Annotated in this window: 51 protein-coding genes and 1 pseudogene (2 of these 52 only partly in view); 26 read left to right on the top strand and 26 right to left on the bottom strand. The window is 45.7% G+C overall.

Going from position 1 to position 57,671, the window contains the following annotated elements:
* On the bottom strand, positions 1-1,365 hold the beginning of the coding sequence (locus tag MKY01_RS30570) for an ATP-binding protein (protein WP_339284727.1). 1,731 nt of this gene lie to the left of the window's left edge; only the first 1,365 of its 3,096 coding nucleotides appear in the window; its start codon is at positions 1,363-1,365; the stop codon falls past the left edge of the window.
* Between the two features lie 238 nt (positions 1,366-1,603).
* Complete coding sequence (locus MKY01_RS30575) at positions 1,604-2,023, bottom strand: SRPBCC domain-containing protein (RefSeq protein ID WP_339284729.1); 420 nt, start codon at positions 2,021-2,023, stop codon at positions 1,604-1,606.
* 227 nt (positions 2,024-2,250) lie between these two features.
* On the opposite strand from MKY01_RS30575, the gene MKY01_RS30580 reads away from it, so the two are divergent.
* A complete protein-coding gene (locus MKY01_RS30580) occupies positions 2,251-3,018 on the top strand; it encodes a class I SAM-dependent methyltransferase (protein ID WP_339284731.1) in 768 nt (255 codons plus the stop codon).
* 269 nt (positions 3,019-3,287) lie between these two features.
* Here the strand turns inward: MKY01_RS30580 and MKY01_RS30585 are convergent, their stop codons facing one another.
* Together MKY01_RS30585 and MKY01_RS30590 are read right to left on the bottom strand one after the other, a co-directional pair.
* Positions 3,288-4,322, bottom strand: a complete 1,035-nt coding sequence (locus MKY01_RS30585) for an NADH:flavin oxidoreductase/NADH oxidase (RefSeq protein ID WP_339284733.1) — start codon at positions 4,320-4,322, stop codon at positions 3,288-3,290.
* Positions 4,323-4,370: 48 nt separating this feature from the next.
* Positions 4,371-4,562: a 2-hydroxymuconate tautomerase family protein gene (locus tag MKY01_RS30590; protein WP_017691642.1), complete on the bottom strand. Its 192-nt coding sequence runs from the start codon at positions 4,560-4,562 to the stop codon at positions 4,371-4,373.
* Between the two features lie 442 nt (positions 4,563-5,004).
* Here MKY01_RS30590 and pepT point away from each other — a divergent pair, with 442 nt between their 5' ends.
* Positions 5,005-6,243 carry a peptidase T gene (pepT, locus tag MKY01_RS30595; protein WP_339284734.1) on the top strand — a complete coding sequence of 413 codons (1,239 nt, stop codon included), beginning with the start codon at positions 5,005-5,007 and terminating at the stop codon, positions 6,241-6,243.
* 136 nt (positions 6,244-6,379) lie between these two features.
* On the opposite strand, the gene MKY01_RS30600 is transcribed toward pepT, so the two are convergent.
* Complete coding sequence (locus MKY01_RS30600) at positions 6,380-7,072, bottom strand: cyclic nucleotide-binding domain-containing protein (RefSeq protein ID WP_047840885.1); 693 nt, start codon at positions 7,070-7,072, stop codon at positions 6,380-6,382.
* Positions 7,073-7,355: 283 nt separating this feature from the next.
* Here MKY01_RS30600 and MKY01_RS30605 point away from each other — a divergent pair, with 283 nt between their 5' ends.
* Positions 7,356-8,195 carry a methyl-accepting chemotaxis protein gene (locus MKY01_RS30605; RefSeq protein WP_339284737.1) on the top strand — a complete coding sequence of 280 codons (840 nt, stop codon included), beginning with the start codon at positions 7,356-7,358 and terminating at the stop codon, positions 8,193-8,195.
* Between the two features lie 146 nt (positions 8,196-8,341).
* On the opposite strand, the gene MKY01_RS30610 is transcribed toward MKY01_RS30605, so the two are convergent.
* Complete coding sequence (locus MKY01_RS30610; RefSeq protein ID WP_076329234.1) at positions 8,342-9,778, bottom strand: alanine/glycine:cation symporter family protein; 1,437 nt, start codon at positions 9,776-9,778, stop codon at positions 8,342-8,344.
* A gap of 329 nt (positions 9,779-10,107) precedes the next feature.
* On the opposite strand from MKY01_RS30610, the gene MKY01_RS30615 reads away from it, so the two are divergent.
* Positions 10,108-11,037: a response regulator gene (locus MKY01_RS30615; protein ID WP_100528198.1), complete on the top strand. Its 930-nt coding sequence runs from the start codon at positions 10,108-10,110 to the stop codon at positions 11,035-11,037.
* A 173-nt stretch (positions 11,038-11,210) separates the two neighbouring features.
* Here the strand turns inward: MKY01_RS30615 and MKY01_RS30620 are convergent, their stop codons facing one another.
* A complete protein-coding gene (locus MKY01_RS30620) occupies positions 11,211-11,387 on the bottom strand; it encodes an aspartyl-phosphate phosphatase Spo0E family protein (RefSeq protein WP_017691636.1) in 177 nt (58 codons plus the stop codon).
* Positions 11,388-11,822: 435 nt separating this feature from the next.
* On the opposite strand from MKY01_RS30620, the gene MKY01_RS30625 reads away from it, so the two are divergent.
* Positions 11,823-12,446, top strand: coding sequence for a GPR1/FUN34/YaaH family transporter (locus MKY01_RS30625; protein ID WP_036671640.1), 624 nt, complete (start codon positions 11,823-11,825; stop codon positions 12,444-12,446).
* A gap of 211 nt (positions 12,447-12,657) precedes the next feature.
* Positions 12,658-13,170, top strand: coding sequence for an acyl-CoA thioesterase (locus MKY01_RS30630; RefSeq protein ID WP_026081401.1), 513 nt, complete (start codon positions 12,658-12,660; stop codon positions 13,168-13,170).
* Positions 13,171-13,211: 41 nt separating this feature from the next.
* Here the strand turns inward: MKY01_RS30630 and MKY01_RS30635 are convergent, their stop codons facing one another.
* Both MKY01_RS30635 and MKY01_RS30640 read right to left on the bottom strand, forming a co-directional pair.
* Positions 13,212-14,288 carry an anthranilate phosphoribosyltransferase gene (locus tag MKY01_RS30635; RefSeq protein WP_339284740.1) on the bottom strand — a complete coding sequence of 359 codons (1,077 nt, stop codon included), beginning with the start codon at positions 14,286-14,288 and terminating at the stop codon, positions 13,212-13,214.
* An 18-nt stretch (positions 14,289-14,306) separates the two neighbouring features.
* Entirely contained in the window at positions 14,307-14,900 is a 594-nt protein-coding gene (locus MKY01_RS30640) for an ANTAR domain-containing protein (protein WP_339284741.1), read from the bottom strand.
* Between the two features lie 591 nt (positions 14,901-15,491).
* Between MKY01_RS30640 and nirB the strand changes: the two genes are divergently transcribed.
* From nirB to cobA, 4 genes are read left to right on the top strand one after another with little or no spacing between them, the layout of a single operon-like run.
* Positions 15,492-17,933: a nitrite reductase large subunit NirB gene (gene nirB, locus MKY01_RS30645; RefSeq protein WP_339284742.1), complete on the top strand. Its 2,442-nt coding sequence runs from the start codon at positions 15,492-15,494 to the stop codon at positions 17,931-17,933.
* Between the two features lie 16 nt (positions 17,934-17,949).
* The gene (nirD, locus tag MKY01_RS30650) at positions 17,950-18,267 is read left to right on the top strand and encodes a nitrite reductase small subunit NirD (protein ID WP_036612155.1); all 318 of its coding nucleotides are present in this window, start codon (positions 17,950-17,952) and stop codon (positions 18,265-18,267) included.
* Between the two features lie 37 nt (positions 18,268-18,304).
* Complete coding sequence (locus tag MKY01_RS30655; RefSeq protein ID WP_339284744.1) at positions 18,305-19,186, top strand: formate/nitrite transporter family protein; 882 nt, start codon at positions 18,305-18,307, stop codon at positions 19,184-19,186.
* Positions 19,183-19,953: a uroporphyrinogen-III C-methyltransferase gene (gene cobA / locus MKY01_RS30660; protein WP_127550332.1), complete on the top strand. Its 771-nt coding sequence runs from the start codon at positions 19,183-19,185 to the stop codon at positions 19,951-19,953. Before MKY01_RS30655 ends, cobA begins: the two co-directional genes overlap by 4 nt.
* Before the next feature lie 9 nt (positions 19,954-19,962).
* On the opposite strand, the gene MKY01_RS30665 is transcribed toward cobA, so the two are convergent.
* The gene (locus tag MKY01_RS30665) at positions 19,963-20,601 is read right to left on the bottom strand and encodes a TetR family transcriptional regulator (RefSeq protein WP_100528192.1); all 639 of its coding nucleotides are present in this window, start codon (positions 20,599-20,601) and stop codon (positions 19,963-19,965) included.
* Between the two features lie 195 nt (positions 20,602-20,796).
* Between MKY01_RS30665 and MKY01_RS30670 the strand changes: the two genes are divergently transcribed.
* Positions 20,797-21,564: an SDR family oxidoreductase gene (locus MKY01_RS30670; protein WP_036612166.1), complete on the top strand. Its 768-nt coding sequence runs from the start codon at positions 20,797-20,799 to the stop codon at positions 21,562-21,564.
* Positions 21,565-22,181: 617 nt separating this feature from the next.
* Here the strand turns inward: MKY01_RS30670 and MKY01_RS30675 are convergent.
* The 3 genes from MKY01_RS30675 to MKY01_RS30685 all read right to left on the bottom strand — a co-directional run bounded on the left by MKY01_RS30675 (position 22,182) and on the right by MKY01_RS30685 (position 24,597).
* A complete protein-coding gene (locus tag MKY01_RS30675) occupies positions 22,182-22,436 on the bottom strand; it encodes a hypothetical protein (RefSeq protein ID WP_127550388.1) in 255 nt (84 codons plus the stop codon).
* A gap of 170 nt (positions 22,437-22,606) precedes the next feature.
* Positions 22,607-23,920, bottom strand: a complete 1,314-nt coding sequence (locus tag MKY01_RS30680) for a HAMP domain-containing sensor histidine kinase (protein ID WP_339284746.1) — start codon at positions 23,918-23,920, stop codon at positions 22,607-22,609.
* On the bottom strand, positions 23,920-24,597 hold the full coding sequence (locus tag MKY01_RS30685; protein WP_339287299.1) for a response regulator transcription factor: 678 nt from the start codon (positions 24,595-24,597) through the stop codon (positions 23,920-23,922). Before MKY01_RS30685 ends, MKY01_RS30680 begins: the two co-directional genes overlap by 1 nt.
* A gap of 253 nt (positions 24,598-24,850) precedes the next feature.
* On the opposite strand from MKY01_RS30685, the gene MKY01_RS30690 reads away from it, so the two are divergent.
* From MKY01_RS30690 to MKY01_RS30705, 4 genes are all read left to right on the top strand, one after another.
* Positions 24,851-25,669 (top strand): polyphosphate polymerase domain-containing protein, encoded by an 819-nt coding sequence (locus MKY01_RS30690; RefSeq protein WP_339287301.1) that lies wholly within the window; start codon positions 24,851-24,853, stop codon positions 25,667-25,669.
* Entirely contained in the window at positions 25,662-26,342 is a 681-nt protein-coding gene (locus MKY01_RS30695; protein ID WP_036612177.1) for a DUF4956 domain-containing protein, read from the top strand. The genes MKY01_RS30690 and MKY01_RS30695 overlap by 8 nt, the downstream gene beginning before the upstream one ends.
* Before the next feature lie 27 nt (positions 26,343-26,369).
* Positions 26,370-28,694 (top strand): carbohydrate-binding domain-containing protein, encoded by a 2,325-nt coding sequence (locus MKY01_RS30700; RefSeq protein WP_127550325.1) that lies wholly within the window; start codon positions 26,370-26,372, stop codon positions 28,692-28,694.
* A 339-nt stretch (positions 28,695-29,033) separates the two neighbouring features.
* The gene (locus MKY01_RS30705) at positions 29,034-33,080 is read left to right on the top strand and encodes an S-layer homology domain-containing protein (protein ID WP_339284748.1); all 4,047 of its coding nucleotides are present in this window, start codon (positions 29,034-29,036) and stop codon (positions 33,078-33,080) included.
* Between the two features lie 137 nt (positions 33,081-33,217).
* Here MKY01_RS30705 and MKY01_RS30710 read toward each other — a convergent pair whose 3' ends face one another.
* Positions 33,218-33,796 (bottom strand): class I SAM-dependent methyltransferase, encoded by a 579-nt coding sequence (locus MKY01_RS30710; protein WP_339284750.1) that lies wholly within the window; start codon positions 33,794-33,796, stop codon positions 33,218-33,220.
* A 26-nt stretch (positions 33,797-33,822) separates the two neighbouring features.
* The gene (locus MKY01_RS30715; RefSeq protein ID WP_047840896.1) at positions 33,823-34,494 is read right to left on the bottom strand and encodes an FHA domain-containing protein; all 672 of its coding nucleotides are present in this window, start codon (positions 34,492-34,494) and stop codon (positions 33,823-33,825) included.
* Positions 34,495-34,727: 233 nt separating this feature from the next.
* Between MKY01_RS30715 and MKY01_RS30720 the strand changes: the two genes are divergently transcribed.
* Positions 34,728-34,883 (top strand): hypothetical protein, encoded by a 156-nt coding sequence (locus tag MKY01_RS30720; protein ID WP_165980318.1) that lies wholly within the window; start codon positions 34,728-34,730, stop codon positions 34,881-34,883.
* A gap of 379 nt (positions 34,884-35,262) precedes the next feature.
* Here the strand turns inward: MKY01_RS30720 and MKY01_RS30725 are convergent, their stop codons facing one another.
* Complete coding sequence (locus MKY01_RS30725) at positions 35,263-37,851, bottom strand: DUF2339 domain-containing protein (RefSeq protein WP_339284752.1); 2,589 nt, start codon at positions 37,849-37,851, stop codon at positions 35,263-35,265.
* A gap of 189 nt (positions 37,852-38,040) precedes the next feature.
* Positions 38,041-39,084 (bottom strand): LCP family protein, encoded by a 1,044-nt coding sequence (locus MKY01_RS30730; RefSeq protein WP_315370848.1) that lies wholly within the window; start codon positions 39,082-39,084, stop codon positions 38,041-38,043.
* A 332-nt stretch (positions 39,085-39,416) separates the two neighbouring features.
* On the opposite strand from MKY01_RS30730, the gene MKY01_RS30735 reads away from it, so the two are divergent.
* Positions 39,417-40,391 (top strand): aldo/keto reductase, encoded by a 975-nt coding sequence (locus MKY01_RS30735; protein WP_339287302.1) that lies wholly within the window; start codon positions 39,417-39,419, stop codon positions 40,389-40,391.
* A 144-nt stretch (positions 40,392-40,535) separates the two neighbouring features.
* Here the strand turns inward: MKY01_RS30735 and MKY01_RS30740 are convergent, their stop codons facing one another.
* From MKY01_RS30740 to MKY01_RS30750, 3 genes are all read right to left on the bottom strand, one after another.
* Complete coding sequence (locus MKY01_RS30740; protein ID WP_036612197.1) at positions 40,536-40,997, bottom strand: MarR family transcriptional regulator; 462 nt, start codon at positions 40,995-40,997, stop codon at positions 40,536-40,538.
* Positions 40,998-41,131: 134 nt separating this feature from the next.
* Positions 41,132-41,809 carry a TIGR00266 family protein gene (locus tag MKY01_RS30745; RefSeq protein ID WP_036612199.1) on the bottom strand — a complete coding sequence of 226 codons (678 nt, stop codon included), beginning with the start codon at positions 41,807-41,809 and terminating at the stop codon, positions 41,132-41,134.
* A complete protein-coding gene (locus tag MKY01_RS30750; RefSeq protein WP_017691613.1) occupies positions 41,806-42,201 on the bottom strand; it encodes a winged helix-turn-helix transcriptional regulator in 396 nt (131 codons plus the stop codon). Before MKY01_RS30750 ends, MKY01_RS30745 begins: the two co-directional genes overlap by 4 nt.
* 164 nt (positions 42,202-42,365) lie before the next feature.
* On the opposite strand from MKY01_RS30750, the gene MKY01_RS30755 reads away from it, so the two are divergent.
* The 7 genes from MKY01_RS30755 (at position 42,366) to MKY01_RS30785 (ending at position 50,775) form a co-directional block, all read left to right on the top strand.
* The gene (locus MKY01_RS30755) at positions 42,366-43,580 is read left to right on the top strand and encodes an MFS transporter (protein WP_339284755.1); all 1,215 of its coding nucleotides are present in this window, start codon (positions 42,366-42,368) and stop codon (positions 43,578-43,580) included.
* Positions 43,581-43,776: 196 nt separating this feature from the next.
* Positions 43,777-44,634, top strand: a complete 858-nt coding sequence (locus MKY01_RS30760) for an aldo/keto reductase (RefSeq protein ID WP_339284757.1) — start codon at positions 43,777-43,779, stop codon at positions 44,632-44,634.
* 574 nt (positions 44,635-45,208) lie between these two features.
* A complete protein-coding gene (locus MKY01_RS30765) occupies positions 45,209-45,919 on the top strand; it encodes a response regulator transcription factor (RefSeq protein ID WP_282319901.1) in 711 nt (236 codons plus the stop codon).
* Positions 45,916-46,917, top strand: a complete 1,002-nt coding sequence (locus MKY01_RS30770) for a sensor histidine kinase (protein WP_339284759.1) — start codon at positions 45,916-45,918, stop codon at positions 46,915-46,917. The genes MKY01_RS30765 and MKY01_RS30770 overlap by 4 nt, the downstream gene beginning before the upstream one ends.
* A gap of 97 nt (positions 46,918-47,014) precedes the next feature.
* Positions 47,015-47,785 (top strand): ABC transporter ATP-binding protein, encoded by a 771-nt coding sequence (locus MKY01_RS30775; RefSeq protein ID WP_339284761.1) that lies wholly within the window; start codon positions 47,015-47,017, stop codon positions 47,783-47,785.
* On the top strand, positions 47,760-49,655 hold the full coding sequence (locus tag MKY01_RS30780) for an FtsX-like permease family protein (RefSeq protein WP_339284763.1): 1,896 nt from the start codon (positions 47,760-47,762) through the stop codon (positions 49,653-49,655). Before MKY01_RS30775 ends, MKY01_RS30780 begins: the two co-directional genes overlap by 26 nt.
* A 523-nt stretch (positions 49,656-50,178) precedes the next feature.
* Positions 50,179-50,775, top strand: a complete 597-nt coding sequence (locus MKY01_RS30785; RefSeq protein ID WP_339287304.1) for an undecaprenyl-diphosphatase — start codon at positions 50,179-50,181, stop codon at positions 50,773-50,775.
* A 646-nt stretch (positions 50,776-51,421) separates the two neighbouring features.
* Here MKY01_RS30785 and MKY01_RS30790 read toward each other — a convergent pair.
* Both MKY01_RS30790 and MKY01_RS30795 read right to left on the bottom strand, forming a co-directional pair.
* Positions 51,422-52,177 carry a hypothetical protein gene (locus tag MKY01_RS30790; RefSeq protein WP_282319897.1) on the bottom strand — a complete coding sequence of 252 codons (756 nt, stop codon included), beginning with the start codon at positions 52,175-52,177 and terminating at the stop codon, positions 51,422-51,424.
* A gap of 77 nt (positions 52,178-52,254) precedes the next feature.
* The gene (locus MKY01_RS30795) at positions 52,255-53,001 is read right to left on the bottom strand and encodes a hypothetical protein (protein ID WP_282319896.1); all 747 of its coding nucleotides are present in this window, start codon (positions 52,999-53,001) and stop codon (positions 52,255-52,257) included.
* A 104-nt stretch (positions 53,002-53,105) separates the two neighbouring features.
* On the opposite strand from MKY01_RS30795, the gene MKY01_RS30800 reads away from it, so the two are divergent.
* Entirely contained in the window at positions 53,106-53,291 is a 186-nt protein-coding gene (locus MKY01_RS30800; protein WP_339284766.1) for a hypothetical protein, read from the top strand.
* 215 nt (positions 53,292-53,506) lie between these two features.
* Here the strand turns inward: MKY01_RS30800 and MKY01_RS30805 are convergent, their stop codons facing one another.
* Entirely contained in the window at positions 53,507-54,250 is a 744-nt protein-coding gene (locus MKY01_RS30805) for a hypothetical protein (protein WP_127550295.1), read from the bottom strand.
* Positions 54,251-54,413: 163 nt separating this feature from the next.
* Here MKY01_RS30805 and MKY01_RS30810 point away from each other — a divergent pair.
* Positions 54,414-54,530: pseudogene (locus MKY01_RS30810) on the top strand (aldo/keto reductase); the annotation flags it as partial.
* A gap of 139 nt (positions 54,531-54,669) precedes the next feature.
* Here the strand turns inward: MKY01_RS30810 and MKY01_RS30815 are convergent.
* The 3 genes from MKY01_RS30815 to MKY01_RS30825 form a co-directional block, all read right to left on the bottom strand.
* Positions 54,670-54,846, bottom strand: a complete 177-nt coding sequence (locus tag MKY01_RS30815) for an aspartyl-phosphate phosphatase Spo0E family protein (RefSeq protein ID WP_127550293.1) — start codon at positions 54,844-54,846, stop codon at positions 54,670-54,672.
* 375 nt (positions 54,847-55,221) lie between these two features.
* On the bottom strand, positions 55,222-56,619 hold the full coding sequence (locus tag MKY01_RS30820; RefSeq protein ID WP_339284768.1) for a helix-turn-helix transcriptional regulator: 1,398 nt from the start codon (positions 56,617-56,619) through the stop codon (positions 55,222-55,224).
* A gap of 625 nt (positions 56,620-57,244) precedes the next feature.
* Positions 57,245-57,671 carry the 3' portion of a GNAT family protein gene (locus tag MKY01_RS30825; RefSeq protein WP_127550289.1) on the bottom strand. 125 nt of this gene lie beyond the right edge of the window, so the window shows 427 of its 552 coding nt (coding positions 126-552); its start codon lies off the right edge, out of view; its stop codon occupies positions 57,245-57,247.

A 57,671-nucleotide genomic window follows, 5' to 3' on the forward strand; every position in this document is an offset into this window, starting at 1 on the left:
TTGCGCAATATTAATGATGCCATGTAGGGGAGTTCGTAGCTCATGAGACGTATTCGCCATGAACTCGTCCTTCAGGCTGTCAATGGCCAGCAAACGCTCCGACAGAGCTTCCACGTCTCGGAATGATTGTGCAAAGCGGATTGCGGTCACAATCATCTGGGCAAATACAAATAATAAAAGTTCAATCAGCGCAAAGAACGCTGTGTCTAGGGTAGTGAACGCACCAAGCGTATATAACACAACAACCATGAGTATGCTCATCATACTCACGAGTGCAAAGTGGCTGTCATTCGGCCGTCCTTTCAACCAATAGAAAATGGCTCGCAGCGTATATAACATGACAACAAGTGAGATCAGCAACATGGGAAGCTCAAGAGACGAGAAAAGCGTTGGAGGAAGCGTAAGACCCACAATAGTCTGGGTAACGATTAGCACTACAGCCAGACGAACAAACCACTGATGAACTGCTCCTGGTACACGGGCATCCATATACCGAAGCAAAAAATAATAGGCAAAGGCTGAACTAAGGAGCTGAATCCGAAGTATCTCATTATTGGTCAGGAACGGTACAAACGTACCCAGTAACTTCTCCCCATGTGTCAGAGCGTACACCGCACCAGAAAGGCTGAATAATCCGAGAAAACGAAGCTCCTTCTCCGTACGTCGTAATCTGAACAGAAGTAGAAAAAAGGCGGCTGGCAAGATAAAACCGAATAAGGCCATCAGATCCCTGAGCCAACCTTGTTGCTGGCTTTTCAGAATACTACGCTCGTCTCCAAACAAAATGGGCGCTACAATGCCCCCAGACGAGTAACTATAATTTGATACTTGTATGATAATGTCAGCCGTATTGCCCTCAATGGACGTGAATCCTGTAAAGGGTAGATTTAATTGTATATCTGTCACCTTGGTCTTTCCTGGCAGGCCTTTGCCGCCAATCTCTTTCCCATCGATAAATACCCGGTGGGCCATGCGTATATTCTGTGTGCGTATACCATAATCATTTTTCATCGTCCGGGGTGTAAGCTGGACTTGCAAATGATAGGTTCCATACCCATGCGCTTGCCCCAGAGATTTGTTCCATCGGGCCGGAACCTGAGTGCCAGAGGAAGCCGGCAATGGCTTGCGACCGGATACACTTGCTTCAATATCTGCCGGGCTCAGCAACTGCCCAGGGTAGAAATCCCAGATACCCTTTAGAGACGCCGCACCCTTGCGATCAAAGTCCCATTGGGTCAGGTCAATTTTCCCATCTGAAGCTTGAGGGTTAATCCGCTCGCTAATTAACGTCTGGGCGATCCAACCCAGTGGAACAATGACAATACATATGAAGCTTATGGTCAGCATAATCCAGTGTTTTCTCATCTATGTATTCCTTCCATCCACAATGGCGAGAGACGTCTAATTTTGTCGATTTATTACTATAATTCATGTTACACGTTTCTGGTGCTCACGGAAATAGTTTCCGTATCATAATCGGTCAAATTCGTTATCATTTGACCGATTTCTATCTTTCCACCAGCTCTTGGTACACCAAGGAACCCCAGGCCGAATTTCACCGGAAAGAACGGGCGAAATGACCTGGGGTTGATTGAATGAAGATTTATTTAACAACTTGGGCAAGCTTCTGAACGATTCCGGCCCATCCCTGTTCCATACGTTCGCGTACGATAGCGTGGGCCTGTCCAAACTCGGTCAGTTTATCCACATCCCAACCGCTGTGAATCAGTGTGAAATCCGTACCTTCGGGCTGTTCATTCAGTTGGAACGTCAACGTCCAGTCCTTACCCCAGCGGAAGGACAGCTTGTGCAGCGGAAGAACTTCCGTCACCTGACATGGTGATTGGCCGAAGGGGCCTGCTTCCAATATAAACTCGTGACCTTCCACGGGTTCCAGATTGCCTGGCATGAACCAGGTTCTCAGTCCCTGCTCGGTCGAGACCATCTCCCACACTTTCTCTACAGGTGCATGGAGCATAAGTTCCTGCCGGATATCTGGCAGTGCACTTGATGATGAATCCATTCGAATCACCTCCTTATACATTTCATTTCGTATAATTACCCGAATAGAAGTTGACCTCCGCTTTATCCCCACCCTATAATTGGAACATATTACATAAAAGGTGCGTGATTCCTATGATAGTCTGCTCTGAAAAATCCAATTCCAACCGTTGCCGGAAGGGATAATCCTGCTCATCCCCCTTCCACGTTTTCATTTTAATACATTTACATGTGGGGGACACCTATACTATGTCATTCAGTTATTACGGTCCATTATGCACCGCCGTTTATGATCTCACGAAACCTGTGGGGCACTCCTTGGGAGGAGACATTGAATTCTATCGCCATTATCTTCAGCGCTACAATGGACGTATCCTTGAAGCCATGTCAGGATCAGGCCGAGTGCTCATTCCTTTGCTTGAAGCAGGCTTGAAGGTGGATGGAATTGATTATTCGACCGATATGATCAACTCTTGCCGTTCTCGTTGTATGGAGCGGGCATTACCCATGCCTGAGCTATTCGTTGCCGATCTGGAGAAGCTTGACCTTCCATATCGATACGAGGCAATTATCATTCCCGGAGGTTCTCTGCTCCTCATCCAAGACAGACAGGCGTCGATTAACGCATTACGTAATCTATTTCAGCATTTAGAACCCGGCGGCAGGTTCGTGTTTGATCTGTTTCTGCCCGATGTGACACAACCCTCTTCTGTAGAAACATCAACCGTTTCATTACCCGATGGTGATACGATCACGGTAGAAGTGAAAACCATTGAAGTGAACCTTCTACACCAATATAAAGTAAGTCTGATTCGCTACGAACAATGGCATCAGGGTGCTCTTGTTGCTACGGAGCTGCAACAACTCACTCTACGTTGGTACGGCATAGAAGAGTTACGCCTAATTCTCGAACACATTGGTTTCTCTGACATTAAAGTGTACGCCGACTTTAACCCAGATCAACCACCCACGCAGCCCAATCAAAAATTCGTCTATGAAGCGACTCGAAGAGCGTAGTCATCCCTAATCGGATGGATATGATTCTCAATATCCAAAATCAGGCCACAGCATGAGGTTTAACCCATGCTGTGGCCTATTTTACTATATAAAATTTGCAATAACATTTATATGAGAACGCAGAGGGCAGAAATAGCCTGAAGAAGCGGAGCGTTCGCCTTTATCCTCAGATTTTCACCTTTGAAAAAGTGAATCAAAAAAATCTGGGGATAACAGCGATCGGAAGGTTATTCTGTCATCGGAGTGGCAAGTGTAAATGTTAGTGCAAGTTAGTATCCACGAGAATATTGTTCCGCAATGGCGGCTTGATCCTTGCTGACACCCAGTTCCAGAGCCGCATGGTTCGCCCAGTACGGGTCACGCAGCATGCCTCTACCAACCGCGACCAGATCTGCATCACCGTTTCCAATCACCGCCTGAGCCAATGCTGCATCCTCCAGCATACCCACTGCGATTACAGGAACGTTCAGTTCTTCACGGAAACGACGGGCAAATGGTACCTGATACCCCGGATAGTTCCCCGGTTTCCGCTGTCCCGAAGGTCCTTCGCCACCTGAACTGATATGGAACATGTCCACGCCTGCGTCTTGGTAGGCACGAGCGATATTGATGGTGTGGTCGATATCGTATCCACCATCCGCGTATTCTACAGCCGAAATCCGCAAAATCAGCGGCATATCTGCAGGCATTTCTTTTTTCACTGCACGAATGACTTCTACGCCAAAACGGGACAGATCCTGCCCATATACATCCTCACGATGGTTCATCAGCGGAGAATGGAACTGGTGGATCAGGTATCCATGTGCACCGTGCAGCTCAATGGTATCTACTCCAGCCTGTACTGCGCGGCGAACACCGTCTGCGAACTTTTGCACCATAGCTTCTACTTCTTTCGTACTTAACGCGCGTGGTTCCTTGTACTTTTCTCCCGGGAATGTAACTACCGATGGGGCAACCGGCTGCGGAGCATCCTCTGCTTTTCGTCCCGCATGTGCGATCTGAATAGCTACTTTGGAGCCGTAGGCATGGATTCCATCTACAAGTTTGGTGAAGGCCGGCACATGCTCATCTGACCATATCCCCAAGTCATTGTCGGTAATGCGTCCATCCGGATCTACATCGGTCATCTCGATTACAATCAGTCCTGTACCTCCAACCGCACGGCTCACATAGTGAACCTGATGCCAATCGTTCGGAATACCATCCTTCGCAGTGACAGAATATTGGCACATCGGTGCCATGACGACACGGTTATTTAATTGCAGGCTCTTGAATTGATAGGGCGAAAATAATTGTTCAGTCATTAATGTTACATCTCCTGTTCCATGATCATGATATATATGAACCCTTACTTATTTGTCTAAGTCCGAAAACAGTTTTCCGTTCTTGCCGTAATTGTCCTTCTCCAAATCCTCAATGAAGATAAAGACTTTGCTCGGATCAACATCCAGTGTCTCACAGGCCACCTGAGTCATACGTTCAATCAACTGACGTTTCTGCTCGACCGACTTGCCTTCCAGTACCTTAACCGTGATAAATGGCATGTCTTGAACACATCCTTTCTTCATCATTTATTATGAACCTCAGTTATAGAAATACAAGTACGTACATTTTTGTGACCTAGTACCCTTTTTGATACCTAGAAATCCTCCTATTTCGGATCTGCCCCATTCTGGAAATGACTGCAAAACATGATATGATAACCGTAGAGAACCACAATAATTACTATACCCAATTTACATAAGTTGTGACTAACGGTTACACGATAACGGAGAGGGCAGAAATAACCTGTAGAAGCGGAGCTAAAAGCTTTCTCCAAGAAAGCTACTTCGAAAGCATACGCTATCCACAGATTTTCACCTTTGTAAAAGTGGATCAAAAAATCTGGGGATAACAGCGATCAGAAGGTTATTCTGGCCTCGTAGTGGATCAGTGTAAAACAAGTAGTTCAACTTATATACTACTCAAACTAGGGAGAGGTTATATATGAAAGATATATTAATTCAAAGACTGAGTACTTATGTTCAGATGGATACCCAATCCGATGAAAATAGCGAGACATGCCCTTCCACACCCGGCCAACTGGCCTTGGGCAAACTGCTCGTTGAAGAATGTACCTCCATTGGTCTGCAAGATGTGACGATGGATGAGAACGGTTATGTTATGGCTACACTGCCATCCAATACCGACAAGGATGTTCCTGTAATTGGTTTCCTGGCTCACCTCGATACAGCGACCGACTTTACTGGCAAAAATGTCAAACCACAGGTTATCGATAACTATGACGGTGCTGATATTGTGCTGAACTCGGAACTGGATGTCGTACTGTCCAACAAGGATTTCCCGGAACTGCACGAGTATAAAGGCCACACCCTGATCACAACTGATGGTACAACGTTGCTTGGTGCTGACAATAAGGCAGGCATTGCCGAGATCATGACGGCGATGGCCTATCTGATTGAACACCCGGAAGTGAAACACGGTAAGATTCGGGTTGCTTTTACCCCGGATGAAGAGATTGGCCGTGGACCGCACAAGTTCGATGTAGCTGCTTTTGGAGCCAAATATGCTTACACAGTTGACGGTGGACCACTTGGTGAGCTGGAATACGAGAGCTTTAACGCAGCTGCCGCCAAAATTACCGTACGAGGCACCAATGTGCATCCCGGAACAGCGAAGGATAAAATGGTGAACTCCCTGAAAATTGCGATGGAATTGAATCGACGCCTGCCTGTGGAGGAAGCTCCTGAATTCACGGACGGTTATGATGGTTTCTATCATCTATTGTCTTTGGAGGGTGACGTTGAGCTGACAAAGATGAGTTACATCATCCGTGATTTCGACCGGGCGAAGTTTGAAGAGCGCAAAACAAATCTATTGAATATCGCAAACGAACTGAAGACCAAGTATGGAGAGAAAAGCATCACGGTTGAATTGAATGACCAGTACTATAACATGCGCGAGAAAATTGAACCCGTACGCCAGATCGTCGACATTGCCCATGAAGCCATGACCCGACTGGACATCGAACCTGTTATTCGCCCCATCCGGGGAGGAACGGATGGTTCCCAGCTATCCTATATGGGCATGCCAACACCAAATATCTTCACTGGTGGTGAGAACTACCACGGCAAATTCGAGTATGTATCGGTAGACAATATGGTGAAGGCCACCCGTGTTATTGTAGAGATCGCTCAATTGTTCGAAGAACGCGGAGATATCTAATCCACTTGAAGTGCAGAGCAAAAAGAGCACCCCTTGGTTTATTCGTGAGGGTGCTCTTTGTTGTGCCGTATTGTATTTTATTGTGTCGCGTCATGTCGCTTAGATATACAGGCTTGGTCTTACTTTTAAAATACTATCACTCATATATATTGCCTCCTGCGATGACACGCAACTGTTCCAGATCACAGATCACTAGCTTTCGCTGCACTTTGCGAATAATATCTCGATTACACAGATCTTGAACAACTCTATTAAGATGTCTATAGCTGGTGCCCAGCATATCGGCCAGTTCGGTGAGCTTGGAGGTCTGGATCTCTTCCGAAGAAGACTCGTCCTGGCCCATTGTGGACAACAGATAGCTGGCAAATCGGCTCTCGACTGGATATAACATATTCAGACTCGACAGGTTGGAAAAGGTATACAATTTGTGCGTAACTTGACTCAGCATAAAGTGGAGAAACTTAGGGTTCTCTGCATACGTATTCTGGAGAGCGCGATAGCTGATACCCAGCAGCAGGCTTTTGCTCACAGACTCTACCGTATTCATAGCCTCCTTGCCATTTACCAGTTCCAAATCTCCCACAAGCGCAAGGGGTGTACTGAAACGAAGTAACAGAGACTTGCCGTTAGGCAGGGTGGTATAGATCTTGAGCTTGCCCTGCACGAGAAAATATAACCGCTCGGGTCGTTCACCTTTGGCACATATCATCTCGCCCTTCGCAGCCTCAAGTAGTCGCAACTCAGCGAGCGCAGGCTCGTCCAGCACCTGATCCAACCCATGCTCACGGGCAAGTTGCCGCACAAGCCCAAAGTCCATAATTTCTTTCATTCCGACTTCCCCTCCGTTGTCGTATATAACGTATGTAAAAGGACATATGTCCCATAATTGATATACATTCGTACAAATATCTTGATATAAAAATAGTTACAACTAACACTTATATCCAATAAATCATTTTAGATGGGAAATATTTTAAAATTTAATCATAAAATGTTCATTCTTTCATGCAAAATGCCGTTCACGAAAAGTCATTTCCGTCCGATGAAAGATAGAGCATTCCATAGATCGTTAAAAATAATACATTCAAATATTGAAAGGATGGTCCTCTTCCATGAACGTTGTAGATGCCCTGCTTAAAGTAATGCCTTATATCAGCCTGATCCTCAGAGAACCAGCTAGTTTAACTCTTTACGATCACGAAAAAGTATTAGATGTCATTATGACAGATAAATTTGATCTTGGTTTTGAAAAAGGAATGTCACTCTTGGAATCGTATCAAAACTTTGCCATCTTAAAAAACGGAAGAGAAGCGACCCTTGCTACTCTCTCCAAGGAAGTTTATGGTATCGAACTGGATATTCTGAACATTCCGATCTTTGATGATCACCAGAAAGTTGTTGCTGTTTTCTGTGTGTCTTACGACCAATCTAACCAGAACCAACTTGAAGACATTATACAAGAAAATCAAACCATCAATGGTAACCTCGTTGATATGGTGCAACATGTCGCCGCTCATGCCGAAGAATTGCAAGCAACCAGTGAGCAGATCTTGCAGAATACCAGACTTGCTGTTCAGAACTCTTCCCAAATCAACAAAGTAGCCGGGTTCATTCGTGAAATCTCAGAGCAAACCAACTTGCTTGGCCTGAATGCCGCTATTGAAGCCGCTCGCGTTGGTGAAGCTGGTGCCGGCTTCGGTGTGGTTGCTTCCGAAGTACGCAAACTCTCTGTGGATGCCAAACAAGCTACAAGTGACATCGATACTAGTCTGAGAGATGTACAACAGGTCATCAAACAGATGGAAGTTGAAGTCTCCCAGATTGCAGCCTCTTCACAGGAACAAGCAACGCTTGTAGCATCCTTTACGGATGTGATTGAGCAGCTTAATGAAACAGGGGAGCGAATGAAAGCTCTGTCTGAACAACTGATCAGCTATTCCGTTAAAAATTAATCAAAATATATCTTTGATGAACTTTGGCTAGTGCAAAGATACATTTTATATGCAACAAACAGGACTCGGGTTGCCCATGATGGATAATCCAAGTCCTGTTTGTTGTTGTGCCCATTTTATATAACCAACTACGTTCAGATAAAACCTTAATTGGCTACATGTATTGATTTATCTCCAATAACTTCTTCTTCCGACTCCCAGCATTCCACTTCACCCGGAATATGAATCCGGTCCCGGGTAAAGACGGGATCACGGCCTTCAGCCTTCTGTTTCTTGTAGTCCTTCAACGCTTCGAAAGTCACCTTGGAAAGCATCAGAATTGCAATCAGGTTCACCACCACCATGAGCCCCATGAACAGGTCAGCCAAATCCCATACCAGCTGTACTTTGGCTACCGCTCCAAACACCACCATCGCGATAACGCAAATGCGGTATACCCACAGCCAAACTTTGTTGGATTTGATAAACTCAATGTTAGTTTCTCCATAGTAATAATTTCCGATTAGTGTACTGAAGGCAAACAGGAACACCATAACCGCCAGGAATCCCGATGCCCATGAACCAATATGTACACTTAATGCAGCCTGAGTTAATTCAATGCCACCCAGATTGGAACCTTTGTATACCCCGGATAGCAAAATAATCATGGCTGTGCTTGTACATATCACTAACGTATCTGTCAGCACGCCAAACGCCTGAATAAGTCCCTGTTTCACCGGATGTGTTGTATCCGCCGTTGCAGCAGCATTCGGGGCGCTACCCATGCCCGCCTCATTGGAGAACAATCCGCGTTTCACACCGTTCATCAGTGCAGCGCCCAACGTTCCGCCAGCAACCTGTTCGATGCCGAAGGCATTTTTGACGATCAACGCAATCATGGCCGGAAGCTGGGTAATATTCGCCAGTACAACAAAAGCCGCTACCCCAATGTACAATACAGCCAGTACAACAACGATGTATTCCGATGCTTTTGCAATTCGTTTGACACCGCCCATGATAATTCCTGCAAATATCACAGCCATAATGATACCCACCGTTAACCGATCCGTGCCAAATGAGTTCTCAAATGCAACGGTAATCGTGTTAGACTGCACCGCATTAAAGACCAAACCAAATGAAAGCGTAATGAGAATGGCAAATAAAATCCCCATCCAGCGTTTGCCCAACCCACGTTCCATATAATACGCCGGACCGCCGCGGAATCCGCCCTTATCCTTCACTTTATAGATCTGAGCCAGCGTACTCTCCACAAAACTGGAGGCTGACCCGATAATTGCAATGATCCACATCCAGAATATAGCCCCAGGTCCCCCCAGTGCGATCGCCAGTGCAATACCGGTAATATTCCCTGTACCTACACGGGCCGCCATACTAATACAGAACGCCTGAAAAGGTGAAATTTTGCCTGGTTCCTTGCTTTTTGGCTCTCGAAGCACCTTTACCATATCTCCAATCATACGGAATTGCATGAATCGGGTCTTGGTGGTGAAGTATATACCACATACTACCAATAATATAATTAACACTTTGGACCATAGAAAATCATTGAAAATGACGACAATATCTTGTATTGTTTGCTCCATCGGTATGCCCCTTTTTATGGTGTATTTCAAGCACAGAGATGGTTACGGGAAAAGTTTGTACCATTCTGCACAACACTAGCCCCGGACTTCGGGATGTTACTTATACTACAAGAACATCTACGGAAATCGACAAATACCTACATGCAATTCCTACATTTATTTTAAAAACGGGCTTTGATCGCCCAATCATTGTCATTTAACCTGACATGTCAGGTTCTATGCAAGAAGGAAAGGAACGATTACACTGGAACGAGAGTTCATCGCGGCGTTAACCGCCTTTACCATAGATTTATCAATCACACCATTCGCAGAGAAAGGGAATGACTGACATGCGTTATTTTATCGTGGATGATGATCCTGGCGTTCGTTCCATGTTGATGGATATTATTGAGGATGAAGGCCTGGGCGATATTGCCGGGGAAGCTGAGGACGGAGCACATATTCACGCGGAACTGTTGGAACTGCATAAGGTGGACGTACTGCTGATTGATCTGCTGATGCCCCAACGAGACGGGATTCAGACTGTGCGAGCGCTTGAAGGAAGGTTTGAGGGCAAGATCGTCATGATCTCCCAGATCGAGTCGAAAAATATGATCGGAGAAGCCTATTCACTAGGGATTGAATATTATATTACGAAGCCGATTAACCGGTTGGAGATTCTATCTGTTCTGCGGCTGGTGAGCGAAAGGCTTCGGATGCAGCAGTCCATCGCAGATATCCAGCGGACATTGCAGGGATTGTCCGGTTTGAATTCTACCGAACGTGCTGCGGCTCCGGTTCCGGACAAAACAATCACGACTGCAGGACATTTCCTGCTGTCCGAGATGGGCATGATCGGCGAAGCGGGCAGCAGGGATCTGCTGGACATGCTGGAATATCTGGAGCAGGTAGAGACAGATGAACATAAGCTGTCCCCCTATACGTTCCCATCCCTCAAAGACATCTTCCAGAATGTAGCGATTCGTAAACTGGGAGAAGATGCCTCTCTCGCAGAGGTGAACAAGGAGATCAAGGCATCGGAACAACGTGTTCGCAGGGCCATCTTCCAGACTCTGAGCCATGTGGTTTCTCTGGGATTAACCGATTATACACATCCTAAGTTCGAGAACTATGCATCCAAATTTTTCGATTTTACCGAAATTCGTAAGAAAATGCTGGAGCTACAAAACAATGTGGAGCCTTCCTTGTCCCAGACACGCATTAATACGAAAAAATTCGTACAGGTTCTATACTTGGAAGCCAAACGATTACTGCATTAAACAGATGCATAATGGATACGATGCAAAAACAAACGGGCATGAATATTACACCGGTAGGATACAGCCTTTTCAACTGAGGCTGTCCACACCGGCTATATTCATGCCCGTCTGTACGATCAAGCGTTACAATCTATGTGATTTGTTCCGTGTATAAAATTAAAATCGCTTTGGGTTCAAGCCCGTGAATGGTTTCGGCTAATTCGGTTATACTCATTAATCAATTCGTCCAATGCCATAGACTGCCGAATCACATCGGGATGCCCAAGACCACCCTTGTTATGCTCTACCAGCATATGAAGGTTATGTCTGGCCTTCTCTATTTTATTTTTCAAATCCAAACTCATAACCATGACCCCTGATACCTCCTTATTCTGTGAACCATTTTAGTTTTTCCTGTCAATCTATAGTTGGATTAACATATGGCATAGGAGACAAGGATGTTTTGTATTCTTCTCCAAATTTTGATAAAGATTATTTTATCACACTAGAGCTTATCCGAAAATGGCTGATATGACGCAATTTTAGTGGTAACACCGAGGGTTGGATTCTAACGTCTGGCCTCATCATTCACGGCCAGAACGGATTGTGTCGTAAATGTGTATATTGAAAAAACAAAAAGTCTATTGGTTCAAAAGGTAATAAAATCCCTTTCCATAATGGGGTCATTCAGGTACAATAGGGCGATGTGTGTGTCCGGACCCGGCGGATACAAATGATGTAATGTAGAGGACGGCCAACGACGGCCATTGATCCTGATTTGATATTATTGGAGGCTTATCATCACCATGCAGACCGATTCACAGACTAAAGTCAAAATTGTTAACGCCGATCCCAGCGCAATGGGATTATTTGGGTTGGCTATCGTAACCCTGGTCGCTTCTTCCCAAAAGCTTGGCATTACAGAAGGACTTAGCTACGCTATTCCTTGGGCGATCTTCCTGGGTGCCTTTGCCCAGTTATTCGCATGTATTCAAGATTCCAAACGCAACAATACCTTTGGCACAACAGCTTTTGGCGCGTACGCATTCTTCTGGTTTGCCATGGCTGCCAACTGGATGATCAAAATGGGCGTATTTGGCTCCACTCTCGCTGAACAGGCCGATGGTAAGCAGCTCGGATTTGCTTTTGCCGGATACCTCGTATTCACCCTGTTCATGACGATTGGTGCTATTGAAGCGAATAAAGTATTGCTTATCATCTTCATTCTGATTGACTTCCTGTTCCTTGGCTTGACCTTTGACGCTTTCGGCGTAGCTCCTCACATTTTCCACACCATTGCAGCATACGCTGAACTGGCGATCGGAATTGTGTCCCTGTATGGTACAGGTGCTTCGGTACTGAACGCTCACTTCGGTTATGCGTTCTTGCCGATCGGCAAACCGTCCGGCATTTTCAAACCCAAGGCTTAATATACAGCAGTAAACCGCCAGCGCGCCGGTCCGCGCCTGGCGGTTTTTTTTGCAGTCCAACTTCATTTGAATATGTATCTGACTGACACCTATACTAGGGATAACAGATTATAAACAGACCCTGCAACACCTGAAATGAAATGTCACAGCAGCCATACTGTCAGGAGGAAAAAACATGAGAGAGATACCGAAACCAACGGAGATGGATCAGGTGGAGAAAAAATATGTACGCGAAACACGTTGTTTCAAGACGGCACGGGTGTTCCCAACCGATGTCAACAATCATAATACCCTGTTCGGTGGCAAGCTGATGTCCTACATCGATGATATTGCATCCATCGCCGCTTCCAAGCTATGCCGGGTCAATACTGTAACGGCTTCAACCGACTCTGTCGATTTCCTGTACCCGATTAATCCAACGGATTCGGTTACACTTGAATCGTTCGCGTCCTGGACAGGACGAAGTTCCATGGAGATTTTTGTGAAAGTGATTCGAGAGGATCTGAAGACCGGAGAAAAGAAAATTGCAGCGACTGCATTTCTGACATTTGTGGCCCTGGACGAAAATAATCGCAAACTGATCGTACCCCGCATTATCCCGGAGACGGAAGAAGAGAAGAAACTATACGAGACCGCTCCGGATCGGGCGGCCATGAGGAAACAACGGCGGGAAGAGAGCAAGAAATTCGCTGACTTCCTGACCGTTACTTATCCTTGGGAATAAAAACACGCTAAACAATAACAAGATTGAACACTAGCATTACATTATCTGGAAGATGCCGGATAGATGGACACCGCTCTGCTATCCGGCAGTTCACCACCCATGGAGACACACCACTGCTGATAGATGCGATACGCTGCACCGCTCTCCAGCAAGCCCTGACAAGTGTATATGCCCTCTTCGATGGAATTGACACGCCCCGCCGCGTATAAGCGGAAACCTCCATTTAACAAGACCTGATTCACAAAAGCAATATGACCATCACCGCTTAACACGCTTTCCGCCACTTCAAGCTGCTTCGCAGCCGTCCAGACCAGCTCCGGCACGGGCATATCCAGTTCATAGGCTGCAGGATCAACCAGTTCCAGCTTCATATCACCGTCTTCCACGGCGTATACGCGGGTTGGCCGATCAATATACAGATCCTCAGAACCTTCCATCCCCTGTACAACATAAGCACGACGGTAGTTAAACCGGGTGAGCAACTTCGCAATCCGATCCAGAAAGGTATTATGAAACACACCAAACACCAAATACGGTGAATGGTTATAATCAATCAGTTTCTCCGCTGTGTTAAACACCGTTCGAAAACCCAACTCTTCCCGTAACGGACGAAGCTTACGAAGAGGTTCGCACCAATCCTCGGAGGATACGTACATGACACCCGAACGCAATGCAGCGCTCCGTGCATCTTCCCGATCCATTTTACGTGTATCAATTCCTGCTTCCTTTAACAGAACCGACAGCGTAACTCCCCATTTGGGTGGTAAAGGGTCACTCCCATGCAAAGTCACCGGCAACCCGGCCGCCGCGAGTACAAATGCAACCGGAAACGTGGCCATGAACGACTTTGTCCGTCCATCATAAGGGCCCGCACAGTCCAATCCATCCTGAAATATGGAGAAACGTTCCGCACCGTTACGACAAGCATGAACAAAAGCTTCCAGTTCCTCGACGTTTTCCATTTTCATACGTTCAGCCATTAGAAACGCAGCCGTCTGGGCAGGGGAAACCTCCTGTTTCAGGATTTTCTCTGCTACGGTCAGTGCTTCTGCATAATTCAGATCACGTGAGCCTCGTTTCCCACGTCCGACCTCTCGGAGTATCTGAGACATATCCATGGAGAATCCTCCTTCCAATTAAGACTGGAGCAGTTGATGGGCCTTCACAATCGCTGTGGCTACATCGACCATTCGTTTTCGTTCATCCATCGCTTTCTTGCGTAACAGGTCATAGGCTTCGGCCTCTGAAATCTGCTTCAGATCACTAAGAATAGCCTTCGCCATATCAATCCACTTCCGATCCTCCAGCCTGGATTGCAACTGCTTCCGTTCCTGCTCCCACTGTTTGCGTTCCATGTAGCGCCGGGCTGCAAAGTGAAGAGTCCAGTGAATCTCGGGCCCAGTCATGGATGGTGTAAGTATTCCATCAAATGAAGTTTCGACCTCGCAGGATTCTGCGGAGGAAGAGGCTGTATCTGGCGCGCACCACCAAAGCAGCGGTGAATCCGACTTCCCCTTTCCCAGGCAGTTCACCCAGTACTCCACATCAGCCAGCGACAGATGCAAAATGGACGCTTCGGCCGCACGAGCTAGCTTCACCGCTTCCGCTTCACTGCCCGCCACCTGTACATGGTACCCGTTTGCTCCCAGCAGCCTCTCCGGTGTCAGAGGGATTGCATCGGATGAGGCTGCTATCGTTGGTTGAACATGGATGACCAATAAAGATCGCATGATGGATCAATCCCTCCCTATTTGCGTATAATCAGAGTCCACATCATTTAAGACGTTAATACATGAAATCAATAAACATGTTACATTACCTAACAAAAATTAAGTAGTGACGATTATGCGTCTTATTTTTAACATTAGAATGATCTTTTCATGCCTCATCATGTTGCAATAAAAAAGGGTGAAACACTATACATGGCACCTTTTCTACAGTATTTATCGTATCCAGCGTGCTAACGTTATCTAAAATCCTTCAAACTAAGAAGATATACTCGTAAAACTTCGTCGTCCATTCGATATTCCAATAAACTCATGTAAACATAATTAACTTTAAATTTCAAATACTTTTTTATGTTAACTATATTGACATGAATAGATCGATCTTTTATAGTTAAGCCATAACAACTCCATATTTGAATCGATCACAGTTACAACGGCGTAGCTGGTTGAAACGGCAATGAAGCCTGTTTTGCAATCTCGGAGCAAGGGATGCGTATGTATATGCGCAGTCCTCCGAGGCATAACAGGCTTTTTCGATTTTAGAGACAAGGTTTTGAGGCATTTTGCAGAATGGACCTAAGGGGGCTAATCATAATGAGTACAACGAAAAAACTGGTGCTGGTCGGCAATGGCATGGCGGGAATCCGCACAATCGAACATATCCTTAAGCTTGCTCCACACGCTTATGAAATTACAGTCTTCGGCGCAGAGCCGCATCCCAACTACAACCGGATCATGTTATCTTCCGTACTGGCTGGCGGAACATCCATCGAGGATATCGTAATCAATGAGTGGAGCTGGTACGAAGATAACGGCATTCGGGTGTACCCGGGTGACCCGGTCGTTCAGATCGATACCAAGCACAAGGAAGTTGTATCTCAAAATGGTCTACGCGCAGCCTATGATGAGCTGATTATGGCAACCGGTTCACAAGCGTTCATCCTCCCTCTTCCCGGCGCTAACAAGGAAGGCGTGATCGGTTTCCGCGATATTAAAGACTGCGAGACCATGATGGCAGCATCACAAAAGTATCGCAAAGCTGCCGTCATTGGAGGTGGATTGCTAGGACTGGAAGCAGCGCGGGGGCTGCTCAATCTGGGCATGGACGTCACAGTCATCCATATTAACGGTCATCTGATGGACCGGAACCTAGATTTGCCGGCAGGTCTGATGCTCCAGCGTGAGCTTGAAGAACAGGGCATGAAGTTCCTTTTGAACAAACATACCGAAGAAATCACAGGCAAACAACGAGTAAAAGCCATTCGTTTTACTGATCAAACGGTGCTTGAAGCGGATCTGGTTGTCATGGCTGTCGGGATTCGCCCTCAGATTGAACTGGCTCGCAATACCGGCCTCGATGTGAATCGTGGAGTCATTGTAGATGATTATATGCATACCAGCATCCCTAGTATATCTGCCGTCGGCGAATGTGCAGAACACCGCGGTATTGCCTACGGACTGGTTGCTCCATTATATGAACAAGGTATGGTGCTCGCAAAACGCCTGGCTGGCGCGGCAACCGAAGGATACGAAGGTTCAGTCACTTCTACCAAACTGAAAGTATCCGGTGTGGACGTATTCTCTGCCGGACAATTCAAAGACGCTGCGGACACTCGCAGCATTCGTATTCAGGATGACGTTGATGGTGTGTACAAAAAGATGGTGATCAAAGACGGACAGCTGATCGGAGCTGTATTGTTCGGGGATACCACGGATGGCGCATCGCTGTTTTCCCTCATTAAGAGTGGTGAGAACATCAGTGGTCGGGAGAAAGAAATTTTGCTCGGTGTACCTTCCGGTGGTTCAGGCTCGGGTCCATCTGTCGCAGAACGAATGGCGAGTATGCCGGATGACGAGATCGTCTGTGGTTGTAACGGTGTGACCAAAGCTTCCATTGGAGACGCCGTTCTGAATAAAGGCTGTAATACACTCGGTGCAATCAAATCCTGTACCAAAGCTTCCGCTTCTTGCGGTGGGTGCAAACCTATTATCGAAAACCTGCTCACATATTATGCCGGTGATAATGTAGGTGAACAGACTAAAGAAGGCATCTGTGGCTGTACACCCTATGATCGGGATGAGATTGTTGCACAGATCAAGGAGATGGGACTCAAAAGCGTCAAGGAAGTCATGAATGTTCTCGGTTGGAATGAACCGGAAGGTTGCTCCAAGTGCCGCCCTTCCCTCAACTATTATCTCGGGATGATCTGGCCGGCTGAATACACAGATGAGCGTGTATCCAAATTCACCAATGAACGTTATCACGCCAATATCCAGAAAGACGGTACCTACTCCGTTATTCCACGGATCTATGGTGGTGTCACTTCCCCGGCGGAATTGATCAAGATTGCAACTGTTGCAGAGAAATACGATGTGCCGTTGGTGAAATTCACGGGTGGGCAACGACTCGATCTGCTCGGTGTACAGAAAGAGAACCTGCCGAAGATCTGGGAGGAACTCGATATGCCTTCCGGTTTTGGTTATGGCAAGGCGCTTCGTACGGTGAAGACTTGTGTAGGTAATACGTTCTGCCGATTCGGCACACAAGATTCCATTGAGATGGGTATTCGTCTGGAGAAAAAACTCGACAAGATGGTGGCTCCAGCCAAAGTGAAACTCGCTGTCTCCGGATGTCCGCGGAACTGTGCTGAAGCGACCATCAAGGATCTGGGTGTTGTCGCCATTGATGGCGCTTGGGAGATTCATGTGGGCGGTAACGCGGGAGTCAAGGTTCGTGCAGCCGAGTTGCTGTGTACGGTGAAGACCGATGCGGAAGTGGAAGAGTGGACTTACTCTTACCTGCAATATTATAGAGAGAACGCAAAATGGAATGAGAGAACAGCGGCTTGGATTGAACGGGTTGGTCTGGATCATGTGAAGGAAGCATTGGCGGATCGGGATGTACGTCTCGCTCTGGTTGAACGTCTGGAAGTTACACTGGGTCACACGGTTGATCCTTGGAAAGAAATCATACAAGACGAGAAATTACGTAAAAATTTCACCCCACTGTCCGGTGCCGAGCCGGTAACCCACTAGAAGAGGAGGAACAGCGATGAACAAATTCCGGATTGGACACCTTGCAGATATTGATGAAAAGGGAGCACGGACCTTCCTGATACAGGATACCGAAATTGCAGTCTTCAAACTGAGCGACGGAAGTCTGCACGCCGTCGAGAATCGTTGCCCTCACAAGGGCGGCAAGCTGTCGGAAGGCATGGTGTGCGGGACAGCAGTTCATTGTCCTTTGCATGATTGGAAGATTGATCTGCGTAACGGTAAGGTACACGAGCCGGATGAAGGCTGCTTGAATACCTACAAAACAGAAGTAGACGGCAACAGCGGAGAAATCTTCATCACAATTGCGGGTTAAAGGCTAGAGATACCCTGACATCAAGGAGGCGTGCGCTATGGATTTTGTTAAACCTGCAGAAGTGCTGCAATCGATGGTCGAAGCTGGTGAGAGCAAAGCCAGAATGAATCGGGTACAGATGCTGATCCGCGGTTTTCTGGCGGGGGCTATCCTTGCCTTTGCAACCACACTGGCATATACCGCTGTATCTCAATCTTCCGTTGGTTTGGCAGGTGCACTGATATTCCCGGCGGGATTTGTCATCATTATTCTGCTGGGTCTCGAATTGGTGACAGGAAACTTTGCGATGCTTCCACTCGCAGTGTTGAAACGCAGAATTACATGGATGGATATGCTCCGAAATTATTTCTGGGTGATCACAGGACATCTGCTCGGATGTGCATTCTATGCTCTCTTATACGGCCTGACCATTACCAAGATGGGTACGGATATGAGCAACCCTCTAATTCAAACGCTGATCCTGACCAGTGAAACCAAAACATTGGGGTATCAGCACTTGGGTGGGGCTGGCATTGTACTGGTCATCATCAAAGCCATTCTATGTAACTGGATGGTCACACTCGGGGCAGTGATGGCAATGACGTCCACTTCTACACTGGGCAAAATCGTAGCGATGTGGCTGCCCATTACCATATTTTTCGCTCAGGGATTTGAGCATGCTGTGGTAAATATGTTTGTCATCCCGGCAGGCATGATGCTCGGTGCACAGGTGAGTGTCGCTGACTGGTGGCTATGGAATCAGATCCCGGTGTTGTTGGGTAACCTCATTGGTGGAGCTGTATTTACAGGCCTCGGTCTATATGCTGCACACCACTGGGGGAATCCGGTGAAACTATCGACGAAACTGGCAACCATTCAGGGTGGTCGTTCAGGATTGGCAAGTTCTGATGCTGCACCGAAATTGGGGACACGATCATGAGCCGGGGCCTGGTTAGTATTGTTGGCGCTGGTCCTGGAGATCCGGATCTGATTACGGTAAAAGCCCTGAAACGTATTCAGTCCGCAGATGTCATTATGTATGATCGGCTTGTGAATGATCAATTGCTCGCCGAAGCTCGTGAAGGAGCACTCCGCATCTACTGCGGCAAGGCCCCAGGCCTTCATTCCATGAGTCAGGAGATGATTGGACGGATGCTGGCTGCTCATGCAGCGGAAGGTAAACAAGTTGTAAGACTCAAGGGTGGCGATCCGTTTATCTTTGGCCGTGGTGGTGAAGAAGCGCTTGTGCTGGCGGAAGCAGGGATTGCATTTGAGATCATTCCTGGCATCACTTCAGCTGTAGGTACATCCGCTTCATCCCTTATTCCGTTAACCCATCGCGGGGTTGCTTCATCCTTCGCATGTGTCACGGGAACCAGCAGTGATGGAAATGTATCATCGGTTCGCTGGGACCTGCTGGCCCATAGTGTAGATACGTTGGTCATCTACATGGGTATTAGCCAACTGCTCCAGATCCAACATGAATTGCTTCACCATGGCAAAAGTGGAACCACCCCCGCAGCTCTAATCGAGCGAGGAACCACTTCGGAGGAACGGATTATTACCGGCACACTTGCCGAACTCCATTCCCTCGCCAAGTCGCATAAAGTGAATAATCCCGCATTAATCATGATCGGAGAGTCGGTCCTGATCCGCGAACAACTGCTTCAGATGCAACAGGCCGCTAATGCCTCCATGACCGGATAATTCGGTACTTTAATCTAACAGCATACGCTCGTGAATAGTCCGACCCTTCTGCCCTGGTTCAATCAGCAGACGGGTCGGTTTGATGTTAATCAGCGCCGTAAGCTGCTCTCCCATATAATGCGCAGAATATTTGAATCCAATCTCCGCCCAATGCATGATTACCCCTACCGTTGCAGATACCAGATAACTTAACATGATGTCGTAATTAATCGTCCATTCACTATCCTCGGTCACCAATACAAAATCTTCGGTTAGATACGTTCTAAACATATTGCACAGCCGGGAGCTCATATCTGAATGCATTGTTATTAACGCACGAAAGATATCCTGATGGGCTTCAATATATTCGAATACAGGCATCGTGGATGGTAGCAATGCAGTCATGTCCACTTCTGTAAGCTGTGCGTATGGTTCTGCATAAGCTCGCCCCACTCCCTGCATGAAATCATCCAGAATGAACTGCAACAACTCCGGTTTGCCGGGAAAATGTAAATAGAAGGTTCCACGGTTGTAATCCGCCCGTTCCGTAATATCCCGAATTGTGAGGGCATCCGCTCCCTTCTCTAATATCAAAGAAACCGCCGCAGCGATGATCGCATCCTGCGTTCTTCGTGCTCTCCGGTCCTGAGGATGTTCAATGATCAACATTTTCGCCTCCTTTGTTCATTATTGTAATATAAATGAACACCGCTTACACCTCTGTCCGATAGCTGACATATGCGATGTCAATGATTATTGTCACATTGCTATGTATATCTTAACATTGAGACAGGAAAGATAGACGACAGGTTGAAACTTTTTTTGAGAAATACCTGCCAATAATGAATAAGGAGCGGATAGTTCATGAGTACATCTTATACACATACAGCCGTAATTACAGGAGCAGCCGGGGGCATTGGTAAAGAATTGGCACGCCGCCTTGCTGAGCGCAAAATCAATTTGGTTCTGGTGGACCTGAATGAAGAAGCCATCCAGCAGACAATTACTGATCTGAACCTCGACAAAGAGCACGTCATCGCCGTAAAAGCGAACGTATCCCAAGAAGCAGACGTGAAAAACTATGTGCAAAAAGCATTGGATGCTTTTGGTCGAATCGATTATTTTGCCAACAATGCCGGAATTGAAGGTCCAACAGGGCTGATCGAAGACCTGAGTGTTGAAGCACTGGATACGGTATATAACGTCAACATTCGTGGAGTATTCCTGGGTCTGCAAAATGTCATTCCAGTGATGAAAAAACAAAAATCCGGTGCGATTCTTAATACCTCTTCCCTCGCGGGTCTGATGGGTGCACCTGCTGTATCTCCATATATTATGTCCAAACATGCCGTAGTTGGTCTCACGCGTACCGCTGCAAATGAACTGGCACCTTATAATATCCGGGTTAACGCTGTATTGCCAGGTACAATCAATACACGCATGATGCGCCAGATCGAAGCAAATTCCGGTAACGTGGAAGACTATCAATCAGCAACCGTGTCCAGCATTCCAATGGGCCGTTACGGCGAACCGGAAGAAGTCGCTGCGGTAATGAACTTCCTGTTGTCCGAAGAAGCATCTTATGTAACAGCTTCCCTTTACACCGTAGATGGCGGTATGGTTGGTCAATAAGAAGCTATAAACGGTGGAATTGATAGGGATTTCCTAAAAATCTCACCTTACAGCGATGTCCAATAAGGACGACTGTAGGGCAAACAGATGAGTGATGCGGTGAGGTTGTCCGATAGGTCAACACTCATCGAACTGTACTCATAGCGAGACTCGACAAATGATCCGATATAATGGTCAGGTCCGATAGAACTTCAAGTCCATCCTTAGAAAAGTTATACCGACAGGTGTTCCCGAAGGGATGCCTGGTCGCTACAATCTAAAAAAGGCCTCAACACCACAGTATTGTGGAGTTGAGGTCTTTTTGACAGTTCAACACTTGCCATGCATTAGGCTTCATCTGTGAGATTTCACTTTTGAAACAGCCATTTAACGCCTCGTTGCACCATGTGATCACTCTAAGTTACTCTAACGAACCTAGGGCACCTTATTTCGGCTAAAAGCGCTTATTTCCCGAACTAACGAATCTCAGACACGCTAATTCCGCGGAAATGCTTTAACTGCATGGGAAAGTCCTAAAATCCATAGAATAACGTGTCTGAGATTCGTTACATTCCCAAACGAGCGAGAAATACCCGAATAGCGCGTGTGAGATTCGTTAGATTTTGCCTACACTTAACTTAATCGACGTATCCCGCGTGACCCTTGTCCATCAAGTAGTCCATCTCAGCATCCAGGATGCTTTCCACGGTCAACTCATCCAGCTTCACATCTTTACGACTAAGAATGTAGTCAGCCAGATCATCGCCGTCAATATCAACATCGTTACCTTTGGAATTTTCGTGCGCCTTGTTGATGTACGCTTGCTCATACTTCAGCACAAGGGCGATATTCTCCTGGCTTGCCTTCGTTTTACCCGCAATATATTGCATCATTTCTTGTTCATTAATTGCATTTGTTTCTGCCACGTTCAGTCATCTCCTTGATTCATACATACTGTTGCCATTGTAGCATAGGTTAACCCATTACAGGCAGAACTTATGCCTGAGAACGATTATAGAGCGGGAGCGAAGGATTAGTGTGGAGCTCGCCCATCACTCCGCCCTTACGACAACCGCACGTAAAATGTAGCACCCTCTCCGACTACACTTCGAGCGTACAGCTCTCCTTTGTGCTGATCCACAATGGAACGAGCAATCGCCAGCCCCAGACCATGTCCACCATGCTTGCGGGCTCTTGAAGAATCGGTACGATAGAATCGATCGAAGATCCGATCCAGATGTTCGGGTGCAATACCTTCACCTGTATTGGACACGGCCAGCATGACATCATTATTCTGTTTCTGGAGGGTAACGTTTACGGCGCCTTTTGGACCGGAATACTTCACCGCATTATCGAGCAGGATCAGAATGACCTGTTTAATCTGCTCACTGTTCCCATGAACCGTAAGATTCGGCTCAATGTTGTAATCGAGGGAGATATTTTTCTCAAAAATAACGGCCTCCATCGGCAAAATAATACTCTCCACCGCATCGCTCATATTAAACTTCGCATGAATCATCGTGGAGCGTGAGTCATCCATCTGTGTCAGATAGAGCAGATCATTCGTAAGTCCCGTCATGCGCTCGGTTTCCGACTTGATATAGTGCAGCCACTTCGCTTGGTTTGCTATAGTATCCTCCTGATTGGAAAGCAGTACGTCGGCATTGGTATTGATGATCGCCAGAGGTGTCTTCAGCTCATGTGAAGCATCACCGATGAATTGTTTTTGCTTCTCAAACGCTTCTCTGACTGGTGAAATGGAGCGATTCGCAAAATAACGGCTCAGGAAGTAGATCACAATCAACATGACCAGTCCAACAATAGCAAATGTATAGATCAGATTCGTCAGAATGCCTTGTTGTGCCGTCACATCAATAAATACGATCATATGCCCGTCACCGCTCGGATCAACCACATAAGCCCAGTCCGTTCCATCCAGCGTAAATTGCCCCGTCTGCCGTTCCGAATCACCAACTTTATTCTGGTCAACCTTTTGCAGCGCCTCGGTGTAGAACGTATCTTCCATATCAAATCGGGAATGTGTATCCGTAATCTTCCACTGGTCATCCGTCTTAATCATGAACGAAACGGAACGTGCCGGAGGTGAGTTGGGATCACCCCCCGGACCTCCATTATCACCACCCATGGCATCAGAGGGAAACGAATCTGAACCGGAACCCTGCCCTTCCCCGCGCGGCATCTTGGATGAATTATAAGGACTGTGATAGAAATCGGACACCTTGTACAACTCCATATTGGTCTCACGCTGCACATTCTGATACGTAATTGTATAGATCGTCGCGAATGCTACCAGCATCATAATCGATATGGACACCAGATTCACGATCAGGAATCGATTTCGGAGTTTCTTGAACATTAGGACGTCACCTCAAGTACATACCCCACACCCCGAATCGTGTTAATGCGGACGGTAGAGTTCAGGAAGGTTAATTTTTTGCGTAAAAAAGAGATATATACTTCCACATTGTTATACTCCACTTCCGAATCAAATCCCCATAACTTCTCAATAATCTGCTCTTTGGAGGTAATCGCCTGTTTGCGAGCAATCAACAGCTCCAGCAGTTCATTCTCCTTCAGATTCAGCTTAATCTCCTTACCCTGTACGCTCAGCTTCAGTTGAGTTGTATTCAGCTCAATGTCGCCAAACTTCAGCCCATCCTCGGGAACCACTTCGCCCTTCCGCCGTAAAGCTGCACGAATCCGGGCCAGCAGTTCCTCTGTGGCAAAAGGCTTGGCGATATAATCATCGGCACCATAATCGAGGCCTGTGACTTTGTCCGATAATTCACCTTTCGCCGTAAGCAGAATGACAGGCGTATGATTGCCTTCACTGCGGAGTTTCTTCAGGACGGTGATCCCGTCCATCTGCGGCATCATGATGTCGAGTAGTAACAGGTCGTAGATACCGCTCTGCGCATAATCCAATCCTGATCTGCCGTCGTGGACCATGTCCACGGAGTAATTGTTTTTTTTCAAAATCTGCGATACAGCCTCTGCCAAATGAACCTCATCTTCCGCAATTAATATTCTCATCATCTATTCATTCCTCTGCTTGAATTATTTCTCTCAATGGACTTGTTTTATATATTCTTATTCTATCAATCAAACCTTGAATCAATCTTAATTCATTTTGTGTATGCGCACTATTATAGGAAGGTAAAAAAATGTTAACGCAATGTAAAACCATTTAAGATTCATTCAAGGTTGGGGCTCTAAGATACAGACATGGAAGCAATACACGATGCAACAAAACATACAACCCACAGACGAAAGGAATGAGTCCCACATGGCGATTGAAGTATTCAACCGATATGAGAGCAAGTATCTTCTGACGGATGAGCAGTACGCACATTTCTACAATGACCTGCTGAAATACATGGAGCTGGATGCCTACAACAAGAAACATGAGTACTACTCCATCAGTAACCTGTACTTCGACACTCCGCAGGATTCGCTGATCCGCGCCAGTCTCTCCAAACCAAAATACAAGGAGAAGCTGAGACTGCGGGCTTATGGAATCCCTGAAGAGAACGCCAAAGTGTATCTGGAGATCAAAAAGAAAGTATTTGGCCTGGTGAACAAGCGCAGAACAGCTTTGAAGCTGGATGAAGCATATGAATTCGTCCGTTCGGGACAGGCGCCAGAGCTCGCGGATTACATGAACAAACAAGTTGTCGAAGAGATCAAATATTTCCTTCGGGTATACGACTTGGAACCGAAAGTGTATCTGGCATATGAACGCAAAGCACTCTTCGACAAGAACAGCCGCGATCTTCGCATTACCTTTGACACCAACATTCGTAGCCGCAGATATGATCTGAAGCTCGAACAGGGAGATTACGGTGAACCGCTGGTGAAGGACGGTCGATGGCTGATGGAAGTGAAGGCCGAGAAAACCGTTCCGATGTGGCTGTCACAACTGCTGTCCGAACATGGACTGTACCGTACCGGATTCTCCAAATACGGCAACGAGTTCAGACACCTAGCTACAACAACCAACCTGAATTACCAGACCGAGCGCATTCTTGTACCAGGTACCGATTTCAACCCATCCATAGAACAAGATAAAACGATTATAGAAAGAGAGCGTGTCCTATATGCTTGATTCACTGTTCAGTTCAGCCCTAACCGATACCAACCTGACGTTTAACAACGCAGTCATCACCATTGGTCTTGCCATCATTCTGGGATTGGTCATCAGCCTTACCTACATGAAAACTAACCAAAGCACATACTCTCAGAGCTTCACCTTAACGATGGTTGTTCTGCCCGTCATTGTCGCCATCATCATCCTGCTCATCGGTAGCAACATCGCACGAGCTTTCAGCTTGGCAGGTGCCTTCTCGATCATCCGATTCCGAAGTGCCCCTGGTGATCCAAAAGACATTGCTTACGTATTGTTCACGATGGCTTCCGGTCTTGCCTGCGGTGTAGGCGCTTTTGGATACGCGGTGCTGTTCACCATTATCCTGTGTGTACTGATGTTTGTCCTGAGTCGCTTCAACTTCGGCGGCAAGAAAAGTCAGCTAAAAACGCTGAAAGTCACCATTCCCGAGAACTTGAGTTATGAAGAAGCACTTAATGAAGTGTTCCATACATTCAACGTACCTTTTGATCTGAAAAAAATCAGAACCACTGAACTCGGCAGTCTGTATGAGCTGGTCTACAGTGTAACCATTCATGAAAGTGTTAGCCAAAAGGAATTCCTCGATGCGATCCGCACCCGGAACGGCAACCTGGATATCTCATTAACCATGAGTCCAACAACGGAATATTAATTTATAATTCGAAGGGAACGATCTAATATGAAGAAAAACATAATAACAGGTAGCAAACTTTGGTCCATCGCCATGATTACCAGCCTACTCGCAGCATGCAGTTCACCAGCAACCACAAGCACAACGGCCAATGCCGCAACGTCAACGACAGGAACAACCAAAACGGTATCTGTCAGCGAGCAAACTTCAGTAAAATATGCAGATCTGGTCTCTCTGGATGCTGACGATACCAACATTATTTGGAGTGAGGCGGATTCCACAGCGATTAAGTTGAACGGAACAACTGCAACGGTGACCGGTTCGGGCGCTAAAGCCGCGAATGGTTCGGTAACCATCTCTGAAGCAGGTACTTATGTACTTAGCGGTGAGCTAACGGATGGACAGATCGTGGTTAACGTTGCCGATAAGGGTACCGTACATCTCGTATTAAACGGAGCAACCATCCATGATAACGACAGTGCCGCGATCTACATTCAGAAGGCTGGTAAAGCGGTAATTACGCTCGAAAAAGGAACCAAAAACACCGTATCGGATGGTAAAACATATGTGTACGCCGATGCTACGACAGACGAGCCCGATGCTGCAATCTTCAGCAAAGCAGATCTTACATTCAACGGTGCAGGTCAATTGACCGTCACAGGTAACTATAATGAAGGTATTACGAGCAAGGATGATCTGAAGATCATTAGTGGTAACATCCGTGTCAAAGCAGCCGATGACGGCATCAAAGGTAAAGATATGGTCGCTATCCAAGCGGGTACGATTACCATTGAAGCCGAAGGCGACGGTATTAAATCAACCAATGACACGGATACCACCAAAGGCTTCGTTGCTATCGCAGGAGGTACCTTTGATATCCAAAGTGGCAATGACGGTATTCAGGCCGAAACCGCACTCGTGGCGGATGGCGGCACATACAACATTGTAACGGGCGGCGGTAGCGCCAATGCACCAGCCAAAGTAGAAGAAGGTCCATTTGGCGGCGGCGGTGGCGGTGGATGGGGTGGCGGCACACCTCCTACGGATATGGGCACACCACCGGATGGCGAACCTCCTGCAGATATGCCGGAGATGCCTAATAACAGCGGTACGAATGCAGGTGCTAATACAAACGGCGCAACAGCATCCAACTCTGCCAACACAACAACAACTACAACAACAACGGATAACAATGCTGATGCGGACACTGCAACAACAGCAACGGAGTCCACAAGTGCCAAAGCACTCAAAGCAGGTACAGATCTTACGGTTAATGGAGGTTCGTATACCATTGATTCCATGGATGATTCCCTGCACAGCAACAATAACGTGACAGTTAACGACGGAACATTCAACATTGAATCTGGTGATGACGGCATTCATGCCGATCAGGCCCTTACGATCAACGGTGGAACCATCACCATTGCGAAGAGCTATGAAGGACTTGAAGGTGCAATGATCACCCTGAACGATGGGGATGTAGATGTAACGGCATCCGATGATGGCGTAAATGCTGCAGGTGGCGAGACGGAAACAGCTACGAATCCAGCGGCAAGTACAGATAGCGTGACTACAGCAACCGATGCAACAACGACATCCAACATCTCTGTAACCGAAACGACAGGCACAACATCAACTACCGATCAGGCATCCCAAGGTACAGCTGCTAATCAGCAAGGACGTGGACCGAGCGGTATGGGTGGTGCAGCAGCAAGCAATAACGAGTTCCACATTAACGGCGGTTCCCTCACCGTGAACGCAGGTGGTGACGGGCTGGATTCCAATGGTTCCATTAACATGACTGGCGGAACGGTTATTGTGAACGGACCGACGAATAGCGGCAACGGAGCATTGGATTATGACGGCACATTTGAAATCAGTGGTGGATACTTGGTAGCTGCTGGCAGCTTGGGTATGGCACAAGGAACATCCGATGCGTCTACGCAAAATACCATTGTGATGACATTCCCTGCAACGCAAAAAGCTGGAACACTTGTACATGTACAAGATAGCGAAGGCAACAACATTCTGACGTTTGCACCAGCAAAAGATTATCAAACCGTGGTTGTCAGCTCACCGGATCTTGCAAAAGATGGTTCATACGTGATCTACTCCGGTGGTACGTCTACAGGTAAAGCGGTGGATGGACTCTACACAGACGGTACCTATAGTGGCGGAACTCAGGTGGTTGCATTCCAATCGACTAGTAATGTGACTTGGGTGAATGAATCTGGTGTAACCACTGCCAATACAGGTATGGGCGGTCCTGGTGGCGGTGGACAAGGCGGATTCGGAGGCGGCAGAAACAGATCCCAATCCGGTACAACCTCTGACAGCACTGGCACTACAGGTATTACAGATTCGACAAAATAACTGAAATGAATAAGCTGAGTGTTCATGTCATGCCTTGCCCTGAATACCTAGCTTATCAAGTAACCAGTACTTAAATGACTTTAGAAGTCATTTAAGTACTGGTTTTTTAACTAATTGGAAACCCCATGTTCGGAACAAACTACAAAGATTAGAAAATATTAATAGGTTTTTATTGTTTTTAGTTAAGTAACGAGATAATATAAAATAATTATGTCTTTTTTACTACATGATAGTAATTTTTAAGGAAATTAGAACCAGGACACATGAACTACATCTTTAGATTTTAGAAAGAAACTCTTAGATTTTTCCAATTCATTTATTAACGAAGGAGTACATGTAATGAGGAAAACATTTTCAAAAAAAGTGGTTAGCACAGGTCTGGCTATTGCTATGCTTTTGTCAAGCGCAGTACCTGCTTTTGGTGCGACAAACAGTAATTTGCCTGGAGAAACAGCAAGCACATTGAAAGACGTTTCAGGGCACTGGGGTCAACAAGCTATTGAAGAGTGGAACGGTTATGGCATTATCCGAGGGTACAACGGTAATTTCAGACCCAATGCGCCGGTGACAAGAGCCGAGTTCTCCAAGATGATCAACAGTATTATGAAATACATAGAACAAGGTAGCAATAATTTCTCGGATTTAAATGCAGAGCAATGGTATTACGATGCCATGGTTAAGCTGAATAAAGCAGGTATATTGAATGGTATTGATGGAAAGGCATTACCTAACCAAACGATTACACGCCAAGAAGCAGCGGTACTCATAGTTGGTGCTTTCCAAACGAAAGATAGCCAAAACCCTGTCACGTTTAACGATAGTGATAAGATTGCTGAATGGGCAAAAGATTCAGTACAAAAATTAGTATCCGTATCCGTCATTAGCGGAAGACCTGACGGTTCATTCAATCCACAAGAGAGTCTTACTCGTGCGGAAGCTGTTACTTTGTTTGATCGCCTGATCCAAACCCTTATTACTACGAAGGGAACATATTCAAATGATGTGCAAGGTAACGTTGTGGTTAATACGCCAGATGTAACTCTGAAAGATATGACGATCTCTGGCGACTTATATGTGACCCAAGGTGTCGGAGAAGGCGAAGTCACTTTGGATAATGTGATAATTAAAGGAAACGTCCATGTCCAAGGTGGTGGCGAACATTCCATTATCTTTAATAATGTAGATGTACAAGGAGCTCTTGTTGTTAATAAATACAATGGACGAGTACGTATATTGGCAACAGGCAACACATCCGTTTCTTTAACTTTCCTGGAGAGTGGTGCATTAGTTGTTACGAAAGACCTTACTGGCGGAGGTTTTGAAACCATCGAAATCCCTGCTGATCTTTTGGCAGGCCAAGAAATTAAACTGGATGGTAATTTTAACAAAGTAGTCAATCATGCTCCAAATGTTCAAATTACAGCAGCTGGATCAATCAAGGAATTTACTGCTGAAGCAGACACAAGGATCACGGGTAATGTCAACATTGCTAAAACCTCCGGTCAATCCAGTGTATTAGTTAATGGTACAGCACCTACATCACCTGTCGGTACAACGACACCAAGCACAGGTACAGGTACAAGTTCAGGATCAACAGGAAGTGGAAATACACCCGTTGGCGGTAATTCAGGTAACTCAGGTAACTCAGGTAACTCAGGAAATTCAGGTGGATCTACACCAGGAAGTGGAAACCATACTATTGCTGTGACAGGTGTCAACGTTTCCCCTGCTTCGGTTTCTCTGGTAACCGGTCAAACTCAGCAACTTTCTGCAGCAGTAACACCACAGAATGCTACTAATTCCAAAGTTATTTGGAAAGTAGCAGAGGATCGTTCTGATGTTATAAGCGTGTCCGATACTGGTTTAATCACCGCTCTGCGTGTGGGGGAAGCAACCGTTATTGCAACGACGGTTGACGGAGGATTTACTTCCGCTGTTACCGTCACCGTTACAAAACCCACTCTAGGCATCCAACTGTCTAAATACGATCAACTAACGGCTAATGATGACACTGAAATTGATAATGATACAAAGGAGAATAGCGAAAACATCTCCATTGTTAATGCAGGCAGGTCGATGATTAAATCTCATCATTATGACGTCGCCGTTACTGCTTTGCAACCTTTGCAAGGAACTGCCACCTCATCCGTTTATACTGTAGTGTCATTAGTTGATGAAAGTGGTCACCCACTAACTAATGTTTCCGATGTGCAAGTGACACTGGATGGGCAGATGTACACGCCAGAGTATGGGGTTGGGCTTAAACAAGAGAACAAAAACAGCTTTCTGTTGAAGCTGAACGTGAATCAACCTGAACGTATTGAAAAACATAATTTAATTATCTCGCAAGAGGGCTATTCGGATACGTCAATGACAGTGACATATCGACCTAACGGGACAGTTACCGTGAACTCTATTGAAAACATAACAGGAGATATCACCATTGGATCTGAGTTGACTACAGGAACAGTTCAATATGTAAGTTCACCTGATAATGAAGAAGTCTCTTATCAATGGTATCAGTCTGATTATGAAAACGGGCCGTACGATGTAATCAACGAAGCAACATCGTCCACCTATACTATAACGGAAGCTAACAGCGGTAAATATATTCGGGTGTACGTTTCAGCGGATGAAATTCAAGTGAGCGGCTCTGCACTCAGTGCAGCTTTTGGACCTGTTCAGAAACTAGTAAGCGCAGAAGAAGTCTTTGCCGAACTGGAAAAGATCTTCCTAGGATCGAATTCGAACAAGAACAATATTGTAGGGAACTTGTCATTACCTTCTGCTCTTGATGCCTATCCTGGCGTTTCCATCAACTGGTCATCAAATGATGAAACAACAATTACAAACAGTGGCGAAGTTAAAAGAAACGAAAATGAAGATAAATTTGTAAAATTGAAGGCAGTACTTAGCGGTAACGCTATAGGCACACATGAATACGATTTAACAGTCAGAGCAATCGGAACAGATCAGGTGAGCATTGACGGATTCATTGATCCATATTTTGTAGATGGATATCCACAAGCTTACATTAAAAACGGAAAAATTCATGTTAAATACGCCCTGAAATCACCTGCCGAAGTTTATATGGTCGTCAATGTTATCAATGGATCATTTAAATCTGATGTAAAATCAGTTATCGGGGGACATTCCGGCGAAAATATGATTATTTATGTGAATTCATGGCCATACTTCCAATTGGGTGCGGATCAAGTCAATGAAGTTCAGGATTTTGATACCGGGGTCAACATTACCAATGCTAACAAATCAGAGGCAAAGGTAGAATTTGCAATTGTGGATTCGACTAAAAATTATACCTCTAGTGCCGTAACCAGAATTCAATTTGATAAAGCTGTTCTGGACAGTTTGGATACTCAACCGCCTGTAGTGTCTTCCAAGTACATTAATGATGCACTGGATTCCATCTATATCTACTACGATGAGAAACTTGATTCTGACAGCATTCCTACTGCACAAGATTTTTCATTAAATAAAGGTCAAGTGCAGTCCGTAAGTATAGTTAACTCTACTAAAGCATCAGGAATGCAACCATCTTACGTGAAGCTTAATGTCAGTGGGATTACCGAAGGTGATTTGGCTAACTTAAAGGTAAGTTATAATGGCTCAGCCATAAAGGATATCAGTGATGCCAAAAATGAAGCGTTAAGTTACACGAATAACTCTATCGTATCACTAAGTCCAAAATTCACTTCTGTTACATTGAGTTCAGATCGCCGCACACTACTGGCGGATCTTGAACCGGGCTGGGACCCCTACGAAAATCCTAGTATTAACTTCGATACGTTAAAGTCTCGTTTTACGGTTCAAATTGCAGATGAGAATTACTACCCGGACATGGTAAGATACAGTTATGGTTCAACTGAGATGACGTATACCCTTAAATTTAACACTCCACTCGCCGAGGGGAATGGGGAGCTTAAGTTTAATACGAATGGGATAACAGATTGGGCGAAGGACGCCTATCCAGCAGAGTTAGTATATGGATCAATTGCTCAACTTCCTGATTCAGGAACTCCAACAGCAAGTTATTCTCAATCAAGCGGTAAAGTTCTTTTATCCTTTGCGGATGGTTTCCAATTGGACAGTTCATCCGGTACAGCTGATGGTTTGACATTGAATGTGGACGGCGAAGAATTTAAACTTCGTGGTTATATCCTATCACTCAATTGGAATTCAAAGAATCAACTCTATATTAATCTCGATGATCAATACTCTTGGAAATTCAAACAAGCTGTAGATCAGGGGAATAGTATCCAGATAAAATATGTGAAAATGAATCAAGAAGACCAAGCGCAAATAACGGATAAAGCTGGTGCATTGATACCAGATTTTGATTACATTCCAGTAACGAAGCAACCCTAAGAAGCAAAAGAAAAGAAGCGACGAGTTCATCACTCGTTGCTTCTTTTTTTGCAAAATAAAATGGTTCATTAACCAAGATTCTTTGTAAAACCAAAGTAACCTTGATCACAAGTATTATTATTCACACTTTCTTTTCCTCAAAATGCATACACATACACCTTGGTTCGTAAAGCATCCCGGCATGTAATGGTACGTAGCGGTTCTTTTCCTGGCAGCGCAAAACAGACACTAATCACCTTGGCACCCGGCGGAAGCTCTCGACTGAACTTGTCCAGAAGCCGGGTCATGGCTCCCGGGAACAGATAACAAATTACACAATCTGCATGTTCATAGGAACTGGTGTAGATGTCTCCGCGCATGAAGCGCAGCCTTCCCTTGAGAGAGAGCTTGTTTCCCTTGGCTCGACGTAAGCGAACACTGAGATAGGCAATTATTTGGGAAGACCATAAGGGAATTCTCGAATTCTCAATCCCGGTCAGCCTTTTGCCTGGGCAATGCCTTACAACATCCAATCCCAGTGTGCCCCATCCAGAGCCTGCTTCGAGCACATCCCCGTAACCTGGAATGCGGTTCACCTCTTGAATGACCACCTGTCTGACGTGGCCGGATGTGGGCATCGGGGAAATCCCGTTTTTCCAACTGACAAGTACGATGGATATGACACATATCAATGTCACCACGGCAATAAGCCATGGAATCAGGTAAATGATGAACATGAACTCATCCCTTTGTTATCACTCATTCATTCCGGCACATGAGACTTCATATATACACCTTTTTTATAAACGGACTTGATGGTAAAGTGTACACCCAGCTTGCGATTCGTCCGATAAATTAGCGAGTTAATCTCGTCGATCCCTACTGCTTCACTCTCCAGCATACTCCGCTCTGGCCACACCTGAGCCACAATTTGTTCCCTTGTCACAAAGTGGTCCAGTTGACTATACAGCAGCTTGAACAGCTGATACTCTTTCTTGGACAGCGGAATCTCCACTTCACCGATTTGTACGGTTTGCAGGTGATCCAGTAAACGTACGCCCTCACCCAGCAAGTCCGACACCCGATATTCCCTCGTCTCTCCAAGATCACCTTCCGTGCGAAGCTGGATCAGGCCGTTGACCAACGTCAGGCTATCGCCCTCGCTAAACGGATATTTCTCATAGGGAACGAGGCGCTGCCCGTTCAGTTCGGTTCCATTTTTGCTATCCAGATCTTCGATCCATAACTGTTGCTGTACATCATAATGAATGCGGCAATGCCGCTTCGATATCATCTGATTATAAACAGACAAGTCCAATTCACTTCCGCCTGTGTAACGTCCCACCGTAATGGAGCGACCTTGGCTTACATAAGCGAATGAGCCGTCACTTTCCTGTCCTGGCGTACGAATGACGATTTTTGCCGTCTCCCGCATGTTATTCTCCCACCTTCAATGATCACTCACTCGATCTCTATAAACATTTCATAACAATAATGATAAATTCATCAGATTTGTTCCATTGTTTGCACCGCTATAGTTCAATATAGTGGTATACAGGAACGATTTATGTTCGGTTCTACTTACTCTACTATACCAGACGTTGTGCTTTTTTTCTCATGGCGGCCGGATGTCTACTTTAGCTCATTCAACAAGAGAGGTACCTTCCTATGAACAAAAAAAATATTTTCATATACGTGTTGCTCGCCTTTGCCCTGTCCATGACATTAACCGTGCTCTCCCGTATGAATGATGATGGCGGAGAATCACTGAAAGGCACATCGGCTTCCGAAACCTCATGGTTACAAATGAAGATCCAACCCTAAGTCTACTCTATTATAACGTGATCTCTGCGTAAAACGTTTCACGAATGTCATATTAGGCTAAGCCATAGACTAACATCAATAAGGCCCCAGATTGCTGTTCACAGCAGCCCGGAGCCTCATTTTAATCCAAAAAATCTATATTACACGACTTATTTCCCAAAGCGAAGTGAAGTGGACAGCAGACATTCCCGCCATCTCACCCACATTCATGTCATTGCCGCTTCTTTCTCGCGCCGAATTTCCTCCAGCCATGCACGACAAGAGCTATAGGGCCAGCAAGCCATAACAGTTGCCAAAGCATAACTTTCAGGTCGAATCCCATCTTAAGAATCCCTCCCCATATGATCCCAAAGGTCACTACAGTCGTTCAAAACCCAAATTAATCTTGGTCTTCCTCCGGCACAGTCGGCTCGTCGTCAGGCTTCGCTGTCACTCTGGACTGTACTTCCTCCATCCGGCTGGACACCTTCTGATACAGGTAAGAGATCCCAAGCAATAGAACGCCGAAGCTGAAATAGGCAAAGATTTTGCTGCCCGAGGTGAGCATCCCCACATCATAGAACACCATCTTCCCCGTAGCGAACAACGTTAGGCCAAGGCCGAGACGCCGAATCATGACATATTTTCTACGGAATCCATAGGCAATATAGAGAATCGCGAGCAGCAGATAGATCAGGCTGAACATCAGCCCCACATCGCCCCATTGGAACTGAATCGTCAGGAAGACGGTGATGACACCCAGCAGATACACCCCTGCGATAACCGGGTACCATTCAATGCTCTTGAACTGCCCGCGGATGCCTGCAATTAGCAGATCCCTTCCTGCAAAGAATACCCCTACGTTAAAGATAATCAGCACCAGCAAACCAACAACTTCTGCCGCTGTATGCTGCTGAACTTCCGGCTGAAGCGCTGGCATGGTTAAGGTTACGGCCAGTGCAATACAGCAGCCAATAGCATGCAAGAAGGTGGTATACACCTGCACGTATTGATCACGCAGTAGCTTCACCTTGTTCAGTCCATAGGCCAACGCAATGGTGAGCGCTGCAAACATGAGTAACTTGTAGAACATGTATAACAGGAACGTCCCATCGACAGCTCTGGTATACAATTCATTCGACTCATACAGCACGTATAACCACAGATTCGCAAGTGTCACATACTTGAATCCGTTCAGGAAACCCAGCTCCAGCGGGCTGTAATTGAATCTCTCTCTGGAAGATGAGTTGCTGTGAACTGCCCAGGCATAATACAGTGTAATAAGCAAGGTTCCCAACGTGATACTGGAGTACTTTAACATGAAGTAAGAACGTTCCCCGATGAAGAATAGCGCCAGCAGATCATAGTACACAAAAGTGATTAGACATAGAAGAACAATGCCCCATCCGGCACGTTCCACCGACTTGAGCCGTTTCAGATGTCCAAGCGTAACCAACAAAACTCCTTCGATCAACCAGCCCATCGATAACCACTTGGCCCCGAATTGGAACGGAATAATCAGAATGGCGAATGTCAGGGAAGTGACATAAAAGAGCAGAATCGTCTGTTTCTCCTGAGCCATATGGCGCTGAACGAATCGTGCGAGGCCCAGATACACCACGCAGAAGATTAACGCCAGCAAGCCCTGAGCATCATTCCAACCCGCCACATCAAATAATACGTATAACATCAGACAACTAATGCTCGTATTCATGGCGAGTAGAGCGAAATCCCACCAGGTTAACTTCATTCGGTGTTTGAACGGATATGCCAGCGTAATGCCCAGATATAATGCAAACGTCACAATGGAATACAACATGCCAATCTTCTCACTTGGCGACAGCCATAAGAGGATGAGCATGGATGGTGTATTGAACAGGAAACTGATATAGTGCACCACCGGCCACCGTTTGCCAAACGAAATGAACACAATAATGCCGTTTAAGAGCAACAGGTAGATCATGGCTACATAGACAGCCGGACCTTCAAGTCCGAACGAGAACATGTAGGAGAATAGCGGAAGATATCCGCCTACCAAACCTAGTGAACAGATGGTCTTCGACTGGTATCTCAAGGACAACAATACGGAGATTGCCGATACCAATACAGACAGGGCAAGTCCCGTATATAACCCAATAATATGCAGTAAAAAGTAACTATAGAAGACGGAGCCAAACAACACGGATATCCCACCGCCGAGCAGCCCCATCGCAAACGTCTGCCTTTTGCGGCGGAACAGCCACTCTCCTCCAGCGAGCATCAGTGCACCGAGCAGGAAAAATGCTCCGCTCTTCATCTCGTCATTAAACCAGGTCGAGTACGAGTATTGAAACGCTGCTCCAACCCCCAGAATGAGGAGCAAGATGGCTACTTTGTTGATCCAGCTGAGTCCAATCTTCATCTCCATGCGATTCTGCTTGATCCGGCGTTGAATAGTCTCTTCGCTCAACCCTTCCTCCGCCATATGCTCATATCCACGTTCCATGTGCCCACGCAGAGCCTCTTCTCTCTCCCGTACGGCTCGTCTGTGCGATTCAATACGCTCATTCACCTCTGCCGTAAGGTAAGCAATCCTCTCCTTCACCTCATCGGATTCCTCTTGCAACTCCTGTGCTGCCTGGTTGTACAGCGCGTTTAGATTGGATTTGGTTCGATGCTCATGGAATGCAATTCGATCATTATGTACTGCTGTTTTCCCTTGAAAATAGGTCTCCATCTTCTCCCGCGATACCCGGATCAGATTCAGCTTCTCATCCAGCATCTGTTCGGATAACGCCATGCGAAGACGTGCATTCTCTTCTTCCATCTTGCGTGAGCGAAGTTCGAGCTGTTGCAGCTTGAGCTTGTGAGCTTCATACTGTTCCTGTAACTGTTCATTCTGAACGATCAGGTCATCGGACTGGTACTCCTGGAGCAAGGCGTGATACTCCTTCGCCAGCTGTTTCTGTTGCTCCTGAACCTGTTGAAGCCGATCCTTAAACTCCTTCATGAGCTTCCTCCGTTGGTTGATGTTTAATCTTTTCCCTATATTTTACTATATGTATGCCATAAAAAGAGGTTTAAACATTAGATATATCTGTGCATTATTTCATCCGCAGGATCTCAAACGCAAAAAAGCCGGGAAGCAACTGCTTCTCCGGACTTATATTCATATGAGCATTTGCACAAGAATGGATGCTTATGCCGCATCACTCGTCTCCGATTGGTCCGCTGACTCGGGCTCAATTATCTCGGTCGCATCCGGGTCCAGCCAACTGGCGATCATGCCACGCACATATTGCAGATCGTCCTCCGACAGATCGTAGTACCATGTGCCACTGCGCGTTGCACCCTCACCCTTCAACATGTAATTGCTGATCGTTGGTATGCTATCTTTCATATATAAGGACTCGGCAAATTTCACGATAAAGTCCGAGGTCATATTGGTTGTAAAATTCGATCCGGCAATCTGGATTACGTCCGGGATCTTGGTCAGATTTTTGACTTCCAGCGCACGATTCATGAAGGCACTTAAGAAAATCCGGTGACGCATCGTCCGATTGAAATCGGAATCTTCCCGGTAACGCACATATCCAAGCGCTTCTTCACCGCTATAGATTGGTTTATTCGCTTCAACAAACAGCTTCTCATGAATTTTGAGCTTGTTCTCGATGTTCTTCTTGATCGGCAGTTCCACACCACCAACCGCATCAACAATATCCTTGAGCCCGTTGAAATTAATCGCGGCATAGAAATTCACTTTGTTCCCCAGCAAATTCTCCACCGTATCCATTGCCATCTTGGCTTCACCATGGGCATACGCTGAGTTAATCTTTGACTTCACATCCCGGCCGACAATCTCGGTATAGGAATCACGTGGAATGGACAGCAGCAGCACTTTATTGTCTTCTGGACGCACGACGGAATAGATGATGGTATCCGAACGGCTTGGTTCGTTATCCCGTTGGTCAATCCCTAGCAGTAACAACGAGAATGGGTCCGTATGTTCCACGACAGGAGCATCCTTATCGCCAGCTGGTACAAAGGAGTCATCCAAGGCTTCCCTCACCGTAGCTGAAGCGAACAAATTAAAGGCAAACACGACGAGTTGCTTTCGATAGATAAATCCGAGTCCTCCCAACACAAGCAGCACACTTAGGGTGATGATCAATGGTTTCTTCCATTTCTTCTTCGGGTTCTTCGGCTTCCGTCTTGTTAAATGTGCAGCACTGTTTTCCATCATATCTCCTTTAATAACGGGTTCTTAGATTCATTTAACTATATTAATAACACGTTTTCAATAGATTACGTTATAATCTGCTATACAAATGCATGTTCAAAAAGTCTGATTTTCAGTGCCGAGAAGATGGAATGAAGCTAGAAATGGAGTAGCGGAGCGTAGGGAAAACTACATGAGCAACTAAAATGTTTCCGAAGGAAACATACTTCGTAAGCATATGCTTATTCGGCTGAATTTCATATTCGATGCTGATGATGCCGCCAGGCATCATTCGTAATCAAAAGTGGACTTTTTGAACTACCTCTACAACACGAATAGAGAAGGAGCGATGAATGATGGAGTATCGACGTTTGGGCAATAGTGGTTTGCGTGTGTCGGCACTGGGGCTTGGCACCAATGCGTTTGGCAAACGCGCGGATGAAGCAGCTTCTACCCGCATTATTCATGCAGCGATGGATCAGGGCATCAACTTTATCGATACCGCCAATATCTACGCAGGCACGGAATCGGAACGCATCATTGGACAGGCTCTCACAGGTCGACGTGAAAACGCGGTGCTTGCTACCAAGGCCGGATTACCCCGGCATGATGGTCCTCATGGGCGGGGTTCCTCCCGCTACCATCTGCAACAAGAGCTGGAACATAGCCTGCGGCGTCTGCAAACGGATTATGTCGATCTGTACCAGATCCACACTTTTGATCCGCATACACCGCTGGATGAGACACTACGCACATTGGATGATATGGTCACTTCCGGCAAAGTCCGTTACATCGGAGCCTCCAACTACGCAGCTTGGGAGCTGATGAAAGCTTTGGGCATCAGTGAACAGAAAGGTTATGTGCGCTACATCTCCACCCAAACCAGCTATTCCCTGGCAGACCGTACACCTGAGTTGGAACTGGTACCAATGTGTCTCGATCAGGGTGTAGGCATTATCCCGTATTTCCCGCTGGCAGGTGGTATTCTGACCGGTAAATATAACGGACAGACCCGTGTGCCTTCTGGTTCCAGAGCAGACACCGATCCGTCTTTCAACCGTTTCCTGCTGGAGCATAATATCCAACTGAGTGAACAAGTGAGTGCTAAAGCTGCCTCATATGGATGCTCCCCGAGTGTGCTGTCGCTCGCATGGCTACTGACACGTCCAGCTGTATCCACAGTGATTGTCGGGGCTACACGCACCGAACAGCTGGAACATAATCTGGCTAGTCTGGACATGTCACTGCCCGATGAGCTGTTGGACGATCTGGACCAGATTAGTGACTCTTTCCGTCGCCGCGAGCCGTTTGCGTCCTATCGAATCGATTGAGCAACCCAAATAGACCTTCCGACAAGATGAAGTCAGGAGGTCTATTTGTATTTTACAGAGGTGTTACAATTATTAATAATCAGAAAATTTTCCAGTTCCACTACATTCTGTAGTTTAATACATTAAAAAAAGATATATTACGGATCAACTCTCCGTTTTTTGGCGAAGAAACTCCTGCATGATCTCCAAATACTCTCCCTTACGTTCATCCAAAGTTTCGAAAAATGCCTTGTCCGATTCCTCGACCAGATGGATTCCCTCCACAGCCAATCGGGTTCCTTCTTCCGTTGTTGTGATAATATTGGCACGCGTATCTGTCTGATGACGAGCGCGGGTAATTAATCCCCTTTTTTCAAGCGCACGTAGAACCTGAGAAGTCACGTTAACATCCACCTTGGCAAACTGAGCAATTTGAACCTGAGTCACTCCCTTGCCTTCCTCATCGTGTTCATTGAGCCATAAACAGGCGTGCAATAATACAAATTGAGGTTGTGTCAGTTCGAGGGGCTCCAGCACCCTGCGTACTTCCTTTTGCCACATGGCTGTAACCTGCCATAACAGATATCCCGGACTTTCTTGTGCGTTTTTATACCGTGAGCTTGTCATCTCATACCTCCATGATGTGCGACCTTATGCAACAGAATATATACCCGTCAGTCAATGAAGTAAATCCATTATTCATATAACGATGATGGAAACATATCCGTTGCAACTCTGTGTGTTCTTTCTCAAAAAAATAATTAGCGCGCAGGGATAAACTGCTTCACCCATTGTCCGAATCCTTGCGGATTGCGGCTCTGTATAAGAATAGTTCCTTCTCCCCGGAACCTACATACCAGTCCTTCTCCACTTGTAACACTGGATAACCAGCCCTGTGAAGCTTTCTCAATACGGTAATCTACATAATGAGGCCATGCCACCAAATGGGCGTTATCGACGATCATTTCTTCACCTGCTGCCAGATTAATCGCATGGATGGCACCATAGGAAGACAGAAATACAGTTCCACGTCCGCTGATCTCAATAATGAAGAAACCTTCTCCCGAAAAGAGACCTTTTTTCAGGTTTTGCATTTTGGTATTCACCTGAATGCCCTCGGTTCCTGCCAGAAATCCGTCTTTCTGCACATAGAGTGAATAGGAACCGTCCAATTCAACAGCTTCTACATCGCCCATGCTTGAAGGTGAGAGCAGAATCTCTGCCGATCCGCCCGTAGCCGTCAGTTCCTGAAAGAAAAACTTCTCCCCGCTCAGCATCCGACCGAACCCGGCAAACATCCCGCCTTCTGCTGAACCCTTCAGTTCAACCGTAGGAGTCATAGATACCATCGCACCACTCTCGGCCTTGAACCGCTCTCCCCGTTGCAAATGTACTTTGAGCATCGCAAAAGCACCATCATATAAAATCTCATAGTTCACGGTTGTACCAGCTCCCTATTGTCAGAGTTAAAATCATTGAGTCCATTATCTTCCAGAACTGCTGATTTGTCTCCGTATTCCTTCACAATATGTTGATCTCCCCAATTGCAGAGCGCATTGAGAATCGGTTCAAGACTTCTCCCGTAATCACTCAATTCGTATTCTACTTTGGGAGGGACCTGATTATATACGATGCGGTTTACGATTCCGTCGTTTTCAAGCTCTCTCAGTTGCTGTGTTAACATTTTTTGTGTAATTGCGGGCATAATACGCTTGAGATCACTGGTTCGTCTTTTTCCATGTGTCAGATGACAGAGAATGACGCATTTCCACTTGCCACCGATCACCTCTAAGGTAGCTTCAACCGAGATGTTATATTTTTTTCTAACCATAACTTGCTTCCTCCCTGATGAATTGAATTACATCCGTCGCATGCTGTATAGGCACCAAAAAGTACGTAGGGTACTAAAAAGTACGTACTATTCAATCTATACCGAATAACTCATAATAGCATTTGCCGGTACGTAAATCTACATTCTGGGGAGTTGAGCAAGAAATGTTACAAGATTCAAAACGCAGCACATGGGCATTGCTTGCGCTGGCCATTAGTGCATTCGCGATCGGTACCACAGAGTTTATCAGCGTTGGGCTACTGCCCCTCATTGCAGATGACCTGGGCATTTCCGTAACTACAGCGGGACTGACCGTTACTTTATATGCATTAGGCGTTACCTTTGGGGCTCCTGTTCTGACCTCACTGACGTCTACCATATCACGCAAAACGCTATTGCTTGCCATCATGATTGTCTTCATTGCGGGTAACACGATGGCTGCACTATCGACGGGCATCACCATGTTACTCATTGCACGAGTAGTATCCGCTCTGGCACACGGGGTGTTCATGTCCATTGGCTCCACGATTGCAGCCGATTTGGTGCCTGCCAACCGTAGGGCGAGTGCCATTGCCATCATGTTCTCCGGTCTAACCATTGCCACAGTAACCGGTGTACCTCTCGGTACACTCATCGGCCAACATTGGGGCTGGCGCGCTGCCTTTATCCTGATTGTTGGGGTTGGCATCGTTGCGATGATCGGGAACCTGATACTCGTGCCATCCACGTTGAAGCGAGGAACACGAACGGCATTTCGGGAGCAGCTGAAGCTCGTTACAGGAGGACGCTTGCTGCTTGCTTTTGCCATCACTGCTGTTGGGTACGGAGGAACATTTGTAGTCTTTACGTATCTGTCCCCGTTGTTGCATGATATTAGCGGATATTCCGAGAAAACAGTAGCGTTCATCCTATTGTTGTACGGAATAGCCATCGCTATTGGCAACATCATCGGTGGCAGAGCAGCCAATCGCAACCCGCTCAAGGCGCTCTTCTACATGTTCATCATTCAGACCATCATTCTCGGCGTGATGTACTTCACCGTCCCGTTTAAGTTGGCAGCACTGCTCACCATTATGGGTATGGGCCTGCTCGCCTTCATGAATGTGCCTGGTCTTCAGATGTACGTTGTAACCTTGGCTGAACGATATGCACCACAGGCCAAGGATGTAGCCTCAGCCTTTAACATCGCCGCATTTAATGCAGGGATCGCTATAGGTGCCTATTTGGGTGGAGTGATCAATGATTCCATCGGTTTGATTCACACGACATGGGTCGGAGCCTTGATGGTTCTCGTAGCTGTAATCCTGACCGCTTGGGCTAAAATGCTGGAAAGCAGGGATCAACATGCATCCGTCGAAATGGAGAAAGCTTCGTTCTAATTTCCATTCCGACCATGGGTCTCACTCTTATATATATCAGTTCCAGCCTTCGAGGGGAACCGGTTTCACATGGTATTTTATTATACTATAATACGTTGAACCCAATTTGATCTACTATGATTTAATTTTGTATGATAAAACAACAAAAATCCAGCTTAATATAACTGATTTTTACACACTTTAAGGAGGAAATCTCATGACAACAGCTCAAACCGCACAACATTTACAATCCACAGTAACTCTGCATAACGGTGTTTCTATGCCTTGGTTCGGACTTGGTGTATTTAAGGTAGAGGAAGGATCTGAACTGATTGAAGCTGTGAAAAATGCGATTAAACATGGATACCGCAGCATTGATACTGCTGCAATATACGGCAATGAAGCCGGTGTTGGCCAAGCGATTGCAGAAGCTTTCCAAGAAAACAACCTGAAACGCGAAGAACTGTTTGTTACATCTAAAGTATGGAATGCAGACCTTGGATATGAAGAGACACTTGCCGCTTTTGATACCACATTGAACAAACTGGGACTGGAATACCTGGACCTGTATCTGATTCACTGGCCTAAGGCAGGCAAATACAAAGCAGCCTGGAAAGCAATCGAGGAACTGTACGCGGCTGGTCGCATTAAAGCTATTGGTGTAAGCAACTTCCAGATTCATCATCTCGAAGACCTGATGCAGGATGCCAAAGTGAAACCGATGGTCAATCAGGTGGAATACCACCCTCGCCTGACTCAGGTTGAGCTTAAGGCTTTCTGTGAGAAGCATGGTATCCAGCTTGAAGCTTGGTCGCCTCTAATGCAAGGTCAGCTGTTGGACAACCCAGTGCTCACGGCGATTGCTTCAGACAAAGGCAAATCGGTTGCACAAGTAATCCTGCGTTGGGATCTGCAAAATGGAGTCATTACCATTCCGAAGTCCACCAAGGAAAACCGGATTATCGAGAATTCCTCCATCTTCGACTTTGAACTTTCAAATGAAGAGATGGATCTGATCAGTGCTCTGAACGAAGATGTACGCGTTGGACCTGACCCGGACAACTTCGATTTCTAATAGAAGTTGTCCACATGATTCAGGGTTGATTTACAGCAAAGAATAAGTAGGGCAAAACCTCCAACTCTCATTGTGTACGAGAGTTGGAGGTTTTTTGACGTGGGTTCACATCAAAGTCGATATTTCTATAAAGTCTGCTCTACGAACATGCACTTTCGAATCATGTACTCCACTCCCTGTGCCTTGGATCAGAACAATGACAACTTCATCTTCCCCATCTGCATCTAAATCAACGACCGATATTTGAGGATAAAAGGAGGGATTTGCTACATTGCCCCATTTGAAGGTTTTCGTTTCACCATTTATTACGATCTGCTGAATTTTAGCTGCCTCGCCTTCCAAATCCTTAAGGTTAACGTCAGTAATTTATATCCATTATAGCGAATGATGTTCGTTCTCCTATCCTTAGATTCGATGGGCTTGTAACGATTATCAGCAATTATGTTTATGTTAATATAGAGACAGTCGCCCCATTCACTACCCCGGCTGCGAGCGGGTATGCCGCGCCAGGGGCAAGTGGAGCAAACAAGCTGTGCTTCTTATGGACACGATGACGCAGAGGAGGAGAGTTGCAATGTATCGCATATGGATTGTGGAGGACGATCCGAATTTGGCTTCGCTTTTACAGGCTTGTCTGGAAAAGTACAACTTAACAGCTCAGTACGCGGACGATTTTGAAGATATAATGGCGCAGTTTCAGCATTACAAGCCCCATCTTGTACTGCTGGATGTCAATCTGCCGAGTTACGACGGGTATTACTGGTGCCGGCAGATCCGCAAAGTGTCTACCTGTCCGATCATCTTCATCAGCGCCCGCTCAGGCGATATGGATCAGGTAATGGCGCTGGAGTACGGAGCCGATGACTATATGACCAAGCCGTTTCACCATGAGTTGGTCATTGCCAAAGTGCGCAGCCAGTTGCGGCGGGTGTACGGTGAATATGCGGGGGATGCGCGGGAAAAAATGGTCGAGCAAGGCGGGCTCGCCCTCTATCCGGATCGGCTGGAGCTGAAGTGGCGGGGCGCGACTGTCGCATTGGCGCGCAAGGAGGCGGATCTGCTGGACCTGCTGCTTCTACGCTACCCGCTGGTCGTTACCCGCGAAGCACTGCTGGATAGACTGTGGGACGACCAGCAGTTCGTGGACGAGAACACACTGAACGTGAACATCGCGCGTGCCCGCAAGAAACTTCAGGAGATCGCGGTTGCGGGAAGTATCGAGACGGTGCGCGGGTCCGGATACAAGCTAGTGCTGGAAACGGACGAATTGGGTGAACCCAAATGAAGTTGCTAATCCGCGAGCATTGGCCCATGTTTGTTATGCATCTTGTTCAGTTGACGCTGGTTGTGGCGATCTACTGGCTTGACGGCTATCGCAACGTGTACACCGCCCTCTATTCGATATTTCTTGGCATGGTCACCTTGCTAGTTTATACTGGTTGGCGCTATATCAGCCATCGCAAGATGTACGATCGGCTTGCGGAGCCGCTAAATGAGCTGGATAAGTCTGCGGCTGGTTCCGGCAGCAGTGCCCCCATCGCGCAGGCAGTCGACCAACTGCTGCAGGCGCAGTATGCACTGTACATGACTCGTATCACAGAGATGGAGCGCCGCCGCCGCGAGCATTCGACATTCATTACCCAATGGGTCCACCAGATGAAAACGCCGCTTTCGGTTATCCACCTGCTGACCGAAAACGAGAGCGACCGGCGGCAGGTCGACATCCGCGACGAAGCAGACCGAATCCAGTGGGGGCTAGAGACAGTACTGCACGCGACCCGGTTGGAGACGTTTGAGGATGATTTCCAAGCGGCGCATGTGCCACTTAAGCGTGTTGTGCGAAAAACAGTCAATGAACACAAGCGGCTGTTCATTGTCAATAATCTATACCCTCAAGTTCAGATGGACGATGAACTAACGGTGCCGACCGATGAGAAGTGGATCGGGTTCGTATTGACCCAATTGCTGTCGAACGCGATCAAATACTCTGCTGGCTGCGGCCGGACCGTCGCCATTCGCGCCTGGCGGCAAGGCGCGAAGACGGTGCTGGAGGTGGCAGACGAAGGCATCGGTATTCCGCTAGCCGACTTAAAGCGGGTGACTCGGCCGTTCTACACTGGTGAGAGCGGCCGCAAGTTCAGGGAGTCGACGGGAATGGGGCTGCATCTGGCGCAAGAAGTTTGCAACCGACTGGGCCACGAGCTGGAGATCGATTCTACCGTTGACGTTGGCACCCGGGTGCGGGTTTATTTCTTGACTGCGGTCAAGCTTACATCGATGTAAGCTAAATGTAATCTTCGTCGATTGGTTTGCTCGGCGAGCCCGCCGTATACTTGAGGTGGAGAACAAGAAATCACCAGCTACATGAAGGAGCGAGGATATGGAACTTCTGCAAACAACTCATCTGGGCAAGATTTACAGCGGCCAGGTCATGCACCGGGCACTCGGCGATATATCGTTCAGCGTCGAGAAGGGCGAGTTTGTCGGCATTATGGGGCCATCGGGCAGCGGCAAGACGACGCTACTACAGTTGATCGCGACGATCGACAATCCGACTTCCGGTGAAGTGCTCATCGACGGCCAGAACCCACACCAATTGGGCCACAACGCGCTCGCCCGGTTCCGCCGACAACAGCTTGGATTTATTTTTCAAGACTACAATCTGCTTAACACACTGACAATTTTAGAAAATATCGTGCTGCCACTGACGCTGGAAGGTGAGAAGGTGCGCACGATGGAGGAGAAGGCGCATAGAATCGCTGACAGGCTTGGGATCGCCTCCATTCTGGACAAGTGGCCCTATGAAGTATCTGGCGGACAGGCGCAGAGAACGGCCATCGCCCGGGCAATCATTCACGAGCCGAAGCTACTACTGGCTGATGAACCGACAGGTAACCTCGACTCCAAATCATCTCGGGACGTTATGGAGACGCTGACGGCGATCAACCGGGCGGAAGGGGCGACAATGCTGCTTGTCACGCATGACGCGCTGGCGGCCAGCTACTGTCACCGTGTGCTGTTCATCAAGGACGGTGAACTTTACAACGAGATTCACCGCGGGGACAGCCAGCAGGCGTTCTTCCAAAAAATCATCGATGTACTGTCACTGCTTGGAGGGAATGCGCATGACCTTTCAACAATTCGCGTTTAATAACGTCATGCGCAACAAACGCTTGTACATAGCGTATTTTCTCAGCAGCGCATTTGCGGTGATGGTGTTTTTCGTCTATGGCGTTTTCGCCTTTCATCCGGGGCTGGCAACGAGGGAAATCGGCAGTCCGGTAACGATCGGATTACTAGTGGCGCAGATGCTCATCTACCTATTCTCATTCTTCTTTGTCCTTTATTCAATGAGCGCTTTTATCAAGTCGCGCAGCCGAGAGTTCGGATTGCTGGTCATGTTCGGCATCACCAATATGCAGCTCCGGAGGCTCGTATTTATCGAAAATATTGTGATTGGCTTCGGCGCCACGCTGACTGGCGTCGCGTCCGGGCTGGTGCTATCCAAGATATTGTTGCTTGCGGCGGAGTCGCTGATTGGGATGGAGGAAGAGCTCCCCTTCTACATGCCGTACCGAGCGCTCGTTCTGACCTTTGCCGCGTTCATGCTGCTTTTTCTGGGCATCTCGCTTTTCACGGTGCTGTTCTTTCGAGGCAACAAGCTGATTGACCTACTCAAAGGATCCACCAAGCCCCGGCCTGAGCCCCGCGCTTCGATCTGGTTGTCACTCGCGTCGCTCGCACTGATCGGTTGTGGATATGGTGTGTCGCTGGTCGTCGAAGGCTTGATGGTCGTTTATGCATTGCTGCCAGTGACAGTGGCGGTCGTCGTCGGGACGTACTTTTTGTTCACTCAATTAAGCGTATATGCGATCCGCGGCTTGAAGCACAACCGGAGGCTATACTGGCGACGAACGAACTTGTTGTTTTTCAACGATCTTGCTTATCGGATGAAGGACAATGCCCGTACTTTTTTCCTTGTGACGATCCTGTCAACTGTCGCTTTCTCAGCAATCGGTGCCCTAGTCGGGTTCAAGACGATCCTTACTGAGTCGATTGAAAAACCGTTCGCCTTTGAATATATCTCGTATGCGGGGAACTCTCCAGAACAGGCCGCCTCGGCGGTGGATGTGATCGAACATAAACTTTTCGTGGAGGGAATTCCCTTCACGAAGCTGCAGACCGAGCTGCGCTCTTACAAACGAGCCGAGAGCAACGAAACGGTGATGATCATCAGCGAGTCAATGTACAACACATTTGCCGTCGTCGCCGGGGATCAGAAGTTGAAACTAGGTGCGAACGAAGCGGCTATCGTCCAGTACAACTCAATAGACGGACGAGGAGAATCCTTCGACGAGCAGGAGCTGGCAGTGGAAGGCGGCGGGAAACCACTGTTGATCACACAGAGCGCCTCCTTCTTAATGTCGGAGTACATGTTGAAGTACAACAAGTACTATGTCTTGAATGATGACCGCTACGAGCAGCTGCCGGAGCCGCAATCGTCCGAGGGCTACTATGTGTTCGCGGTCAGTGACTGGGAGGCAACAGAAGCAGTCGGCCAGCAGCTGGACGGTGAGATTGGCCTTTCCAAGAATGATAGCTTCTTCTCACTGGCGTTCCACATCAAGCAGTTGCTTCAGAGCTATAGCGCAGTGATGTTCGTTGGGTTGTTCATTGGCGTGGTGTTCTTTGTGGCGTCCGGCAGCTTCCTCTATTTCCGACTTTACACGGATCTGGATGATGACAAGGCGAAGTACGCTTCAATCATGAAGCTCGGGCTGACCAGCCATGAGCTGTCGAAGATTGTCACTCGCCAGATGGCTATTCTGTTCTTCCTGCCGATTGCCATCGCGATCATTCACGGTGCAGTGGCACTGACGGCACTGCAGGGCATGTTCAATTTTTCGCTCATCAAAGAGTCGATAATCGTGTTGAGTGCATTCGCGATCATTCAAATCGTGTACTTCCTGGTTATCCGCAGCGGCTATTTGCGGCAGCTTCGGTCCGGTGGAACCGGATAATCTCGTATTAAAGAACGGTTACAAGGGGACGATTTGTACGACCTTTTCATGCAAAGAGACAGAAGAGTATAGCAGATTGCTGATAGAGGACGTCCTGTAAACGTATTATTGTAATGTTGATATTCCTGTTTTTCGGGATTACGCCATGAGGCGTCATCTAACAGCTAAGAATCGCTATTATGTTGGGTGAAGTTAGCTGTTTAGCTGTTTCTATTGTCGGCCCCGACGATGTTTATTACAATATGTGCAAAAAAACTAACTGCGTAAACCATTATTTTTACAGTTGTGTTTGAGATGGGGAATATAGTATCGCAAACTATGACTATAAAGCGATTTTTCCATAGTCAGTCGTACATTTGATTGCGGAGTTCCTGCATACCCTTCGTTCTATTCCTATGTGTCTCTTTATGTTGCTGCCGTTAGGACTAGTGGCAACAATAGCCTACTTTAAAAAATTGGATAATCACTGAGGTAGGCTGGTTGGAGTTCTCCATTGGAAGTTGGAAATTCAGGTGGAGGTGGGATTTTGTTTCAATGGGATATTGATATGTTCCGGACGATTAATGATCTGGGCAAACAGTTTACTTTTCTGAATCCCGCTGCTGTCTTTGTGGCCGAATATATGCTGTATGTACTAGCGTTAACAATGCTTGTTTATTGGTTCACCCGCAGCAGCCGGAATCGGATGATGGTTATCCAGGCAGGGCTTGCTTTTGTTTTGGCAGAGATCATCGGTAAATTGGCAGGCAAGTTTTATGAGCATTATCAGCCGTTCGCGGTATTGCCAAATGTCAACAAACTCCTAAACCATGATATAGATAATTCTTTTCCGAGCGATCATACGATTTTGTTTTTTTCCATCTCTGTCTCCTTCTGGCTTGTCCGGAGAAAGGGTGGGTGGCTCTGGCTGGCTCTGGCTTGTTGTGGTGCTGTCTCCCGCGTTTGGGTTGGAGTTCATTATCCAATAGATATCGCAGTGGGAACGTTGATTGGCATCATTTCAGCTTTGTTCATCTATTGGTTGGCACCAAAGCTTGGGATTATCAGGCGGTTTCTGGCTTTATATGAAAAAATGGAACAGCGCGTATTACCTGTCCAACGTAAGTCTGGTAGTATGTAAATTCCCGCCAGTACCAGGTTTGTTACGATATGTCGAAACAATTGCTATGTATCTAGTCTTAAACAAAAATGCGCAAAACGTACACTGTGTAATTAAATCCAGTAAACTCATCGATTTCCGTACACTAAGGAGAAATAAGCAGATATTATCTTTAGTGGTTTGTAGCGCACAATAAAAAGCGGTAGCAGGTCTAGAACTTCTTGGTTCCTAGATTGGCTACTGCTTTTTTAACGAGTCTGTAATAAGTGGATTTATGATTTTGATCCCTATATTTTGCGAATGATTGTTCCTTTCAGCGTGGAGTACAAAAGAAGCCTAGTTATGTTGGCTATCATTACCGATATAGGTAAGCCAACTAATTCTGATTTATGTTGTGAAGTGCTCCACTAGACACTTAAATCATCATGATGAATGAATAGAATGTGCGTCCATGATATGGATAAGAGGATATTTCCAAATATTAACTAAAAAAAGTATAACACTAAGCTTCCGCCTCCCCCGAAAGCAGCTGATCTCGTCCATACGCCTATAAAGGATGCTAAGCTTGCATATAGGCAGCTTGACAGGAGTAAGACCACATCGAGAAAATTTAAAACAGGAACTCTATGTCAAACGATTGAGGTTATCCAAACTTTTTATATTAACTTCAAAGATCAATAGGTTTAACTTCAATTTGATCCGCAAAAAATTCATTCTCGGCACTGTCAAATTTGTAAGTGATATTGAATTCACACACATATGTGGTAGACACGCCTACCGATCCCACAAGGTTTAATTTTATTTTTTGATTCTCCAAAAAATATATGTATACACCACCAAAACCAAGGCTATCTTGCTTGTGATCCGGCACTGGATCAAATCCATAATTGAAATTGTGTTCTTTTCCTTGCGCTTTAACCGAAATCGCTAGTGTACCGTCCCCCTTTTTAGCAACATGCGTTTCAATCTGTTCAGCAACAATCTCCTCATAGCTTTGGACTTTAATTTCGGTTAAGTCCTCGGAATTCACCACATGAATATCGAAGTTATCTAAGCCTGTCCCTTTTCCAGTTTGGATGATAATTACGGCTTCTTCCTTACCATCACCCGTAAGATCAGTGTAGAATACCTGCGGTTCAGTCCCAGTATCAGGAATTTTCCAATCAAAGTCCTTCTGACTTCCACTAATATTTAAGGTTACCCCTTCGATTCCATTCTTCGTTTCTTTAATACTATAGAGTTTAACTTCTTCATTTTGCGATGCCTTAATGATTTTCAAATCATTTTCTTTCTCAGGCTGTGCTGTTACTTGTTTACTGGAAGACTCCCCCGTATTTTGCATAACCATTGCAGGCTTATCTGATTCACATCCTGAAAGCAATGCGGCAATCAACACCATCACTACACCAAACTCTTTTTTCAACACTATATTCCCCTTTCCACCTACCTGCTTATCTAATTGCTGAATTAACTGATCCGCTCGACCCCGTGACACTCCAATCAGCCCGAATAATCCTTTGTCATTTCTATTTCAGAAGGTTCAAATCTCCCATTAATCAATGCATATCTAACGATAGCTTCTCCTAAGTAATGCCCTGTTGAAATCTGAATTGGTAACTCCGCAATAAGATGACTATCCTTTATCTCAAATCTCAATATATTTTGAACTGTTGGTTGTTCAAACCAATCGTTAGAATCGTTCTCACTGAATTCAAAGGAGTGCTTCCGGCCATCAACTGAAACTGTATACTGTCGAATTTCCTTATCTGCTTTTAGGTCAACTTTAATATGACTTAGAACATATTTTTTCGGATCTGAAACCGTTATTTCTGTAAAATCCGATTTAAGCACATGCACTTCTGAATCATGTACTCCAGTCCCTGTGGCTTTGGTCAAAACAATAACCATTTCATCTTCTCCATCTGCATCTAAATCAATGACCGATAGTTGAGGATAAAAGGAGGGATTCGTCACATTGTTCCAAGTAAATCTTTTCGTTGCTCCGTTTATTACTACATCTAAAGATGAAAATATATCTTTTTGTGCTCTATCCTGAACACCATAAATAGCAATTTTCTTATCAGAAGTTTCAGATAATAGTGTATTGGGAGTCGATGTATCAAGGGTTGTTATACTTTCTTTGGGGGTGCTTTCCTCAATCTGTGGTGGACTTAAAGACTGATCATTTGCCCCACACCCAGATAACAAAATAACTCCTAACATTGCGACAATAATGATTTTTTTCAAAAAGTGTATCCTCCATTTCATGTTTTTTCAGTATATATATTGTTCCAATCGCAGATTATAATGTAAATATATTCTAAATATCAGCTAACGAAAGGGTAAACTTTATGAAAAAACTAATCATTCGAAAAAGACTATTATTTGTTGGGATTCTTTTATTTGCTGCAGGATTTACTTGCTTCAATATTGAAGAACTTTATGCTTACAAATCATTAGGAATTATCTCAATCACTTTTGGGTTGATTTTACTGATCTTATCAGGTTTTATTAGAGAAAAAAGAAGCCAGGATTGAATCTCAGCTCCTTCTTTGTCAGCTTTTTTGATTAACATTGATACCCAGTCCAACCAAACCATAGATCTTTTTAGAAATACCCTTTATATAACCTTATTTTGAATCAATTTCATAACTCACTAAAATGGAGTTTTGTAACTAGATATAGGCAAATTGAACCGTTTTGATCTATATCCAGCCTTGATTGAAGCAGCTAAAGGTATTATGAAATTGATTCATTTAGCAATTAATTGCTTTGTGCTCAGATTGAGCTTGTAAAAAACAACTTTTGTATCTTCTTCAGGGGTGCCCGCACCAACGGGAGGATGAACAACCAAAGTATTATTTTCGACAATTGGCATAGGCCCAGATTCAGAATACAAAAGTTTCTCAGAAACTTGACCCTTTTTAACAATCTCTAATAGGAATGCATCTCCACTTTGTTTGGTGACCGCGAATAAATACCCTTCCAATCCATGCCCTGTTTGGTATTGTGGGGTGAGAACATAAACATCAGCATCTTTAAAACTCACCTTTTCAAAGATTATTTTTTGGTCAGATGGCTGAACAAATAAATATGCCGGTAGTTCCAATAAAACTTTATCCTGATCATCGTGTCTGTAGACGATAGAATAATTACTGTGGAAGGTTTGATCCCCCTCTTGCCCCAGCGTACTTGATACATTTAAGTGTCCTCGTTCTTCCTTACCATTGGAAACCATAAGCAAGGTTCCCTGATCCGTTTGTTGTTCTGCCCGAATCGATTGGTCTTCATTTACTGAATCGATAGCAATTAAATCCGTTAGCTCAGACTTTGGAAATACACTAGATATATCACCTGAGGAATTTTGTTCTGGAGCAGAGGAATTATAGATGGTTTCTTGATTTATATTATTGCCAGATGTAGTCGCTCCAGCGTTTTGTTGATTGTTACAGGCCACGAGCAAACTAAATAGCAATACAGATGACGTTAATAGCAAAACATATTTCTTAATTGTAAACTCCCGCTTTCATATACATATTTTCCTAACATTATACCAACCCATTTATCCAATAAGTTTAAAAAATGTATTTCTTTGTTGAACATTACGTAACATTTTATTCGGCTCCATCATCCATCTCGAAGTCTACCAAACAAAATCGATTATCGAGAACGAGTCCATCTTCGACTTCGAATTGTCCAATGATGAGATGAAGCGTATTAGCGCCCTGAACGAAGATGTTCGCGTTAGACCGGACCCGGACAATTTTGATTTCTAAGATGAGTCAGGGTCCTGATACTTTTATAATATTCTAAGTTGAAATTTATTTAGAGAACCTAATCCCGTTTTTCCTCAATCTCTGTTAAAATTAAAGGGCGAGTGAACCCGGCAAAAGTTTCTCGCCCAGAGTCGATTGTTTATTCAATCGGCTTTTTTTGTGCTCCTTCTTTATTGTACTGATTAATTAAATCATCCAGTATCATAGACTGTTTGATTACTGCGGGATGTTGAACCCCCCTGTGCTTTTCTGCCAGGGTGTAAAGGAGATTCCTGGCACGTTCAATACGTAATTGAATGAGCATGCTTCTTTTCATAGAACCCAATCCTCCTTTTTGTAATATTTTAGGCTTTGCTGTCAGATAATAGAATAATCATTTAAAAGCACAAAAAAAGTGTTTAGACCGTCAGTCTTCTAGCTCCTTCTCTGAGTTAATTCCAAATCAGTCAACAAAAGCGTCCAAGTGGAGCTTCACTCTACCTGGACGCTTTTTTGATTGATTGCTAACTTAAGAAGTATCTGATAATTCCCCCCATTCAAGACATGATTTAATCCATACGAAACCATCCTCAAAACAAGAAAAAGGATGTTCCCGAAAATCAGGAACATCCTATGTCTGCTTAATGATTAAGTCCCCCAACCATGTCCCATTGTAGCCAATGTAATTGGCGTAGATACGACAATCGTAACACTACAGAGAACCAAGAAGTATAACGCTTTTTTTAGCAAGCCGATGCACCTCACTTGATAATTTTTTGAATTTCTCCTTCGCTTCAATATCCGCACAATCTCTGTATTGCTCAAAAAGAGTCATACAAGTAATGATATTTTTGCTACTATTAATTATAATCGATAAATTCAAACCTTCTAACACAAGTTTTATTGCAGTGTCAGCATCCTTGCTTGCATCGAAACGATATACGGCCAGATCACCGAGGAATTGGGCGTAGCTCTCTTTTAAAATAGTCGGATTATACTCTCCAAACTCGGTTTTGTCCGACTGATAGGGTATATATGCTGCAAAACGTTCCAGGATGCTATCAATATTCAACCCATATAAATTCGCTGCTTGAACCATGTGCCATACAGCAATGAATATTTCATCTTCTTGCGACGCTATGTAATTCGCATACTCGTTCAAAACATCCACTTCTCCGGACATTAAGCGATAGAGAAAAGTGTTTGCAACGGCCCATTCCGAAAATTGTCCAAGAATTCGTTTGGCTTCCTCATCCTTTTCTTGAATCCAACTTTCCCCTCCTGCATACAGAGATACAAATTCCAATGCTCTCTTGTAGTCTCCACACTCTTCACTGGCCGTAGATCGGGCCAAATAAGCATACAGAATATAGTAATACAAAGGTCGTTCCGTCCGTTTCTGGACTCCTTCTGATCGTTCAGATCTGCGTTGTAAATCATACTGAATCGTTGCAATCCGGTGCATTTCCTTGGCTAAAGTATCGACTTTTGCCCATTTGTGAACCATTCCAAAAACGTGCATCAATTGCTTTAAAGCTTCAAGCTGATCCGCTTCATCGAGACGATTAACGTACAACTCAAATTGAGTTGCCGCACGCACATTCTCTTCCAAGTCCTCTCCCAAATCAATGAGGAACAAACGGTAATGACACAGCGCGAGTCGTTCAGAATGCTGATACTTTTCTGCTTCACGTACACTCCTGTATAAAATCCCCGCAGCCAAACGTTTACTATTGGCAAATAACTCTTCAGCTATATCAAAAAGCACGGAGACATAGGAGAGATCATCCAATAGACGATTAACAATTTGTTCGACACAATCTAAACGATCTAATTCAGCACAACGAATAATAAACGGCCGTATGCGCCTGATAGAGATCAAAAAGGAGAAGCATTCCTCTATGTAATCATCAAAAAAGAAATCTTCGGGTAACCCCATCCCTGCGGTAATGGCGACGAGCTGGCTCATAGATATAGGTTTATTACCCTGCAATATACGGCTAAGTGTACCGGAATTAATACCCGATATTTCGGCAAATTGAGAATGTATAATATGATTACTTTGCATATGTTGTAACAGTTTTTTTCGAATTGAATTTGTAGACTCCAATACAAACACCTCCCGCACAAAAACCAAAAATAGGATTCCATACCTATATATAACTTATCTTAGTTAAGAATCAACCATCGGTCAACAATAAATGTATTTTGAACATATTTAAGTTAAAAAAAGCTCCTACAGAGAAATTTTAAAAGCTTTTCTCTATATTCATCCGGCAAAGGTTTCTCGGAAGCCGATAACGTCGGCATATATAATTACACTTAACTTACTATAAGACGACAACTATAGATCATGTCTAATAGATCGTTATAACTTCATCGTAACTCAAATACAATTTTGCTATACCATGTATAAGAGGTTATAACGTGAAACTAATAGAGGCACGCGAAGCAGCAGGATATACACAAGAATCTCTAGTACTGAAAATTAACGAATTTATGAAGTGTACCCTACGACATTATCAGAATATCGAATATGGACTAAAAATCCCCAGTGTTGTCCTCGGCCTGCTTATTGCCAGATTGTGCGGGATCGATGCGAATACTGTGGATGAGTGGAAAATCAGGAAGACGAAAATATAACAAAAAAGGATCGTCAGCATTTCTGCTACGATCCTCTTTGTCAGCTCATTTGTTGGACTACAATGACGTCACAAAGGAGCCCGATATCTTCCTTACGTATGAATCGCATCGAATTCTTTATTAGTCAGGCCAAATATATATTCGTCATAATGTCGTCCCTTAGTAAAAACCATATTTCTGATTCTTCCCTCTTGAACGAAGCCTAGATGCTCATGTAACGCTGTAGAACCGTCATTAAATGCATATACGTGAGCGTTGACTTTTACATATCCTAATTCCTCAAAATAATACCGCAGTATAGTTTTTATCGCATCAGATGCATAACCTTTGCGCCAATGCTCACGGAATATGGATACTCCATATTTGAAATTTCCACATCGAAGATTACAGCTATTTGTGGAAATGCTCCCAACGAGTGTCCCGTCATGTGTTTCTATCGCCATAAAGACGTTATCACCATTAGAACTTTGAACGGATTGATTTTCAGCCCAAGCCTTTGTACCCTCTTCTGATCTTGGG

The organism is Paenibacillus sp. FSL R5-0486, from assembly GCF_037975155.1.
Classification (GTDB): Bacteria; Bacillota; Bacilli; order Paenibacillales; family Paenibacillaceae; genus Paenibacillus; species Paenibacillus amylolyticus.

Bases quoted from the DNA above. Each gene is read 5' to 3' on its own strand.
- MKY01_RS30670 (WP_036612166.1), top strand. From the start codon at position 20,797: ATGAGTACATCTTATACACATACAGCCGTAATTACAGGAGCAGCCGGG.
- MKY01_RS30695 (WP_036612177.1), top strand. From the start codon at position 25,662: ATGCTTGATTCACTGTTCAGTTCAGCCCTAACCGATACCAACCTGACG.
- MKY01_RS30615 (WP_100528198.1), top strand. From the start codon at position 10,108: ATGCGTTATTTTATCGTGGATGATGATCCTGGCGTTCGTTCCATGTTG.
- MKY01_RS30585 (WP_339284733.1), bottom strand. From the start codon at position 4,322: ATGACTGAACAATTATTTTCGCCCTATCAATTCAAGAGCCTGCAATTA.
- MKY01_RS30680 (WP_339284746.1), bottom strand. From the start codon at position 23,920: ATGTTCAAGAAACTCCGAAATCGATTCCTGATCGTGAATCTGGTGTCC.
- MKY01_RS30685 (WP_339287299.1), bottom strand. From the start codon at position 24,597: ATGAGAATATTAATTGCGGAAGATGAGGTTCATTTGGCAGAGGCTGTA.
- MKY01_RS30640 (WP_339284741.1), bottom strand. From the start codon at position 14,900: ATGCGATCTTTATTGGTCATCCATGTTCAACCAACGATAGCAGCCTCA.
- MKY01_RS30575 (WP_339284729.1), bottom strand. From the start codon at position 2,023: ATGGATTCATCATCAAGTGCACTGCCAGATATCCGGCAGGAACTTATG.
- MKY01_RS30740 (WP_036612197.1), bottom strand. From the start codon at position 40,997: ATGACAAGCTCACGGTATAAAAACGCACAAGAAAGTCCGGGATATCTG.
- MKY01_RS30735 (WP_339287302.1), top strand. From the start codon at position 39,417: ATGGAGTATCGACGTTTGGGCAATAGTGGTTTGCGTGTGTCGGCACTG.
- MKY01_RS30610 (WP_076329234.1), bottom strand. From the start codon at position 9,778: ATGGAGCAAACAATACAAGATATTGTCGTCATTTTCAATGATTTTCTA.
- MKY01_RS30620 (WP_017691636.1), bottom strand. From the start codon at position 11,387: ATGGTTATGAGTTTGGATTTGAAAAATAAAATAGAGAAGGCCAGACAT.
- cobA (WP_127550332.1), top strand. From the start codon at position 19,183: ATGAGCCGGGGCCTGGTTAGTATTGTTGGCGCTGGTCCTGGAGATCCG.
- MKY01_RS30665 (WP_100528192.1), bottom strand. From the start codon at position 20,601: ATGTTGATCATTGAACATCCTCAGGACCGGAGAGCACGAAGAACGCAG.
- MKY01_RS30580 (WP_339284731.1), top strand. From the start codon at position 2,251: ATGTCATTCAGTTATTACGGTCCATTATGCACCGCCGTTTATGATCTC.
- MKY01_RS30750 (WP_017691613.1), bottom strand. From the start codon at position 42,201: ATGGTTAGAAAAAAATATAACATCTCGGTTGAAGCTACCTTAGAGGTG.
- MKY01_RS30780 (WP_339284763.1), top strand. From the start codon at position 47,760: ATGACCTTTCAACAATTCGCGTTTAATAACGTCATGCGCAACAAACGC.
- MKY01_RS30690 (WP_339287301.1), top strand. From the start codon at position 24,851: ATGGCGATTGAAGTATTCAACCGATATGAGAGCAAGTATCTTCTGACG.
- MKY01_RS30715 (WP_047840896.1), bottom strand. From the start codon at position 34,494: ATGCGGGAGACGGCAAAAATCGTCATTCGTACGCCAGGACAGGAAAGT.
- MKY01_RS30800 (WP_339284766.1), top strand. From the start codon at position 53,106: ATGAAAAAACTAATCATTCGAAAAAGACTATTATTTGTTGGGATTCTT.
- MKY01_RS30590 (WP_017691642.1), bottom strand. From the start codon at position 4,562: ATGCCATTTATCACGGTTAAGGTACTGGAAGGCAAGTCGGTCGAGCAG.
- MKY01_RS30725 (WP_339284752.1), bottom strand. From the start codon at position 37,851: ATGAAGGAGTTTAAGGATCGGCTTCAACAGGTTCAGGAGCAACAGAAA.
- MKY01_RS30815 (WP_127550293.1), bottom strand. From the start codon at position 54,846: ATGAAAAGAAGCATGCTCATTCAATTACGTATTGAACGTGCCAGGAAT.
- pepT (WP_339284734.1), top strand. From the start codon at position 5,005: ATGAAAGATATATTAATTCAAAGACTGAGTACTTATGTTCAGATGGAT.
- MKY01_RS30705 (WP_339284748.1), top strand. From the start codon at position 29,034: ATGAGGAAAACATTTTCAAAAAAAGTGGTTAGCACAGGTCTGGCTATT.
- MKY01_RS30655 (WP_339284744.1), top strand. From the start codon at position 18,305: ATGGATTTTGTTAAACCTGCAGAAGTGCTGCAATCGATGGTCGAAGCT.
- MKY01_RS30775 (WP_339284761.1), top strand. From the start codon at position 47,015: ATGGAACTTCTGCAAACAACTCATCTGGGCAAGATTTACAGCGGCCAG.
- nirB (WP_339284742.1), top strand. From the start codon at position 15,492: ATGAGTACAACGAAAAAACTGGTGCTGGTCGGCAATGGCATGGCGGGA.
- MKY01_RS30635 (WP_339284740.1), bottom strand. From the start codon at position 14,288: ATGGATATGTCTCAGATACTCCGAGAGGTCGGACGTGGGAAACGAGGC.
- MKY01_RS30720 (WP_165980318.1), top strand. From the start codon at position 34,728: ATGAACAAAAAAAATATTTTCATATACGTGTTGCTCGCCTTTGCCCTG.
- MKY01_RS30675 (WP_127550388.1), bottom strand. From the start codon at position 22,436: ATGATGCAATATATTGCGGGTAAAACGAAGGCAAGCCAGGAGAATATC.
- MKY01_RS30765 (WP_282319901.1), top strand. From the start codon at position 45,209: ATGTATCGCATATGGATTGTGGAGGACGATCCGAATTTGGCTTCGCTT.
- MKY01_RS30755 (WP_339284755.1), top strand. From the start codon at position 42,366: ATGTTACAAGATTCAAAACGCAGCACATGGGCATTGCTTGCGCTGGCC.
- MKY01_RS30770 (WP_339284759.1), top strand. From the start codon at position 45,916: ATGAAGTTGCTAATCCGCGAGCATTGGCCCATGTTTGTTATGCATCTT.
- MKY01_RS30760 (WP_339284757.1), top strand. From the start codon at position 43,777: ATGACAACAGCTCAAACCGCACAACATTTACAATCCACAGTAACTCTG.
- MKY01_RS30600 (WP_047840885.1), bottom strand. From the start codon at position 7,072: ATGAAAGAAATTATGGACTTTGGGCTTGTGCGGCAACTTGCCCGTGAG.
- MKY01_RS30625 (WP_036671640.1), top strand. From the start codon at position 11,823: ATGCAGACCGATTCACAGACTAAAGTCAAAATTGTTAACGCCGATCCC.
- MKY01_RS30710 (WP_339284750.1), bottom strand. From the start codon at position 33,796: ATGTTCATCATTTACCTGATTCCATGGCTTATTGCCGTGGTGACATTG.
- MKY01_RS30700 (WP_127550325.1), top strand. From the start codon at position 26,370: ATGAAGAAAAACATAATAACAGGTAGCAAACTTTGGTCCATCGCCATG.
- MKY01_RS30730 (WP_315370848.1), bottom strand. From the start codon at position 39,084: ATGATGGAAAACAGTGCTGCACATTTAACAAGACGGAAGCCGAAGAAC.
- MKY01_RS30605 (WP_339284737.1), top strand. From the start codon at position 7,356: ATGAACGTTGTAGATGCCCTGCTTAAAGTAATGCCTTATATCAGCCTG.
- nirD (WP_036612155.1), top strand. From the start codon at position 17,950: ATGAACAAATTCCGGATTGGACACCTTGCAGATATTGATGAAAAGGGA.